The following is a 55,729-nucleotide window of genomic DNA, read 5'->3' as shown; positions in this document are numbered from 1 at the left end:
AGGCGTCGGTACGGGTGAGCAACCCCGCCGGCTACGGAGTGAAGTGGGTTCAGGAGCACCGGATCGAGGTGGCCACAGCACGCATGGCCCCGATGCGGATCATCCGGCCGTCCAAGTACACGAGCAGCGGAAACCCGCTCACGCCTGAACAGATCGAAAGACTGTGGACAGGCTTTGTGTCCAAGCCGCCGTCGACGGCGCAGAACGATCACGTCGAATGGCATCGAGTGCGGCTGGCGCCACCGATGGACCAGGAGTTCTTCGCCTACGGCAGCGATCCTGCCGCTGCGAGCAGGGAGCTGAACTTCGATGCGCTGCACTGGCTGCTGGACCGGGAGAACGACCTGCCGGTCGAGGCGAGTCGCTTGCGGCTGACGTTCGAGTCGGGGTTCGTGTACATCGTCCTGAGCGACCACATCGAACCGGATCAGTTGATGGGTGTGGTCGACACGATCTGCGGGCTGCTCGACCGCATGCCCGGTGCGCGGCCGAGGCACCCCGCAGCGGCGGTGTGAGTCAGCGCGGCGTCACGGCGTAGCCCACCAGCACGATCTCCGCCAGGTCGAGCGGGTGGAAGCGGAACGGATGGTCGTCGTCCTCCTCCAGCTGTTCGAGGAACTCCGGGTCGCCCGCCAGGTACTTCTCCTCGAACGGCAGGGGAGCGCCGATGTCCTCGATCACGCCGCTGTCGGGCGACAGGCTGAACGAGCGGCGCAGGGTGCCGGCGGGCTCCCAGATCGCGTCGGCGAAGAAGTCGACGACGCTGTGCATCGCGTGCAGGTAGAGGATGCGGCCCGCGGCTTCGTGGACGAAGTGCGGGGGCGGGTGGGTCGGGGCGTCGTTCGCGGCGTCCCTGGTGCAGACGATGGCCAGGCCGGGGAAGACGGCGGCGTAACCTCGCCCTTCGGTGGGTCCAGGCAGTCGTCCGCTATCGGGTGGATTTCGTGCGACGGGTAAAGCCGCTGGATCAACGCCGACGTGGCCTCGCGGTCGATCTTCGGTGACGCGCGCAGGACCTTCTGACGTCGTCGGATGCGTAGAAGAGCAGCCAGTCCTCGGCTCCCATGAGACTTCCGTCCGGTCGGTGTGTGCTCAGGATGCCGGAGGGGTCTGACAACTTCGGCAGGCAACGCGAACGGGCCGTCGGCCGTCCCTTGGCTGTGGGGACCACACCGGAGACTGACGAGCACTCGGCGAGACTGCACGACGTGGTCACCACCGAGGTCAAGGCACCGCGGAACGGATTCGCCACCTTTCTGCTGGTCGTGTGCGCGGTCGCGTTCGTCGCGGCCGCGATGGTCAGGATTCTCGGGATCGATGGCACCAGGTACATGGTCGCCACGACGTCGCTGATCCCGTACATCACGGTCGTAGGGCTGCTCATCGGCCTGGGGGCGTTGTTTCGCAAGAGGTGGGCCGTTGGGCTGACGATGACGCTTGTCGGGATTGTGCTGGTGGCGAACGTGGCGCCGCGGGCGTTTTCCGACTCGCGGCCGAACGGGGTGGGGCAGCAGGTCAGGTTGATGACCTCGAACCTTCTCACCGGCATCGCGGACGCCGACTTCATCGTCAGGGAGGTCAGGGCTCGCGGCATCGACATCCTGGCCATGCAGGAGCTCACGCCCGAGATGGTGCGGGATCTCGAACGGGCGGGCCTCAACCAGGTGTTGCCCAACCGGGTCTTCCTGGCCGAGCCGGGTGGGTCGGGTAGCGGCATCGCCTCGAAGTACCCGCTCGCGCGCCGGGATCTCACGCCGCCGGGCACGTTGCAGCAGGCGGGTGCGCTGGTGGACCTGCCGGGCAAGGACATCGAGGTCGTGTCGGTGCACCCGTTGCCGCCGGTCGTGACCGAAGGGCCGGAGGCGTGGCAGCGCGAGCTCGCCGGGCTGCCCAGCCGCGACAGCACGGGCGCGATCAGGGTGCTCGCGGGTGACTTCAACGCGACGCTCGACCACGTGGGCATCACGCGGCTGCTCAACAAGGGCTACGTGGACGCCGCTGACCAGGTCGGCAAGGGGCTGATCCACACCTGGCCGAGCAACAGCGGGTTCTGGCCGCCGCCGGTGACGATCGACCACGTGCTGGTGGACTCGCGGTGCCCGGTGGACACGCTGGACGTGTTCGACGTGCCCGGCAGCGATCACCGGGCCGTCGTCACGCAGTTCGTCGTGCCAAGGCTGTGAGGGCTTCCAGCGCGCCCACCGGCAGGGAAACGCCTCGGCCGTGCCGGACGGCGGGCTCGCGGGTGTTGATCCGGATCAGCGAACCGGAAGCGGCGCTGGCCAGTTCTGCCTGACGCCGCACGGTCGGCACCGCGGTACCGGCACCGATCTCGAGCACGACCAGGTGCTGTTGCGTGCGTCGCCAGGCCGTCAGCGCGTCGAGCTGCGACTGGCTGCGGTGCGGCACCCAGCCCCAGTCACCGAACATCAGGATGTTGGGCCGTGCCAGGCCGCCGCACGACGGGCACGACGGCAGCGTGCCCACCGCGCGCATCGTGGCCGGGTCCACGGAAACGTCGAACGAGCACTCCCAGATCTCGTCGGTGCACGGTTCCACGCACTGGGCGTGGTGGATCGAACCGTGGACCTCTGCGACGTCCGTGAAGCCCGCCTTCTGGAACTGGCCGTCCACATTGGACGTGAAGACGCGGGCACCCCAGGAGCGCAGGATCTCGAAGCCCTCGTGCGGCACGGTCGCGCGGTACAGGCCGAGCCGGTGGCCGTAGAAACCCCACGCCAGCGCGGGATCGTCGGCGAAGTGCACCGGGTCGGCGATCTCCTCGAACTTCAGCCCGAGGCGCTCGTAGGGCGGGTAGGCCCGCCAGAAGCCCTCGGTGCCGCGGAAGTCCGGCAGACCCGAGTCGACGCCCATGCCGGCGCCGGCGCAGACGAGCACCGCGTCCGCACCGGCGATCAGCTCGGCTGCCTGGTCGTAAGCGTGGTCGAGCTCTGTCACTGCTTGGGCTTGCTCCCCAGCACGACCTCGAACTCCAGCAGATCGGCACCGGTCGACACGGGCTTGGCGCGCTCACCGGAGTGCGCAGCCTGGCCGGCCTGACCGTCGCGCCACGCGACGAAGTCCTCGTGGGTCTCCCAGTGCGTCACGACGAAGTAGCGGTCCTCTCCCGCGACCGGGCGCAGGAGCTCGAAGCCGAGGAAGCCGGGCTGGTCGTCGACCGCGCCGAGGCGGGCGGCGAACCGCTTCTCCAGCTCGGGGCCAGCACCCTCGGGAACCTTGATCGCATTGATCTTCACGACTGCCATGCGACCCACACTAGCGCCGTGGCCCGGCAAGTCTTCAGACCACGGCGCTAGCGCCGCACACCGACAGGCAGCAGGTACTGGTCTTCCGGGATGCCCGAGCCCCGGAACCACGCCGCGAAGAACCCGTCCAGCTGCTGTCCGGAGGCCTCCTTGAAGTGGCTCTCGAACTCCGGCCACGAGGCGTTCGAGTCGCGGTGCTTGGTCGTCCACGACTGCAGGGCCTTGAAGAACACGTCGTCACCGACCTGCTTGCGCAGCGCGTGCATCGCCATGATGCCCTTGTCGTAGACGCCCCTGAACTCGTTGCCCTTGCCCATGTCGTAGAGCTTCGGAGCCCAGAACGACGACCGGCCGCGCAGCTCCTCCACCCGACCGCGGTAGCGCTCGTCGAGGTCGGTGCCCTCCTTCTCCAGCCACAGCCACTGCGAGTAGGACGCCAGGCACTCGTTCAGGCAGATGTCCGCCCAGTTCTCGATCGTCACGGAGTCGCCGAACCACTGGTGCGCGTTCTCGTGCACGACCGTCTCCAGGTCCGCCCACGACGCGTAGACCGGCCGGGTCTGGGTCTCCAGCGAGAACCCGATCTGGTCGGCCACCCAGATGCTGCCGGCCGCGCGCTGCGGGTACCGGCCGAACTTCGTCTCCAGGAACGCCAGGACCTCGGGCAACCGAGCCTGGATCGGCTTCTTCGAGGAAGACGTGCCGGGTGCGTACGCGTCGAGCACCGGCGCGCCGCTCGGCAGCTTCCCGCGCACGATCTCGAACTTGTCGATCGCCACCGTGGCCAGGTACGTCGCGAGCGGCGTCTCCTCCGACCAGTTGAACGTCGTCCAGCCGCCGTCCCGCGTCACAGGGCCCTCGAGACCGTTCGACACGGCCGTCCAGCCGTCCGGGACGCGGGCCGCGAGCTTCAGGGCCGCCTTGTCGCGCGGGGTGTCGTTGGCAGGGAACCAGGTCGTCGCGGAGTGTGGCTGACCTGCGGCGAAGGCACCGCCGGTCGACGAGATCTGCCAACCGCTGCGGCCCAGCGAGGCGTCGTCGATCGTCGTGGGCTTGCCGCCGTAGGTGACGACCGCGGTGAACGGCTTGCCCTTCGCGATCGGGGACGACGGCGTGATGACGAGCTCGTGGTCGCCCTCCTGCGCGAACTTCGCGGGCTGTCCGCCGACCTTGACGTCGCTGACCTTCAGGCCCTCCAGGTCGAGGTTGAACCGGGAGAGGTCGTCGGCGGCGGTGGCGGTGATGGAAGCGACGCCGTCCAGCTGCTGCGACGACGGGTCGTAGGTGATCGCCAGGTCGTAGAGCGTGACGTCGTAGCCGCTGTTGCCGTCCGTCGGGTAGTACGCGTCGCCCGCCCCCGCACCGGCCTCCACGGCTGCCTGCGGGGACGTCTCCTGGCGTTGTTGCTTCGCGGGGTCCCCGCCCGGCGTGCGGAACACGACGAGCAGGCCGGCGACGAGCACGATCAACACCAGGGCGATCAGGTACGGACGGGCCTTCATGCGTTAATCATCCCTGTGTCGGTGGTGGAGTTCGGCGGAACTGGGCAAGGCGTACTGCTCCTGCACGGTCTGATGAGCAGGGCCACTGCCTGGTGGCCGGTGGCGCAGTGGCTCAAACCTCTCGGCCGGGTCGTCGGCATCGACCAGCGCGGGCACGGCCGCAACCCGCAGCGGGGACCGTTCCGCACCGAGGACTTCGTCGCCGACGCCGCGAAGGCGATCGAGGACCTCGGCCTCGGACCCGCTGTGGTGATCGGGCACTCCATGGGCGGGCTGCACGCGTGGTGTCTCGCGGCGACCCGTCCGGACCTGGTCCGGGCGATTGTGGTCGAGGACTTCGCCCCGGACAACAGGGGCAGGACCGTCGACGAGTGGAAGTGGTTCTTCGACGCCTGGCCGGTGCCGTTCCAGTCGGTGGCGCACGTGACGTCGTTCTTCGGCGCGCAGGTGTTCGCCGAGTACTTCGAGGAACGCGAGGACGGCTGGCACCTGATCGCCTCGATGGACGACCTCTACGAGATCGCCGCCGAGTGGGGCACGCGGGCGTACTGGGAGTTCATCGACGAGGTGAGGTGCCCGTCACTGGTCATCGAGGCAGGTCAGGGCGGTCAGCTGCCGGGCCAGATGGAGGAGGCCGCGCGGCGTTCCCGAGGTCAGTACCTGTACGTGCCGGAGGCGGGCCACGTCGTGCACGCCACCGCGCCGTGGGTCTACCGAGGTGCCGTGGAGGCCTTCTTGAGCACGTCGATCTCGCCGGTCTGAGTGTCGACGATCGAAACCTCGCGGACCTTCGCGCGGATCGGCTCGACCGGGAAGACCTCGGCGAACGCCTTCTTCATCGCCTCGTCGTCGATGTCCGCGGCTAGCGTGCAGTGCGGCACCCAGCTGCCGGGCAGGTAGTACGCGCTCGGGTTCTTCACGTGGCCGGCCAGCACGTCGTGGATCGCCGAGTGCACGGCCAGCAGCTCGGCGTCGACGACAGCGGCGAGCATCAGCACGTTGTCGACCGTCGAGAACGTGCCGAGCGTGTGCAGCCAGAGATCCGGCATCCACAGCCGTTCGAGGTCCTCGCGCAGCTCCTTGCGGACCTTGGGACCGATCGTGCTCGCGACGGCGTAGGTGAGGTGCGGCGGGTACTCGTGACGTGCGCCGATCCGCCGCCACAGGTCACGGACCTGCTTGTCCGCCTCGTCGTCGAAGAACGCCACCAGCGCGTGCATCAATGCTCCCCGGGTAGCGCGAACAGGCCGTCTCGCGTCTGCTCGACCAAACCGTCGTCGAGCAGCGAGACCAGGCACTTCTCTCGTTGCGTGATGTCGTTCCAGACGATGTCGAGCTGCGCCTTGGGCACCGGACCGGGCGCACCGCGCAGCACGTCCAGGAGCTTGCCGCGCACCTGGCGATCGGTGCCGGCGAACTGCTGCACCTTCTTCACCGGCCCGGCATAGGCGGGGCGGCCGGCCAGCTGCCACGCGCACTCGGCGTACAGCGGGCAGTCCGCGCACTTCTGGTTCTTGGCGGTGCAGATCAACGCCCCGAGCTCCATCAACGCCGCCGAGAACACGGCGGCGTCCTCCTGGTCCTCCGGCAGGATGGCCTCGACGTCCCGGAGATCACGCTTGGTCGACGGCGGCCCGGCATCACCGGCACCGTGCACCGCGCGCGCAACGACCCGGCGGACGTTCGTGTCGACGACAGCGCACTTCTGCCCGTACGCGAACGTGGCCACCGCACGAGCCGTGTAGCTGCCGATGCCCGGCAGCGACTCCAGGGTCTCCACGTCCGAGGGCACGACATCACCGTGATCGCGGGCAATGGCGGAAGCAGCCTCGTGCAGCCGCAGAGCCCGGCGCGGGTAGCCGAGCTTGCCCCACATGCGCAGCACCTCGCCCTGCGACGCCGCGGCCATCGCGCTCGGCACCGGCCAGCGCGCCAGCCACTCGTGCCAGATCGGTTCGACGCGGGCCACCGGCGTCTGTTGCAGCATGATCTCGCTGACCAGCACACCCCAGGCGGTGCAGGAAGGCCGGCGCCACGGCAGGTCGCGTGCGGCGGTGTCCCACCAGCCCAGCAGCAACTCGTGATTCATCGCCGCCATTCTCGCGCAAAGGGCCCTGCCGGTTTCCCGGAAGGGCCCTCAGCACCAGAACTCAGGCGGCTTTGGTGTCGACGGCGTCGACCTCGCGCAGCTCACCGGTGTGCACGTCGTACACGAACCCGCGGATCTTGTCCGTGTGCGGGATGAACGGGCTGCGGCGCAGGCGGGCCATCGAACCGCGCACGCTCTGCTCGACCACCTTGAACGCCTCGACGGCCCAGGTCGGGCGCAGGCCGGTTTCGGCCTCCAGCTCGTCCTTGAAGTCGTCCTCTGTCACCATCTCCAGGCCGCAGTTCGTGTGGTGCACGAGGAGCACCTCGCGCGTGCCCAGTTTGCGCTGGCTGAGCGCCAGCGAGCGGATCATGTCGTCGGTGACGACACCTCCCGCGTTGCGCAGCACGTGCGCCTCACCCTGCTTCAACCCGAAGATCTCGAACACCCGGATGCGCGAGTCCATGCAGGTCAGGATTGCTACCTGCAGGGACGGCTTCGCGGACGAACGGTCTCCAGGAACCACGTTCCCGAGCTCGTAGTTCCGCTTGAGCAGTTCGTCGATCGCGGTCATGACACCTCCATGGCCTACCGGCGGACCCCCGCTCGATGGAACTTGAGTTAGTGCGCGTTCACAAGGGGTTTCCGGCCAATATCACGTTCAGCCGATCGAGCGATGCTCGCCTACCGCTCGATTCCACCCCGTCCGGCTACGTTCGGGCCGTGATCGAGCCCACCGGACCGCTGCCTTCCTCGGTGTACTGGCGCCGTCGTGTCGCCGCGATCGGTGCCGCACTGGTCACACTGCTGCTCGTGATCTGGATCGTCGGGTTCTTCGGATCCGGCGAGGACTCCGCCCAGCCGACCAACGCGGCAGCGGCGTCGTCCTCCAACCCACCGCCGAGCATGTCCGAGACGGCGGTTCCGTCGTCCTCGTCGACCACCGCGCCGCCGTCCCCGACGGAGACCACGCCACCGCCTCCACCGCCAGGGCCGCCGCAGCCCTGCCCGGACGACGTGATCGGGATCGTGGCGAAGGCCAACAAGCCCTTCTACACCATCGGTGACCAGCCGGAACTGTCGATGGACGTGGCCAACAACGGGCCGGTGCCGTGCATCAAGGACATCGGGCGCCAGCACCGCGAGCTGCAGGTCATGAGCGCGGACGGCGCGACGCTGCTGTGGTCCAGCAACCACTGCCTGGCCACGGCGGGCTCCGAGGTGCGGGTGATGCAGCCCAAGGAGCTCTTCAACTACGGCACGAAGTGGGCGGGCTCCACCTCGAAGCCGGGGTGCGGAGCGCACACCCGGCTGGGGCCCGGCGACTACCTGCTTGTGGCGAAGCTGGCCGGAAAGGCCAGCTCACCGGTGGTGTTCAGGCTCGAGTGGTGATCACGGACCGAACCAACGTTCTTCGGCTCCACCGCGCGGCGCGGCGGACGTCTTGCCGATGATCAGCTCGGTCGCGAGGTTCACCGACCGCGGCCGGGTCCGCTCGCTCGAGTCGAGCAGCAGCTTGCCCGCGGCACGGCCTTTCTCCAGCACCGGCTGACGCACCGTCGTGAGCGCGGCGGCCTCCGCCTCGCGGATGCCGTCGAAGCCGGTCACCGACAGGTCGTGCGGCACGCGCAGGCCACGTCGCGCGGCCTCGGTCATCGCGCCGAGCGCGAGCACGTCCGAGGTGCAGATCAACGCGGTGATCTGCGGGTCCTTGTCGAGCACCTGGGCGGCACCGGAGGCGCCGGAAGCCATGTTGTGGTCGAAGCGCTCGACGACGGGCACCTGCGACCAGTCGACGCCTGCCTCGCTGAACGCCTCGGCCAGGCCGGACAGGCGGTTGCGCTGTACGTGGAAGTGCGCTGCGTGCTGACGTTCCGCGGTCACGAAGCCGTCGTTGCGGTCACGCGCGAGGCGCATGCACACGACGCCAACGCGGCGGTGGCCCAGCGAGATCAGGTGCTTCGCGAGCTCGTACATCGCGCCGCGGTCGTCGATGCCGACCCTGTCGACGGTGCCGAGGTCGGGCTGGTCGCAGACGACGGTGGGAACGGGACGCTCCAGCACGGCGGCGAGGTGCGGGTCGTCGTCCGGCACCGAGTAGACGACGAAGCCGTCGACACCCGCGCGGTGGACGGACGCGACGTCCTCGCGCTCGGGGTTGGCCGGGACGAGCAGCAGACCGGTGCCGGCGTCCTCGCACGCCAGCGCGAGGCCCTCCAGGAAGCCGATCGCGGCCGGGTCGCGGAACGCATAAGAGAGGTTCTCGGTGAGCAACAGGCCCACCGCACCCGCCTTGCGCGTGCGCAACGAGCGCGCCACAGGATCCGGGCCGGGGTAACCCAGCCTTCGGGCCGTGTCCAACACCCGCCGCCTCAGCTCGGGGGAGAGCTGGTCGGGACGGTTGTACGCGTTGGACACCGTTGTCCGGGAAACGCCCAGCTCAGCGGCCAGAGAGGCCAGCGTCGCCGGACGTCGCACATGCATCGACCGCGCCATGAAGTGACCGTAACGGTTCAGAACCAATTCGTGAAGCGAGGGTGACCTGTGTCCCTCAAATGACGCATCCGCCCTGGTTGACCCATCTGCCTTGTTCAGAAGTTGGTCCAGACCAAACGGCATCTCACTTGGGAGGCGCCGTCGACTCCCGCACGACGAGCCGCGGGCGGAAGACGCGGGTGTAGTTGTCCCTGTCCTGCCTGCGGCGATCCGGATCCAGACGGAGTACGAGCTCGTCGATGGCGGCGGCCGCCATCTCCTCGATGGGCTGCGCGAGCGTCGTCAAAGCGGGCGACGAGTAGGCAGCCAGCGGAATGTCGTCGAACCCGACGACCGAGAGATCTTCAGGAATGGAGATCCCCCGTTGGTGTGCTTCGCGCATGACACCAAGAGCCATGTGGTCCGACGAGCAGATCACCGCTGTCGGCGTCACCGTGTCGAGCAGCTGCCCCACGGCCACGCCGCCGCCTTCCGCACTGAACGGCCCGTGCGCGACGTACTCCGAGCCCGCCGGCAGGTGGTTCTCCTCGAGAGCAGCGGCCCACCCGGCGCGCTTCAGGCGTGAGGGGAGAGATCGCGCCGGACCCGAGACGAACCCGATCCGCTCGTGGCCGAGCTCGATCAGGTGCTTGGTCGCCATGTAACCCGCGAGCTGCTCGTCCACCGTCACGTCGGGCACGTCCAGCGCGGGCGTGGCACCGTTCAGGAAGACCATGTGGACGCCGTCGGCCACGAGCTTCGCGTAGTAGCTCGGGCGCGGCGCCTGACCGAGCGGCACCTCGACGTTGGTGATCTCCGGTGACACGAACACCATGCCCTCGACCCCGCGGGCCAGGAGCATGCGGACGTACTCCTCCTCACCCATCGGAGCGCCGCTGCGGGTGTTGCACAGCAGCGACGAGTAGCCGAGGCGGGCCGCACGCGTCTCCAGGGCTTCGGCGAACGCGGGGAAGACCGGGTTCGAGAGCTCTGGCACGAGCAGGCCGATCACGCCGGTGCGTTGCAACGCACCGAGGCCGCGCGGGGTGTAGGGCATCTCCGCGAGGACCGACAGCACCCGCTGCCGAGTCTCCTCGTTGACGCCGGCCCGGCGGTTCAGCACGCGGCTCACCGTCGAGATGGACACCCCGGCTGCCCTGGCGATCTCGGACAGTCCGGACACGTTGCCTCCCTGCTCAGCTTGGGTCGGCGCAAGCCTGCCGCGTTCAGAAAAATTTTGCAACGCGCTCTTGCAAGACGGTGCCGTTACGGCTTGGTTACGGACGATGCCTTGACCTGACCATGGTTCCGGTAGTGAAATCGCCCGCAACATTGACGCAAAACCTTGCAAGTCCCTCATCTCGCCGGGAGATGAGGCCCAGCTGGAGGGAACGGCAGCAACGATGCGACGGACAACCCTCGTGACCGCCATGGCGACGGGTGTCGCCCTCGTGCTCACCGCCTGTGGCGGTGGTGGATCGAGCAGCAGCGGATCCGACACGGGCGAAGTGACCTTCTGGGACACCAGCGGCCCCAACGAGAGCCCCGTGTTCAAGAAGATCGCGGAGGACTGCGCCACCAAGGGCGGCTACAAGGTCAAGGTTGAGACGCAGGCGTTCGACGGCGCGCTCAACAACTACAAGACCGCTGCTCAGGGTGGTCAGGGCCCGGACGTCTTCCGCGCGGAGGTCGCGTGGGTGCCGCAGCTCGCGAAGCTGGGCCTGGTCGAGGACCTGTCGGACACCGACCTCGCGAAGGACACCTCCGACTTCCTGGAGGCCCCGCTGGGCTCCACGAAGTACGAGGGCAAGACCTACGCCGTGCCGCAGGTGACCGACTCGCTCGCGTTGCTCTACAACAAGAAGAAGCTCGCCGACGCCGGTGTCGAGCCGCCCAAGACCTGGGACGAGCTCAAGGCCGCGGCCGCCAAGCTGGGTGGTGAGAAGGCCTTCTTCCTCAACAACGACGCGTACTACGCGCTGCCGTTCATCTACGGCGAGGGCGGCGACCTGGTCGACGCGTCCGCCAAGAAGATCGTCGTGAACTCCGCGCAGAACGTGAAGGCGCTGGAGACCGCGAAGGGCCTGCTCGACAGCAAGGCCGCGACCACGGCGCTCGACGCGACGAACTCGTACTCGAACATGCAGGCCGCGTTCTCGTCCGGTGAGGCCGCCATGGTCATCAACGGCCCGTGGGCCGTCGCCGACTACCTCAAGGGCGCCGCGTTCACCGACAAGTCGAACCTGGGCATCGCGCCGGTTCCCGGTCCGTCCGCGGGCAAGGGCAGCGCGCCGGTCGGTGGCCACGACTACGTGATCCGCAAGGCCACCAAGGCCAAGCAGTCGTCGATCAAGTTCATCCAGTGCATGGCGTCGGTCGAGTCGCAGGCCGCCATCGCCAAGGAGCTGGGCCTGCTGCCGAGCCGCAAGTCGGCCTACCAGAACGCCGACGTCAAGGCCAACGCCGTCGTCGCCGCGTTCGAGCCGGTCACCAAGGTCGCGCACGAGCGTCCGTGGATCCCGGAGGGCGGCGAGCTCTTCGACCCGCTGAAGATCAGCTACGCGGACTTCCTCGCCGGCAAGAAGGACGCCAAGGCTGCCCTTGACGACGTCGCCAAGGCGTACAAGGACAAGGTCGTTCCCGAGTACTCGATCGGCTGACTGGTGTTGAACGGCCGGGGCCTTCCGCCCCGGCCGTTCGCCTGAGGGGAGAGTCTCGGTGCGTCGGTTCCTGGACCGGTACTGGTACGCGTATGCGATGGTGCTGCCCGTCGTGGTGGTCATCGCGGTGTTGGTGCTCTACCCGCTCGCCCAGGGCGTGTTCTTCACCTTCACGAACATCAACGAGGGCAACATCGCCAACCCGGTCCTCGACCGGCCCGCGTCCTACGACGTGGTGGGCTTCAAGAACTACCTGAGCGTCCTGTCCGGCGGCGAGTCGTACGGCGCGTTCTGGGACACGCTCGTCCGCACGCTGATCTGGACGTTCTCGTGCGTGTTCTTCCACTACACGATCGGCCTCGGCCTGGCGTTGCTGCTGAACCGCCAGGTGCGCGGCCGCACGATCTACCGCGTGCTGCTGATCCTGCCGTGGGCCGTGCCCGCGTTCATCAGCGCGTTCGCCTGGAAGTACATGTTCAACGCGCAGTACGGGATCATCAACCAGGTCCTGCGCGCGGTCGGCCTGCCGGACCCGGTGTGGCTCGGCCAGTCGAACTGGGCACTGGTCTCCGTGATCATCGTGAACGTGTGGCTGGGCGTGCCGTTCATGATGGTGGCCCTTCTCGGTGGCCTGCAGTCGATTCCGGGCGATCTCTACGAAGCGGCCGAAATGGACGGTGCCACGCCGTGGCAGCGGTTCCGGCACGTCACGCTGCCCGGTCTGCGTTCCGTGTCGTCGACGGTGGTCCTGCTCGGCATCATCTGGACGTTCAACATGTTCGCGGTGATCTACCTGATCGCGGGCCCGAACCCGAACTCCCGGATCCTGGTCACCTACGCGTTCGAGCGGTTCTTCTCCAGCGCGTCCCGTGACTACGCCATCGCGTCGACCTACGGCGTGCTGATCCTTTCAGTGTTGTTGGTGTTCGCCACGGTGTACCGGCGGGCGCTGCGCAAGCAGGGCGAGGTGTGGTGATGACGCTCGATGCTTCGTCCCTCCAGGTGGTCAAGGCTCCCGAGCGCCGGTTGCGCCGGGCGGACCGGTCCAGGGGCGCCTCGGTGTTGCTGCACAGCGCTCTGGTCGTCGCGTCGATCATCGCGGTGTTCCCGGTCTTCTGGGTGTTCGTCACTTCACTGAAGCCGGACGCCCGCGCGGTCGAGCCCACCCCGACGCTGTTCAACCAGTCCTCTTTGGACAACTACACCCGCGTGCTCGCCGGCGAGAAGGGGGACTTCCTCGCCTGGTTCGGCAACTCCGTGGTGATCGCGTTGATGACGACCGTCATCGGTGTCTTCATCTCGGCGACCGCGGGCTACGCGGCGTCGCGGTTCCGGTTCCCCGGCAAGCGCGGGCTGATGATGTCGTTCCTGCTGGTGCAGATGTTCCCGTTCGCGGTGCTGATCGTGCCGCTGTACAACATCCTGCTCGCGCTCGGCCTGAACGGGACGTCGATCGGCCTGGTGCTGGTCTACTGCACGACCGCGGTGCCGTTCTGCACCTACATGTTGAAGGGCTACTTCGACACGGTGCCGGCGGACATCGACGAGGCCGGACGCGTGGACGGCCTGTCGCCGTTCGGCGTGTTCTGGCGGCTGATCCTCCCGCTGGCCAAGCCGGGCCTGGCGGTCACGTCCTTCTACGCGTTCCTGACCGCGTGGGGTGAGGTGGCGTTCGCCTCGGCGTTCCTGTCGGCGGCGGACGAGTCGAAGACGCTGGCCGTGGGCCTGCAGGTGTTCGTGCAGCAGAACAGGACGGAGTGGGGCCACCTGGCCGCCGCCTCCATCCTGGTCGCCATTCCCGCGATCATCGTTTTCTACCTGGTGCAACGGTTCCTGGTGACCGGCCTCGCCTCGGGCGCGGTCAAGGGCTGACGGTCTCCCGCACCGGCCGATACCGGACGTCCACCTCCGAGTGGGGGTCGTCGGTGTCGAGCCGGTGCAGGTGGATCGGCGCACCGCCGGGGTTGTCGTAGAGCCGGAGGCCGTCGCCGAGCAGCACGGGCGCGATGTGCAGGGTGATCTCGTCGACGAGCCCTCGTTCGATCAGCTGACGGCCGATGGTCGGCGAGAACACCTCGAGGTCCTTGCCGTCCGCAGCCTCGAGGCCGATCCGCACCGCCTCGGCCACGTCGCAGGTCAGGAACGTGACGCCCTCCGCAGGCGTCGCGTCCTCGGGGTGGTGGGTCAGGATGAAGAGCTTTCCCACGAACTGGCCGCCGTACGGGGCGCTGGGGTCCGGAACCTCCTCCCACCCCTTCCTGCCGCCGAGGATCGCACCCGTGCTGGTCGGTCGTGCGGGACAGTCAGCCGAAGCCGTTGTGCGGGTCAGCCACGAAGCCGTCCAGCGACATCGAGAAGTGCAGTCGCACGTTGCCCATCGGTTCACTCCCGCGTTCGGCCTTTGCAGGGGTGGACCGGTGCACCGCCGGAAACTCATCGGTCGTAGCGCTGCCTGGCCTTCTCGACGTCGGCCAGGTTGTGCTTCGACCACTCCGCGAGCTGGTGGAAGATCGGCGCGAGACTGCGCCCCAGCTCGCTGATCTCGTACTCCACCCGCGGCGGAACCTCCGGGTGGTAGGTCCTCGTGACCAGGCCGTCGCGCTCCATCTGCCGCAGCCGCTGCGTGAGGACCTTCGGCGTGATCGTGCCGATGCGGCGCTCCAGCTCCACGAACCGCTGCCGGCCGTACTCGTGCAGCGTCCACAGGATCGGCGTCGTCCAGCGGCTGAAGACCAGGTCGACGACCGGCGCGATCGGGCAGGCCAGCTCCGGTACGGGCTCCACGGATAGTCACTTTCCTCTAGGTACCTACTAACTCCACGATGTTAGCTTTCCTCGGGATACCGAAGCAATGACGAGGAGCTGCACGTGATCGTGGTGACCGGGGCGACCGGAAACGTTGGACGTCCGTTGATGGAGTTGCTGGGGGACAAGGCACGCGGGGTGTCGCGGCCGCAGGTGGATCTTGCGCGCCCGTCGACGCTGGAGCCCGTGCTGGACGGTGCGGACGCGTTGTTCCTGCTGTTCGCGGGAGACCTGCTCGGGCCGTCCGCCGATGTGGCCGGTGTGCTGGACGTGGCGAAGGCTGCCGGCGTCCGCCGCGTGGTGCTGCTGTCGTCGCAGGGTGCCGGGACGCGGCCGGGCCTGGTGCCGCACTCGCGGATGGCGTCGTTCGAGGAGGCCGTGCGGCAGTCGAGTCTGGAGTGGACGATCCTGCGGCCGAGCGGGTTCTTCACCAACACCTTCGCCTGGGTGCGGCCGATCCGTGAGCACGGTGTGGCCGCGGCGCCGTTCGCGGACGTGGCGCTGCCGTTCGTCGATCCGGCGGACATCGCGGCGGTCGCGGCGGTGGCGTTGCAGGGCGGGCACGAGGGGCGCACGTATGTGCTGACCGGTCCGGAAGCGCTGACTCCGGTTGAACGGACGAAAGCGCTTTCGTCGGCGATCGGGCGGGAGATCCGGTTCGTCGAGCAGTCCGTTGAGGAGGCTCGTGAGCAGATGCTGCAGTTCATGCCGCCGCCCGTTGTGGACGGAACGCTGGCAGTTCTCGGATCGCCGACGGTGGAGGAGCAGCAGGTCAGCGGCCATGTGGAGCAGGTGACCGGACGTGCTCCCGCCCGTTTCGCCGACTGGGTGGCCCGCAACGTGAACGCCTTCTGAAACGTAAGCGCTTACGTCTGTTCCCGTAAGCGCTTGCAATGAATAGCGTCGCGCCCCAGACAAGGGTGAAAGGTGCGTCACATGGCTGAGGTGTCCTACGTCAAGGCTTCGCGGATCTTCTCCGGCAACCCGCCGGTTCGCGCGGTCGACGAGCTGTCGCTCGAGGTGTCCGACGGCGAGTTCCTGGTGCTGGTCGGCCCGTCCGGTTCGGGCAAGTCGACCGCGCTGCGCATGCTCGCGGGTCTCGAGGACGTCGACGAGGGCGCCATCCAGATCGGTGGCAAGGACGTCACCAACGTGCCGCCGAAGGGCCGGGACATCGCCATGGTGTTCCAGTCGTACGCGCTCTACCCGCACATGACGGTCGCGGAGAACATGGGCTTCGCGCTCAAGCTGCGCGGCGTCAACAAGGCCGAGATCAAGGCGAAGGTCGAAGAGGCCGCCAAGATGCTCGACCTGACCAAGTACCTGGAGCGCAAGCCGAAGGCGCTGTCCGGTGGTCAGCGGCAGCGTGTCGCGATGGGTCGCGCCATCGTGCGTGAGCCCTCCGTGTTCCTCATGGACGAGCCGCTGTCCAACCTGGACGCGAAGCTGCGCGTCGAGACCCGCGCGAACATCGCGGCGCTGCAGCAGCGTCTCGGCACCACCACGATCTACGTGACGCACGACCAGGTCGAGGCCATGACGATGGGCCACCGCGTCGCGGTGCTCAAGGACGGCCTGCTGCAGCAGTGCGACACGCCTCGCGCGCTGTACGACCGCCCGGCCAACGCGTTCGTCGCGGGCTTCATCGGCTCGCCGGCCATGAACCTCAAGACCGTGCCGATCACGTCGGAGGGCGCGAAGCTCGACGGCGTCATCGTGCCGCTCTCGCGTGCCGCGCTGGACGCCGCCGTTGGTCTGGACGAGGTCACCTTCGGCATCCGTCCCGAGGCCCTCGGCATCGTGCCGTCGGGTGAAGAGGGCATGGAGATGACGGTCGAGCTGGTCGAGGAGCTGGGCGCCGACGCGCTCGTGCACGGTGCTGTGAAGATCGGCGACTCGTCGCAGCGCTTCGTCGTCCGCGTCGACGGCCGCACGCCGCCGACCCTGGGCCAGCACGTCAAGATCGCGGTTCGCGACCACAGCGAGATCCACCTGTTCCACCCCGAATCGGGCGAGCGCCTGGAGGCATGAGTCACAGGTGAAAGGCCCCCGGCGTGAGCGTCGGGGGCTTTCTCGTGTCGTAAACTGAACTCGACAACGGTTTCCATTACCTGATCGAGGGATGGTGTGATGACTCTCCGCAACGCTCTGGTCGGCGCTCTCGCCGTGGTGAGCCTGGCCGCCTGCGGCACGACGAACACGCCGTCCGCGGACAGCGGCAAGATCCAGGTCGTCGCGTCCACGAACGTGTGGGGCAGCGTGGTCAAGGCTGTCGGCGGCGACGCGGTGGACGTCAAGGCGCTGCTGGACGACCCGAGCGCCGACCCGCACTCGTACGAGAGCAAGCCCGCGGACGCCGCGCTGGTCAAGGACGCCAAGCTGGTCGTGTTCAACGGCGGCGGCTACGACGACTTCTTCGCCAAGCTGATCACCAGCGACGCGACCAAGAAGGTCGAGGCGTTCCCGCTGCGCGACAACCACGCCGAGCCCACCAGCCCGGCCCCCACCAGCGAGGCTCCCAAGAGCGAGGCGCCCGACGCGGACGGCCACGACCACAGCGAGAACGAGCACGTCTGGTACGACCTGCACACCGTGCGCGCGGTGGCCGAGGCGGCCGCGAACGAGCTCGGTGCCATCGCGCCGGACAAGAAGACGACGTTCGAGAAGAACACCGCGGACTTCAGCGCCAAGCTGGAGGAGCTGGAGAAGAAGGTCGACGGCATCGGCAAGGGCAAGAAGGTCGCCGCGACCGAGCCGATCGCCCACTACCTGCTCGACGAGACCGGGGCGGACGACGTCACGCCCGAGGCGTTCAGCAAGGCGATCGAGGAGGAGTCGGACGTGCCGGCCGCCGCTCTCGCCGAGATGAACCAGCTGGTCGACGGCAAGCAGATCAACGTGCTGGTCAACAACACCCAGACCGAGAACCAGGTCACGAAGCAGCTGGTCGAGAAGGCCAAGGCGGCGGGCGTGCCGGTCGTCGAGGTCACCGAGACCCTGCCCGCCGGAGTGACCGGCTACCTTGACTGGATGACCAAGCAGGTGGACGCGCTTTCGCAGGCGCTCAAGGCATGACCGCGATCTCGCTGCGCGGGGCCCGGCTGTCCTACGGGGACAGGGTTTTGTGGGACGGGCTCGACCTCGACGTCGAGCCCGGTGAGTTCCTGGCGGTCCTCGGTCCGAACGGGTCCGGCAAGACCAGCCTGATGAAGGTGCTGCTCGGGTTGCAGCCCTTGTCTTCGGGCACGGTCATGGTCACCGGCGGCAACCGGGCCATCGGGTACATCCCGCAGCAGCGAGCGCTCGAGGTGTCCATGACGTTGCGGGGCCGGGACCTGGTGGGTCTCGGCCTCGACGGCCATCGGTGGGGCTTCGGCCTGCGCAACCGCCGGGAGCGCAGGATCCGCGTCGACGCGGCCATCGCGTCCGTCGGCGCCACGAGGTACGCGGACGAGCCGATCGGCGTGCTGTCCGGCGGCGAGCAGCAACGGTTGCGCGTCGCACAGGCACTCGTCGGCGACCCGACCGTGCTGCTCTGCGACGAACCCCTGCTGTCCCTGGACCTCGCGAACCAGCGCGTGGTGTCCGAGCTGATCGACAAGCGCCGTCGCGAGGCGAACACGGCCGTCCTGTTCGTCACGCACGAGCTGAACCCGGTGCTGCCGTTGGTGGATCGGGTGCTGTACCTCGTCAACGGGCGGTTCCGGATCGGTACGCCGGACGAGGTCATGAACTCACGGACGCTGTCCGAGCTGTACCGCACGCCGGTCGAGGTCGTCCGGGTCCGCGACCAGATCCTGGTCGTCGGCGCGGGTGCCTGCGAGGAGCAGACCCACCACCTCACGGCGGAGGCCGCGTCGTGACGATCTTCGATCTGCTCGAGCTCGACTTCGTGCAGAGCGCGCTGGTAGCCGCGGCTGTGCTCGCGTTGGTGGCGGGTGTGCTCGGTCCGTTGATCGTCACCCGGAAGATGGCGTTCGCGGTGCACGGCACCAGCGAGCTCGCGTTCACCGGTGGCGCCGCTGCACTGCTGCTCGGTATCAGCGTGGGCTACGGATCGCTGATCGGTTCGGTGGCCGCCGCGTTGCTGCTCGGCTTGCTGAGTCGGCGCGACAGCGACCGGGACTCGGTGATCGGCGCCATTCTGGCGTTCGGTCTCGGCATGGGCGTGCTCATGTTCGCGCTCTACAAGGGGCGTGCGGTCAACAAGCTGAGCCTGCTGGTCGGGCAGATCATCGGGGTCGACTCGACCGACGTGTGGCTGTTGGTGGTTGCGTCGATCGCCGTGCTGGCCGTGCTGGCGTTCATCTACCGGCCGTTGTTCTTCGCTTCGGTCGATCCGGACGTCGCGATCGCGCGCGGGGTTCCGGTGCGCGCGCTGTCGATCGTCTTCGCCCTGCTGGTCGGTGTGGCGACCGCGCTGAGCGTCCAGGTCGTCGGAGCGCTCCTCGTGCTGGCCTTGATGATCACGCCGGCTGCCGCCGCGATGCGCGTCACGGCTTCACCTGTCCGTGCGACGGCTCTTTCCGTCGTCTTCGCGGAGGTGGCGGCTGTCGGCGGCATTCTGCTGTCGCTGCAGCCGGGACTGCCAGTGTCCGCCATGGTCACTGCGGTCAGCTTCGTCATCTACCTCGCGTGCCGGGGCATCGGGGCCGTGCAGCGTCGTACCGCCTGATCGAGTGCGGGATCAGGCCGTGCGGGTGGTGATCGGCTTGGTGATGTCGTCCGCGCGCGGAGCAGGCATCAGGCGCGGCGGGATGTCCAGGCCTGCCACGCGGACCTGGTTGCGGCCGCTCTCCTTGGCCTTGTAGAGGGCCGCGTCCGCCGAGTGCTGCGCGGTGGCCATGTCCGGGCCGTTGTCCGGGATCACGGCCACGCCGATCGAGGCGGAGATCGCCCGCAGCGACTCGCCTTCCGGTTCCGAGGGCTGCGTCTCGCGGCCGTACAGGGTCACGACGTTGCGGTGCTTGTCGGTCGTCGGGACGGCCAGTGAGCCGATGGCCTCGCGGATGCGTTCGGCGATCGTCACGCCCTGGGCCACCGGGGTGTCCTTCAGCGCCACCACGAACTCCTCGCCGCCGTCGCGGCCCGCCACGTCGCCGGGGCGGAGCTTCTCGCGCAGGATCCGGCCCACCTCGGCCAGGACGGCGTTGCCCGCCGGGTGGCCCCAGGTGTCGTTGATGCGCTTGAAGTGGTCCAGGTCGATCACCAGGACGGTCATCGGTTCGCCGTCGATGCGGCAGCGTTCGGCCAGGCGGCCCGCGTACTCGGCCAGGCCGTTGGTGTTGAGCAGGCCCGTGCGGTAGTCGGTGTGGGCGTCCGCGGCCAGGCGTTGGTGGAGTTGCTCCTGTTCGCGGAGGAGGCGTTCCAGGTGCGCGCGGCGTTCTCCAGCCCGCGACAGAAGGGCGTTCACCAGGATCACCGGGACGACCAGGAGCAGCGGGCCCACCCAGTGGGTGGTCATGAGCATGCCGAGCATGGCGCCCGCGCCGAGGGTGCTCATCTCGAGCATGTTGTCGACTTTGGAGCCGAGGAAGTCGAGCACCTTCGAGTTCGGGGTGACGATCTTGAAGGCCACGGCGACCGTCATCACCTGGATGAACCAGTAGAGGACCGCGGTCATGGCGAGAACGAGCACCAGGCCCAGGTCGGTCGGCACGTTTCCGGTCGCTGCCAGTGATACACCCGAAAGGTGGACGACGGCCCACGACAGGAGAGTCGAGGCCAGCATCGAGGCGGTGCCGAAGACGAAGCGGTAGGGCTGGCGGCGGGCGATCGGCTGGATCAGGATGCGCATCCAGATCGTGGCGATCACGGCCAGGCCGCCGGGGAGTGCCACGGCCGCGGCGAAGGTCCAGACCGAGGTCAGGTCGATGTGAGGGCCGGAGGCCTCGTTGCGGCGGGCCTCTTCCGCTCTGCGTACCACGGTCAGGTGAATCGTGATGGCGGCGATGATCGCGCCGAAGCGGAGCCAGTCGGACGGCGAGACCGAGGTGAGCTTCGTCAGCAGCCAAATGGAGGCCACGGCGACAGCCGCTTCGAGCACGAAAAAGTACGCGATCGCACTAGGCGCAACGGTCCAAAGGTCCCAGTTGCGAATCGGAGTCAATCCGAGTGCCCGCGATCGCCTGCGATCAGTCAAACTGTTCTTCACCACGACCCCCTACGCTCATGGCACATCATGAGCAAAGCCGCCGCTGACCAGGTCGTAGACCTACCGCGCTGCTGCTCGTCGCAACGAGGAGGTGCCCTCCATGTGCAACCGTGACTTCTGACTCCGCCTCTCCTCGACAGGCTTCCAATCGTGCACCTTGATCCTGTGGTGCCTCTAGACGGATATCGCTATTGGTGACCGTTCTGTTTCAGATTGCCACCGCCTTCGTGTCGTTGCGACCGCGCGCACGTCGCCAGGCGATGGTGGCCTGCGTCGCCAGCAGCAGTCCGATACCGCCCGCTCCCGCGATCGTGGCTGTGACCGATCCGATCGAATGGGCGACGACACCGGCCAGCGCCATTCCGCCGCCCTGGCTCGAGCGCAACGCCGCGCGCCCAATGCCGTAAGCCCTTCCTCTGTACTGATCCGGTAGCAGCCGCATCCACGCCGAACGAGCCGGTGTGTGATAAGCGCCTCCTATACCGGCAATCACGAGCAAAACGATCGTCCACGTCAGGTTCGGGTTGAACGCGAACATGATCAAAGGCGCCAGCGACAGGATCGCAAGAGGACCGATCAGCCGTTCACGTTTTGCCGGATCTCGCACGAGACGGAAGAGCAGAGCCACGCCCAGAACGTTCGCCGCGGGCTCGATCGCGAGAATCAAGCCGACCGCCCACACGGCGTTGAGGCTGGCCGCCAACGGGACGGCGAGTCCTTCCGGGACCATCGCGAGGCCCGCGAGCATGCGGACGCCCAGCAGCGTCCTCAATCGCGGCTCGGACACCAGCAGGGTCAGCGCGCCGCGGGGCTCATCATCCTTCTTCTTGCGGCCCAGGGGATCGGCGGCCGGACGGTGCTTCACGGACACCTGCACCAAGACCGCCAGGAAGACGAACGTGCCGGCGTTGATCATGAGTGCCACACCGGGGTTGGTGTGGGCCACGAGGAAGCCCGCGGCGGCCAGGCCGGCCATCTGAGCTATGTCGACGGACGTGCCGAAGAGCGCCACGCCGTCGTCGTAGCGGTGTTTGGGCAGGACGTGCGGGAGGCTCGCCTCCTGGGCCGCGAGATATGGCGAGGAGATCGCCAGCACGACCACCAGCAGCACGATCATGGCCCAGAGCGGCATGCCCGGAATGGCCATCGCGCCCATGAGCACAGCCTGTGACCACGCGGTCGTCACCATTACCGTGCGTCGCGGGAAGCGGTCGGCGACCCAGCCGAGCAGCGGGCCCGAAATCAGCGGCGGGAAGAGCGTCAGCGACCAGGTGAGGGCGGTCCAGGCAGCGGATTGTGTTCGTTCGAATACGAGCAGTGACAATGCCACTGCCGCGAGTTGGTCACCGGCGGTCGAAGCGGTCGAACCGATCCACATGGCGCGGAACTCACGCAAACCGACGAGGTCGCGGAGAGCGCCGCGGGTCGTCATGCGGGACCTCGGCGAGCCGCGCCCCGCGCGCGGCGAATCAGCACGTCCTGATTCGCTCTACGCCGAGTCACGTCGCCCCCGCCGGTGGTAATCAATTTCTATCGACAATCACGGTAGAAGCTGTCTGACCGTTCAACGTCTGTCCTACCACAGTGTGTACCTAAACGGAGCAGACCAGTTACCTAAAGTAGTTACAATAGCGAAACGTGAGGCTGATCTTCTTCACAGTTGACCTCGGGTTCGCCTGATTGAACCCCAAACGGTCACAGTCTGTGTCAACTGGTGCCAAACGGGTGTCACGCGCTCGACCGAGCGGTGCAACCTGCTCCGACTCCTGCCCGCACAACTGGCAATTGGCGAACACCAGAGAACGTACCCGCGCTCGGGAGTGCCGCGGAATAGACCCTGCCGTTTGTCATGCCGGTCACCCGCAAGCTCTTGGCGACAACCGAGATCGCCGTTTCCTGCCCGCCAGACCGAAACCGGTTCAGCGGGCAGGAAAACGATCACTAACGTCGGCTAATGGGCGCCCTTAGCGTCGCGAACAAGCCGATAACGTCAGGCGCAAGGGTCAGCTTTTGGCCGCGATCCTGCGGCGACGTGCGACCTCGGCCAGCACGACACCGGCGGCGACGGAGGCGTTGAGCGACTCGACGCCAGGCGCCATGGGGATCGACACGGTCTGGTCGCAGGTCTCCTTGACCAGACGGCCGAGGCCACGGCCCTCCGAGCCCACCACGACGATCAGCGGGCCGGTCGCGAGCTCCAGGCCGTCGATGTCCACGTCGCCGTCCGCGTCCAGGCCCACGATCATCAGTCCCGCCTCCGCCCAGTCGCGCAGCGTGCGGGTGAGGTTCGTGGCCATCGCGATCGGCAGCTTGGCCGCCGTGCCCGCGCTGGTCCGCCACGCCACCGCCGTCATCGACGCACTGCGCCGCTGGGGCAGCACCACGCCGTGCGCACCGAACGCCGCAGCCGAGCGCACGACGGCACCCAGGTTGCGCGGGTCCGTCACGCCGTCCAGCGCCACCAGCAACGGCGGTTCACCGGCGCGCTGTGCGAGGTCGAGCAGCTCGTCGGGCGAGGCGTACTCGAACGGCGGCACCTGCAGGCCGAGGCCCTGGTGCATCGCGCCACCGGTGATCCGGTCCAGCTCACCGCGGGCCACCTCCAGCACGGAGATGCCCCGATCGGCGGCCAGGCGCACGGCCTCGGCCACGCGGTCGTCCGCGTCGATGCCGAGCGCCACGTACAGCGCCGTCGCCGGCGTGCCCGCGCGCAGGCACTCCACGACGGGGTTGCGGCCCGCCACGGTCTCGGCCTGGGCCTTCTCGGTCTTCTGGCGCCGCTGCGTCTTGACGGCCTCGGTCTTCGCGACCGCCTTGGCCCGCTTGTAGGCGGGGTGGTTCGGGCGGTCCGACGCCTTCGGGGTCGGACCCTTGCCCTGCAGCCCCTTGGACTTCTGCCCGCCGGAGCCGACGACCGCGCCCTTCTTCGAGCCCGGATTGCGCATCGCGCCCTTGCGCTTGGAGTTGCCAGCCACGGAAGTCAGTCGTCCTTCAAAGTCCACTGCGGACCGTCGGGGGTGTCCTCGACGGCGATGCCCGCTTCGTCCAGCTGCTTGCGCAACGCGTCAGCGCGGGCGAAGTCCCTGGTCTTGCGGGCTTCCTGGCGCTCGACGAGCAGCCGATCCACGAGCGTGGTCAACGCCTGCCGCATGCCGAGATCGGCAGACGACTGGTCGTTCCACTTCGGCGACAACGGGTCGACGCCGAGGATGTCGGCCATGCGGCGGACGCACTCGGCGGCCTCGCGGGCCGTCTCGTGGTCGCCGTCGGCGAGCGCCGTGTTCCCCTGCCGCACCTTGTTGTGCAGCGCGGCCACGGCCTGCGGGGTGTTCAGGTCGTTGTCCATCGCAACGACGAAGTCCGGGCACATGTCGCCGCGGAGCTCGATGGGGCCGACCCGCTCGGCGACCCGGCGCAGGAACGACTCGATGCGCCCGTAGGACGTCACCGCCTCCTGCAAAGCCTCTTCCGAGTACTCGATGTGCGAGCGGTAGTGCGGCGCGACCAGGTAGTACCGCAGCTCCTGGGCCCTGACCTTCTCGAGCATCACCGGGATGGACACGGTGTTGCCGAGCGACTTGGACATCTTCTCGCCCGAGAACGTCACCCAGTAGTTGTGCATCCAGTAGTTGGCGAAGCCGTCACCGGCCGCACGCGACTGCGCCTGCTCGTTCTCGTGGTGCGGGAAGATCAGGTCGATCCCGCCGCCGTGGATGTCGAACGTGCCGCCCAGGTACGTCGTGGCCATCGCCGAGCACTCGAGGTGCCAGCCCGGCCTGCCGTTGCCCCACGGCGTCGGCCAAGAGGGCTCACCGGGCTTCGCGCCCTTCCACAGCGTGAAGTCGCGCGGGTCGCGCTTGCCGCGCACCGCTGCTTCGCCCTGCTCCACGGAGTCGAGCTTCTGGCCGGACAACGCGCCGTACTCGGGGAACGAGCGCACGTCGAAGTAGACGTCACCGTCGACGTCGTAGGCGTGGCCCTTGTCGATCAGCCGCTGCATCAGCTCGACCATCTGCGTCACGTGCCCGGTCGCCCGCGGCGCGTACGACGGCGGCAGGCAGCCCAGCGCGTCGTACGCCTCCTCGAAGGCGCGCTCGTGCGTGTACGCCCACTCCCACCACGGCCGACCGTGGTCGGAGGCCTTGGTGAGGATCTTGTCGTCGATGTCGGTGACGTTGCGGACCAGCGTCACATCGGCACCGTCACGGGCCAGCCAGCGACGCAGGACGTCGAAGTTCAGGCCGCTGCGGACGTGCCCGATGTGCGGGATGCCCTGCACGGTCGCCCCACACACGTAGATCGACGCCGTTCCGTTGACCTGCGGGTGGAACTCCCGCATGGACCGGCTCGCGGTGTCGTAGATGTGGAGGCTCACACGGGAATGGTACGGGCCACATCCAAAAGAGCATTGGGGCGGTCACTCGTCGGAACTGGATTGACAAGCCGGAAGGAGCAGCCGATCGCCTCGGCTCCGCCGTCCGCCTCCTCGCTGTCGCCGACCATGACGGCGTGGCGCGGATCGACACCCAGCCGTTCACACGCGGAGGTGAAGATCTTCGGATCCGGCTTGATCACGCCCTCCTCGTAGGACAGCACGAACTCGTCCACGAGGTGCGTCAGCCCGAACCGCTCGAACACCGGGCGGATGTCCCAGCCGATGTTGCTGACGACCGCGACGGGAACGTCGGCGAGGTGTTCCAGCGCCGCCTTCGTGTCCGGGTAGGGCTGCCACGACTCCGCGTCGATCAGCTGGTCGTAGAGCGCCTCGGCGTCGGGCACGTTCGCGTCGTTGAGCACTCGGACGTGGACCCAGCGGTGGACGTCAGGGTCGAGGTCGCGGCGGTACCACGCGTCCACGAGCTCGGGGTCCATGTCGTCGGCGATGCCGACCGGGGCGGTGAGCGCACGCATCAGGTCCGCGTTGGACGCCAGCTCGGGGTGCTCGAGCCGGAAGAGCGTGCCGGAGAAGTCGAAGAGCGCGGCGTGGATCGTCACGCTCCCGACTCTACGTTCTCCGCGGCTAAGTGGTCTGGACCTTTTTGAGCTCGGCCTCCACCGGCGCCCACTCGTACGAGATGACCAGCTCCAGGTCACCGGCATTGCGCTCGGTGGCGGCCGCGAGCTGGGCCACGAACTCCTCGATCTGCTTGAGCGGCTGGTCGGCAAGCTGTGCGGTGGCCGCGTAGAGCCCGCTGAAGCGGGCGGGCGTCGTGGAGCCGCGCAGGTCGGCGGCCCAGTCGAGCAGGCTCTCGTACGACTTGGCGAACTGCGCGGCCAGGTGCCTGATCCGGTCGCTGTCACCAGGCCGGCCCGCCGGGCCGAACGCCCACTGCTGCTTGCCGGGCGAGAGGAGGTCCTCGATGCCGTTGATGATCTTGTCGAACGCGCCGGTGCGCATCTTGTAGTAGTCGAGCGCCTCGGTGTCCGTGGTCAGCGTGCGCACGTCGGACGCGAAGCCCATCTCGTGACTGAGCTGCTTGTCCTTGAGCTTGCGCAGGTTCATCGTCACGGTGTCGGAGAACAGCTGGTACTCCCAGCCCGCAGCGGGTGCGCTGATCGCGGTCCCCACCTTCTCCGCGATCATCTCGGCCAGTTCCCTCGGGGTGCGGTTGCGCAGGTCGATGTAGCCGGTGCCGACGCGCAGCGCCGGGATCTCGGTGTCGTCGAACCGCGCGGGCAGCACGTACTCGATGTCGGAGACCAGAGCCCGGTCGAACGCGGCCTGGCGCTCGTGCTTGGTCCACATCTTCCGCGCGTAGGCCTCGGAAATGAACATCACGCAGAAGCGGGAGTCCTTGCGGTAGATCTGGTCGAGGTGCTCGACCAGGTTCTTGCCCCACAGATCGGCCTGCTCGTCGGTGTCGTAGAAGCGGGAGACGCCTAGATCGGTGAGGTGGCGGGCCACCTCTTCGACGTAGTAGCGATCTTCGCCGGCGAAGGAGAGGCACACGTCGTACTTGGGCACGCGCCGAATGTTAGTGGCGGGAACCACAGCGCCGTGGCGGGAGTTGTCCAGATATGAGCCCGGGGTTCCTGTTCGCGATGTCGTTACCGGCGTTGGTGGCGGCCCTGTTCCTGCTCGCAGTGGTCGAGCGGATGGTGCGGGGCAGGACCGGCACGCCGATGGCCAGCGCCGGCATCGGCGAGCTCGGCGCGACGTTCGAGGCCGGCAAGCGCGAGGAGCTCGAGTACCGCAAGGAGGAGCGGCAGCTGCGCGACGAGGAGGGCGACGGCGCGCCGCCGCGAAGCCGGATCGACCTCGACGGCGGCAAAGCCGTGCTCAAGCTGCCGCGCTAGCGGCCCCCCGTGGTCTTCGCGACCTTGACGCGGACGACGACGCGCACGTTGTCCGTGCCGACGTCGCCCTTGTAGTCGTCACCGGTGTACTTGTGCGCCAGCTCGTTGATGAGGTCGTCCCCGCCCTCGGTCGTCAGCGACGCCTCACCGCGGAACTCGGTGTAGTTGTACGGGTTGTTGCTGTCGATGACGGTGATGCTCACCCGCGGGTCGCGCGTCAGGTGGCGTTCCTTCGCGCGGCCGACGACGGTGGAGAACAGCACGTCGTCACCATCGCGCTTGATCCAGACGACTGACGTCTGCGGGCTGCCGTCCTTGGCGAGCGTCGCGACGGTGGCGTAGTTAGCGCCGTCTAGGAGAGCACGCTGTGGTTCTGAGAGGGTGGCCATGTCACGAGCAACGCAGTGGCGATCGCCGCGATTCCCTCGTTCCGGCCCGTGAGACCGAGTCCGTCGGTCGTGGTGCCGGCCACGGAGACCGGGCCGCCGACGGCTTCGGAAAGGGTTTTCTGCGCTTCGTCGCGGCGCTTGCCGATGCGCGGCTCGTTGCCGATGACCTGCACTGTGGCGTTTCCCACACGGAAACCGGCCTCCTCGATGAGGCGGCGGACCTCCGTGAGCAGAACCACTCCGTGCGCACCCGACCAGCGCGGGTCGGACGTGCCGAAGACGGCGCCCAGGTCACCGAGGCCGGCGGCGGAGAGCAGGGCGTCGCACAGCGCGTGGGAGGCGACGTCGCCGTCGGAGTGACCGGCGCAACCGTCGACGCCCTCCCACAGCAGTCCGGCGATCCAGCACTCACGACCTGCTTCGATCGGGTGGACGTCGACGCCCTGGCCGATCCTCACTGCTGCCCTCCGGTGAAAAGTGCCTCCGCGACCGCGAGGTCGAACGGAGTGGTGATCTTCATGGCGTGCGCGTGTCCGGGAACCGTGTGGACCTTGCCGCCGTTCTTCTCCACAAGACCAGCGTCATCAGTCGCGGCGATACCGGAGCGATAGGCGGCTTTGAGAATCTCGGCGCGGAAACCCTGCGGGGTCTGGACGACCCGCAGACCGGCCCGGTCAGGTGTGGAGACGACCACTCCGACCTCGTCCACCTGCTTGATCGTGTCGGCCACCGGAAGCACCGGGATGACGGCGTCGTGCCCGTCGCGCACCGCGGCCACGACGCCCGCGATGACTTCGGGAGGAGTGAAGGCACGAGCGGCGTCGTGCACCAGCACGATCGAGGTGTCCGGAATCACGCGGAGAGCGTGTTCGAGGGCGAGGCGCACCGAGTCGGTGCGTTCGGCGCCCCCTGAAAGCACGTGCACCGCCCCGCCGGCCGGGGCCAGCGAGGCGGTTGCGGTGTGCACTAGATCCACATCGGACGGTGGAGCGGCGATGACGACGTGCTGAACCTGGCCTGACGCGAACAGACCTTGAACGGCACGAGTCAACAGCGGTACCCCGTTGACCGGCACGAGCGCCTTGGGCATCCCGTAGCCCAGACGCTCACCCCGCCCTGCCGCGGGCACGAGCGCGACAACACTCATGTCTGCAGCGTTATCCGATGCTCTGTGTGATTTTGGAAACCTACGACGCGGTGGCGAGAACTTCGTCGAGGAGAACCTCGGCCTTGTCCTCGTCGGTGCCCTCGGCCAGCGCCAGCTCACTGACCAGTATCTGCCGCGCCTTCGCCAGCATCCGCTTCTCGCCGGCGGACAACCCGCGATCCTTCTCGCGCCGCCAGAGGTCGCGCACCACTTCCGCAACCTTGTTCACGTCGCCGGAGGCGAGCTTCTCAAGGTTGGCCTTGTACCGCCGAGACCAGTTGGTCGGCTCCTCGGTGTGGGGAGCACGCAAGACCTCGAAGACCCGGTCGAGCCCTTCCTGGCCGACAACGTCGCGCACGCCTACGATCTCGGCGTTGTCAGCGGGAACCCGAACGGTGAGGTCGCCCTGCGCAACCTTGAGAACGAGGTACTTCTTCTCCTCGCCCTTGATCACGCGGGTCTCGATTGCTTCGATGAGAGCGGCACCGTGGTGCGGGTAGACGACGGTCTCTCCGACCTTGAAAACCATGTGTCCTCTGCCCCTTTCGCTTCCTCCATCCTAACACGTCCGGCAAGGCTTCGAACGCCGGTCGATGATCCGTTAGTGCTGGTCAGGGCCATGCGGGGGGTTGACAAACCACCTGTTTGCGTGCAACGTACGGGCTTGTCAAGATCGATTGGCACCACGTCGAGTCCGCTTTCCGGGCCCCGGTTAGGCTCTTTGCCTGGTGGTTGTTCCCTAGGAAGGACGCTGGAGCCGTGAACTCAGGAGTGTCTCGCCGGTTGATCGTGACGGCAGCGCTGGCCGCGGGCCTCGGCCTGGTGGCGGTCGGCTGCAGCGCCGGTCAGGTCACCCAGACCGACACCCAGGTCGCCGCCGTCGACGGTGCGAGCGGAAACGCGGGCCCGATCGCGGTGCGCAACGTCATGCTGGTGTTCCCGCCGGACGGCAACCGCTATCACGAGGGCGAGGACGCGCCGATGACGTTCGTCATCGCCAACACCGGCTCGACGCCGGACAAGCTGCTGTCGATCAAGTCCGACGCCGCTGAGGGCGAGGCCGAGGTCGTCGGTGGCAAGGACATCCCGGCGCAGTACGCGCTGCGCGCCGAGTACGACGCCGCGCACGCGCCGACGAAGCCCTCCACGCCTTCGTCCGGCTCGCACGCCCCGTCCTCGTCGCACGCCCCGTCCTCGTCGAAGGCGCCTTCTTCGTCGGTCTCGCCGACCTCCGGTGCCCCGTCGTCCTCGTCGGTCGCCCCGACCTCGGGCTCGGTGCCGTCGTCGTCCGGTGCCCCGTCGTCCGGTGTCTCGGCGTCGAACGGCCCGTCGGGCTCGTCCTCGGTGTCGCCGACCTCGTCGTCGGCCGCGCACGACCAGTCGCTCGAGGTGCTGCAGATCCGCTGCACGCTGAAGAAGCTGAACCGCGAAGTGGTGGCCGCGCAGACCATCAAGATCACGTTCCTGTTCGAGAAGGCCGGCTCCCTGACGCTGGAGGTGCCCGTCGCACCGTCCGACCACAAGCGCGTGAGCGAGGGCCACGAAGCCGGCGGTCACTGAGCCTTCTGCCGCTGCTCCGCAGACGGCGGCGAGTTCGTCCAGAAGTCGGCCGTCCGGCCACCGCTTCGGCCCGAATCGCCTGCGGCGGTTGAACCGAAGAGGCGACCGGACGACCGACACGAACTCGCAAGATCGAAACGGTGAAACGCCGCTCCCTCCTGGTGAGGGGGCGGCGTTTTCGCGTCCGGGTCACGCGGCCTTGAGCATCGGGCGGAACTTGTCGCGGTAGGCCCACGCGAGGCCGATCTCGGCGGCGACGACGAGCACGGCCATGACGGTGCCGCTCGGCTCCAGGAACACGTGGAACAGGAAGATGTTCACGACCATCGGGGCCAGCAGCGCGAGCGCCAGTGGCACGAAGCGGCCGATGATCAGCAGGATGCCGGCGAGCAGCTGGACGCCGGACGCGAGCTGCAGCATGTAGCCGGTGGCGTAGAGCGCCGCGGTGAAGGCCACACCTTCCGGTGCCATCGTGCTGGGGTCCGGGGCGGGCATGAACATCAGGAAGCCGTTGAGGCCGGTCGTGGTGAACAGCAGACCGGTCAGCACGCGGGTGACGACGGTGGCGTAGCGGCCGAGGGCGAACTTGCGGGTCTGGGTCGCGGTAGCGGTGGTCACTGTGTCCTCCAGGCTGTCGGGTCCTTCCACTCATGCGTCGAACGGGTACCGCGGCGGATCGACAAGCCCGCGAAAAAATTTTCGAAGTTTTCCTGACGTCGTGCCTGACCTGGGAACGCGAGTTCGACTTGCGGGCGAACTCGCCGCCGTCTGCGGAGCAGCGGCCAAGAACACTGTCAGACCCGTCCTCTAACGTTCGGTGCGTGGCGAAGACAGCGCGGCCGATCTTCCGTTGTGCCGAGTGCGGGCACGAGGTGGCGAAGTGGTTCGGCCGCTGCCCCGAATGTCAGGCGTGGGGCAGCATCGAAGAACGTGGCACCGCGTCGGTGACCCGTGTCGTGGCGGGGGCGCCCACGTCGGCGGCGCGGCCGATCGGCGAGGTCGACATCGAGTCGGCGCGGGCGTTGTCCACCGGCGTGGGCGAGTTCGACCGGGTGCTCGGCGGCGGGTTGGTGCCGGGCGCGGTCGTGCTGCTGGCCGGCGAGCCCGGCGTGGGCAAGTCGACGTTGCTGCTCGAGACCGCGCACCGGTGGGCCGAGAGCCACGGGCGCTGCCTCTACGTCACGGGTGAGGAGTCCGCGGGCCAGGTGCGGCTGCGGGCGGAGCGCACCGGCAACCTGCACCCCGAGATGTACCTGGCGGCCGAGAGCGAGCTCAGCGCGTTGCTCGGGCAGGTCGACCAGGTGAAGCCGTCGATGCTGATCGTGGACTCGGTGCAGACCATGTCGACGGTGAGCGTGGACGGCGTACCCGGCGGTGTCACCCAGGTGCGGACCGTCGCGTCAGGACTGATCGCGATGGCCAAGGAACGCGGGCTGCCGGTTGTCCTGGTTGGACACGTCACCAAGGACGGATCCGTTGCCGGGCCCAGGGTTCTGGAGCACCTCGTCGACGTGGTGCTGCAGTTCGAGGGGGACAGGCACTCGAGCCTGCGGCTGCTGCGCGGCATCAAGAACCGCTACGGCGCGGCCGACGAGGTGGGCTGTTTCGAGCTGCGCGACGACGGCATCGTCGGCGTGCCGGATCCGTCCGGGTTGTTCCTGACGCGCCGGGAGAAGGCCGTCGAGGGCACCTGCGTGACGGTGATCGTCGAGGGCAAGCGGCCAATGCTCGGCGAGGTGCAGGCCCTGGTGGCCAAGACGAACCTGCCCGCGCCCCGGCGCGCGGTGAGCGGGCTCGACTCGGCGCGCATCTCGATGGCGCTGGCGGTGCTGGAGAAACGCGGCAAGGTCAACCTGTTCCAGAAGGACGTCTTCACCGCGACCGTCGGCGGCATGCGGCTGGTCGAGCCGGCCGCTGACCTCGCCGTGGTGCTGGCGGTGGCGTCCGCGGAGCGGGAGATCGCGCTGCCCGCCGATCTGGTGGTGCTCGGCGAGGTGGGACTCGCCGGGGAGATCAGGCGGGTCAACGGGGTGGGCAAGCGGCTCACGGAGGCCGCGCGGCTCGGCTTCAAGAAGGCGCTGGTGCCGCCGGACCACGGACCGCTGCCGGAGGGGGTCCGCGCACTCGTGGCGAACGACCTGGTGTCGGCGCTGGACGTGCTGGGCCTGAACCGCCGGCGCAGCACCAAGGGCGAGGATGACTGACCTCGACCCGCTGCTGCGCCGCGCGGCCGCGCTGGTGCCGGATGAAGCGCGCAGTGACGCGGGACTGTCGCGAGCGGACGTCCAGGAGTACCTGGACCACAACGAGTTCGAGGTCGCGCACGGCATCCTCGCGGACTTCCACGACGGTGCCTGGCAGGGTGAGGAGTTCTGGGCACTGCCGGCGGAGGCTGCCGGGCTGATGCGGCTGCGCTGATGCTTCGGGCTGGCCGCGGCGGGAACGGCGACTGTGATCGAATACTGGCGTGTTGGGGAGACACGACCGCGAGATCGGTGAGCTGTTGCGGTTCGCGGCGGGCATGGTTCCCGCGGAGGTGCAGAGCGAGGACGTGCTCGACCATCTCGACCACGAGGAGTGGGAGCTGGTTCTGGACCAGCTGGGGGAGTTCGACGGCAACACCTGGCAGACGCCGCGCTACTGGGCTCTGCTCGCCGAGGCGGCGATTCAGCTGGAGCAGGACGAGGCCTGGTTCCAATGGCGGTGCGTGGAGTCGATCCAAGGCGTGCTGCGGGTCGAGCTGGTGCTCGGGAACGACGCCGAACCGTTGCAGGCCAGGGGAGAACGGCCGACGTGGGACCTCACGGGCAACGACCGGCGGGTGGCCGCGCTGTGGATCGAGTCCAAGCCGGTCCTGGGGCCGGGAGAGCGTGCGAGGGCGCGGCTGCGGCCGTTCGTGCCGCCGGCGTGGGCTCATCTCGTCAGAGGGGACGTGATCGCCCTGCACGGCAGCTCGCCGGGCACGGCGAAGATTCTCGAGAAGGTGCCGCCGCGGCCCTGAGCGGCGTCAGGTGAGCAGCTTCCGCAGTGCGGTCGGGGTGTGGCCGAGGTGTTCGCGCACCGTGCGGGACAGGTGGGCCTGATCCGCGAAGCCCAGCTCGGCGGCGAGGCCCGCCAACCCTGTTTCACCGGCTTCCAGACGATCCAGCGCGCGGGCCACGCGGACACGGTTGCGATAGCGGGTCAGCGACACCCCCAGCTCACGGGTGAAGACCCGGCTGAGCCGGTACGGCGAGACACCCAGCAGCGCGGCGAGCGGGAGCAACCCCTCCGCGGCGGGATGTCCGGCGCCGATCACCTCGCGCGCCCTCGCCACCAGCACCCGGTCGCCCGCACCGGGTCGGTCGCCGTCCGGGGCCGTCGTCGCCACCACCTGCCGGACGACCTCGCCCACCAGACCGACCAGGTGCTCGGCCGAGTCGCCGGAACGGGTCGCGGCCAGGAGCCGCCGGTGGGCCAGGTCGAGCCTGCCGTCGACGTACAGCGACGAGCTGCTGAACCGTGGTGCGTCGCCCGCCACGGCACGCCACAGCTCGGTGGTGAGGCTGATCGAGGTGCACACGTCGCCACCGGCGGGATGCGCGAACTGCTCCTCCTCGCCGGGCAGCCCGACGTACCCGACCGTGCGGTCGAGATCCGCGGACTCACCGCGGACCCGGCGGCGGAACCCGCCGCGGCGTACGAGCACGAGCCGCACGTCGGCACGCGGCGGCTCGGCAGACCAGCCGCGGTGGTCGTCCTGGCAGTCCACCGAGGCGACGGTGAACTCGGGACGGGCGGCGAGACCCACGAACGAGAGCACCCTCGCAGGTTAGGCGCGGGGTCTGACGATTCCCGCAAGGATCTTCAAGACGGGCGGGCTGACCTCGGGCGACGCTGGGCGCACCGAAGAGAAGGAGTCGACATCATGTCCGCACCGGCCCAGCTCACCACGATCGTCCTCGACTGCGCCGACCCCGGCCCGTTGGCCGAGTTCTACCGCGCGGTCACGGGGTGGGAGGTGATCTCCAGCGACGCCGACAGCGCCTACCTGGGCGACGGCGGCATCCAGCTCGCGTTCGTGCGGGTGGACGGCTACGAGCCGCCGAAGTGGCCGAGCCCTGCCAAGCAGGCGCACCTGGACTTCCAGGTCGCCGACCTCGACCTCGCGGTCAGGCAACTGCTCGCGCTGGGTGCCACGAAGCCCGAGTTCCAGCCCGGCGACGGCTGGACCGTGCTCGCGGACCCGCAGGGCCACCTGCTGTGTCTGGTTGGCTGATCACATGGCGTACATCAGCAAGGAGATCGTCATCGAGGCCAGTGCCGAGGACGTGTGGGACGTGATCGGCGACTTCGCCAAAGGGCCGTCGCGGATGGCGCCGGGGCTCGTGGTGGACACCACGGCCGAAGCCGGCGAGCGCACGGTCACCTTCGCCGACGGCACCGTGGTCAGGGAGAAGCGCGTTTCGGTCGACGACGACGTGCGCCGGATCGCCTACTCGGTGGTCGACGGCACCGTTGCGCCGGAGCACGACAACGCGGCCATGCAGATCGTCTCCGAAGGCGAACGGCGCTGCCGGATGGTGTGGACCCGCGACGTGCTCCCCGACGAGCTGGCCGAGACGATGGGCAGGGCGATGGCGCACTGCCTGGACGTCATCAAGAAGACCCTCGACGAGAAGTGAGGTGGCCGCCGCGGCCGGGAAGACCGCGGCGGCACCACGTCAGCTCACTGCGAGAGCAGCTGGGCGCAGCGGATCAGGCCCAGGTGCGAGTACGCCTGCGGGTGGTTGCCCAGCGAGCGCTCGGCCACCGGGTCGTACTCCTCCGGCAGCAGGCCCGTGGGGCCCGCGGCCGCGACGATCTGGCCGAACAGCTCCTCTGCCTCCGTGCGGCGACCGGTGAGCAGGTAGGCCTCGATCATCCACGCCGCGCACAGGTGGAAGCCGCCCTCGTCGCCCGGCAGGCCGTCGTCACGGTGGTAGCGGTAGACGGTCGAGCCCGAGCGCAGCTCCGCCTCGATGGCGGTCACCGTGGACTGGAACCGCTCGTCGGCCGGGTCGATCAACCCCGACAGGCCGACGAAGAGCGAGGCCGCGTCCAGGTCGTCGCCGTCGTAGGCCGTGGTGAACGACTGGACCTCGTCGTTCCAGCCGTTCTTCAGCACGTCCGTGGCGATCGTGTCGCGCAACGGCACCCACGACGGGTCCAGCTCGCGGCCGAACTGCTCGCCGAGCTTGATCGCGCGGTCGATCGTCAGCCAGCACATGACCTTCGAGTACACGTGGTGGCGCGGCGCGTGCCGCTCCTCCCAGATGCCGTGGTCCGGCTCGTGCCAGCGTCGGGAGACGGCCTCCGCCATCGCCTGGACCATCTTCCAGTCCTGGTCCGACAGCACGCCACGCGCCGATGCCAGCTGCACGACGAGGTCGACCACCGGGCCGAACACGTCGAGCTGCACCTGCTGGCTCGCGAGGTTGCCGACGCGCACCGGACGCGAACCCGCGTAGCCCGGCAGCGTGTCGATCACGGCCTCCGCGCCGAGCTGCGTGCCGTGCAACGTGTACAGCGGGTGCAGGCGCTCCGGGCCGGGGATGGTCTCCAGCACGCCGTGCAGCCACGCCAGGAAGCCGTCGGCCTCCGCGAAGGAGCCCACCGACACCAGTGCCGCCGCGGTCATCGCGCCGTCACGCAGCCAGCAGTAGCGGTAGTCCCAGTTGCGGACACCGCCCAGCTCCTCCGGCAGCGACGTGGTGGCCGCCGCCATGATCGAACCGGACTCCTTGTGCACCAGGCCGCGCAGCGTCAGCGCCGAGCGCAGCACCAGGTCCGTCTGCACGGGCGGGAGCTTGAGCCCCGCCGCCCAGTCCGACCAGTAGCCGGCCGCACGGTCACGCCGGACGGCTTCCGGCAACGCGTGCTCGGAGAGGTCGTCGGTGCCGCAACGCAGTTCCAGCAACACCGGCGCACCCTCGCGCGGCCGCACGACCGCGCGTGCGGTCTCCTGCACGCCGTCGGAGGTGATCTCCCAGTCGACGCCCGGCGAACGCAGCACCATCGGGTCCGAGGTGCCGACCACGCGCAGACCGTCGCGTTCGCGCAGGAACCGCACCGGCACCTGGCCGAACTCGGGCCGCGGCGCGAACGTGATCACCGCGTTGGTCGAGCCGGAGATCCGGCGGATCAGGTCGGTGCGGTGCGAGGCGAGGTCGTGCTCCAGGTAGTCCGTCACCAGGAGTCGCGACCAGCGGGTCTCCACGATCATCGTGCCCGGCAGGTAGCGCTGGCCCAGTGGCAGCGACCCGTGCTCCGGCTTGATCGAGAAGTGGCCAGCCGCCGGTCCGCCCAGCAGGTCCGCGAAGATCGCGGCCGAGTCGGGCTCCGGGTGGCACAGCCAGTTGACCTTCGCGTCCGGCGTGACCAGCGCGACCGAACGCTCGTTGGCGAGCATGGTCAGCCGCTCGATCGGCACGGCCTGGTCACCGTGCAGCCACGCCCGGCGCTCCTCCAGCAGGAACGCGAGCACCGTCGCGACGTCGGAGGGGTCGTTCACGTAGTGCTGGGCGAGCGACTCACCGGCGCCGACCCGGATGCCCAGGTCGGGGCCGTGCAGGCGCGCGAAGGCCTTCTCGTCCGTCACGTCGTCGCCGAGGAAGATCGCCGCGGTGGCGCCGACCTGGTGGCGAAGGATGTCGAGGGCGTGGCCCTTGTCGGTCTCGACGACCGCGAGCTCGATCACGGCCTTGCCCTCGGTGACCTGCACACCTTCCCAGGTGCACGGGCCGGAGCGGACGGCGTCCAGCACGGACTCGCCGACCGACGCTTCCGCGCGCCGCACGTGCACGGCGACGGAGGCGGGCTTGACCTCGAGGTGCACGCCCTCGTGGCCGTCGACGATCTCTTCGAGGTCGGCTTCGATGCGGCGGAGCAACGCCTTGGCGTTCGCGTCCAGCGCGTGGACGAAGCCGACGTCGAACTCGGAGCCGTGCGAGCCGACCAGGTGAACCTCTCCCGGCAGGCGGGAGAGTGTGGCGAGGTCGCGCAGCGCGCGACCGGAGATCACTGCTGAAGTGGTCTCGTGCAGGCTCGCGAGAGAACGCAGCGCGTTCACCGACTCCGGGAGCGGGCGGGCCTGCTCCGGGTCGCTCACGATCGGCGCGAGTGTTCCGTCGTAGTCGCTGGCGACCAGCAGTCGCGGGGTGCGGGCGAGCTGACAGATCGCTCGCCGCAGGTCGGCGGGGAGGGCCTCGGCGGTCAACGCCCCTCCTGGAGCACTCGATGGGTCATGGGATCTGAAAGGATTCAGACCGAGGTCTGCGTGCCCAACGCCTCCAGGAACGACCTTGCCCAGCGGTCAACGTCGTGGGTGAGGACTTGGCGGCGCAGCGCGCGCATCCTACGGCGGCCTTCAGCGGGATCGATGTCGAGGGCGGCCTGCAGTGCGTTCTTGACACCGTCCAGATCATGGGGGTTCACCAGGAACGCACTGGTCAGTTCTGCGGCAGCGCCGGCGAACTCGCTGAGCACCAGAGCTCCACCAAGATCATATCGGCAGGCCACGTACTCCTTGCACACGAGGTTCATACCGTCACGAACCGGCGTGACGACCATGACGTCCGCCGCGCTCATGAACGCGACGAGCTCCTCGCGGTTGACCGACTGGTGGAGGTAGTGCACGACGGGTTTGCCGACCCGTCCGAACTCGCCGTTGATCCGGCCGACCGACTGCTCGATGTCCTGGCGCATCGTCTTGTAGTGGTCGACCCGTTCCCTGCTCGGCGTCGCGAGCTGGACCATCGTGACGTCCTCCGGGTCCACGCGTCCGTCCGCGATCAGCTCGTACAGAGCGCGGATCCGGACGTCGATGCCCTTCGTGTAGTCGAGACGGTCCACACCGAGCAGGATGCGCTTGGGGTTGCCGAGATCCTCTCGAATCTGCCTCGCGCGGGCCTGCGTCTCCTTGCGCCGCGCCACCGCGTCGAGACCAGCGCTGTCGATCGAGATCGGGAACGCGCCGACGCGCACCGTGCGGTCGCCGACCTGCACGACACCTGGCCGGGTCCTGACACCGACGGTGCCGCGGCTGGGCTCCAGGCCGACGAGGCGGCGGGCCAGCCAGAGGAAGTTCTGCGCGCCGCCGGGCCTGTGGAAGCCCACGAGGTCGGCGCCGAGCAGGCCGCGGATGATCTCCGTGCGCCACGGGAGCTGCATGAACAGCTCGACCGGCGGGAACGGGATGTGCAGGAAGAAGCCGATCTTCAGGTCGGGTCGCTGCTCGCGCAGCATCGCGGGGACGAGCTGCAGCTGGTAGTCCTGCACCCACACGGTCGCGCCCTGCGCGGCGATCTTCGCGGTCGCGTCGGCGAACCGCTGGTTGACCTGCCGGTAGGCGTTCCACCAGTGCCGGTGGAACGCGGGCTGCGCGACGACGTCGTGGTAGAGCGGCCAGAGCGTGCCGTTGGAGAAACCCTCGTAGTAGTCCTCGACGTCCTTCGCGGACAGCTGGACGGGGTGCAGCAGCAGGCCGTCGTCCTCGAACGGCGCCACGTCCGCGTCGGCCACACCGGGCCAGCCGACCCAGGCGCCGCTGTGTGAGCGGAGAAATGGTTCAAGCGCGCTCACCAACCCGCCAGGGCTGTGCTTCCACCGTTCTGTCCCGTCGGGCAAGCGCTCCAGGTCAACCGGGAGCCGGTTGGCCACGACTACGAATTCCGCCCCGTTCTCGCCAATGTCCATGCTCACATTTCTGAGGCTAGTGCGGACACGTGTCCGAGGCGTGTCGTGTAACCCCCGTCACAGCCACGTTCACTCCAACCGACGCTTGGTGGGTTTGAGAGGCCCGGACATGCGCGGACCAGCGAACTTGCGCTCCAAACGGCCGAGTCCGGTGCGCACCGGCTGAGCCAGGTACTCGCCGAACACCACCCCTCCGGCCAGGGCGAGAGCAATACCACTCGCGAACACCAGCGTGCTCAGACCGGCAGGATCACCCTCCGCGGTGAGCTGGAACAACCCCCGGTAGGTGGTCCAGCCGGGCAGCAGCGGAACGACTCCCGCCTGCACGACGACGAGCGTCGGGATGCGGAGCCGGCGGGTCATCGTCGCGCCGCCGAACCCGGTGATCGCAGCGGCCACCGCGGACCCGAGCAGCACGTCGAGGCCGAAGCTCGTGACGAGGCCGTAGGAGGCGGTGCCGATCGCGCCGGAGATGGCGGCGGCGACGAGCGCGCGGGGCCGGGCGTAGCAGGCGAGTGCGAAGAACGCACTTGTCGCCGCGCCGGCCGCGAACTGCATCGGCACCGCGGAGATCAGCGGCGGCAACGGGTCGGTGAGCCGGATCTCCAGTCCGAAGTGGACGGCCGTGCGGATCGCGATCGCGACGCCCGCGATGAGGCCGGCGCTGAGCAGCACGGTCTCGACCGTGCGGCCGGCGGCGGTGACGTTGTAGCCGGAGATCGCGTCCTGGACGGTGCTCACCAGTGCGAGCCCGGACAGCAGGACGACGATCCCGACGGCGACCAGCAGGCTGGGCCGGACGTCGGGCAGCAGCTTCGTCGCGAAGACGGTCAGCGCAGCACCCGTGGCGAGTGCACCGCCGACGAGTTGCTGGAAGAAGAACGGCAGCGCACGGCGGTTGAGGATCCGGCCGACCCGGTCGATCAGGGCGGTGACGAACGCGGCGGTGAGCGCGAGCTGCAGCCCGCCGCCGACGAGGAACGCGACGGCCGCGGCCATGCCGGCCCAGGCGGCGGTGGCGACCCAGCGCGGGTACGGGTGCTTGGCGTTGGTGATGTCCTCGAGCTGCGCGTGCGCGTCCTCGATCGGGCCGAGATTGCGCACGAGGTGCTCGACGGCGGCCAGTCGCGTGTAGTCGAGACTGCGTTGCCGGACGACCCGTACCGCAGTGATCGGTGGAGCGTCAGTTCCGCGATGACAAGACACGCTGATTGAGGTGTAGATCACGTCGACTTCGGTGTGCGGAAGTCCATAGCTCTCGGTGACCGAGAGAATCGTCGCAGTTACGTCTGCCGCACCCGCCCCACTGGCCATTTGCACCTCGCCGATCTTCAGGGCGAGATCGAGTACCAGGTGAACAGTGGTGTCGTCAGGAAGCGAGGGGCCGTGCAGGTTGTTCGTGGAAATCTCGTGCACCTCCGTCGTGTGATCGTGCGGAGTCCTTCGACTGTTGCTGTGGCGTCTGCCACCTCCGATCGGGCGACCCGAAAAGGAGGACATGATCACTGTCCGTTGGTTACCCTCCTGACCTGGTCAAGGCGGCCCCTCCGGCGCTTTGATCCACTCAGTTGGTTGGCCTGACTCCGACCGGAGCAATCCGATCACACTGAGAGCAGACCGTTCGCCGCAGGTAGCTACCGCAACGGGCGCTTACCATGTTCGCGAACACGAGCCAGGCCGGCGTAGCTCAATTGGCAGAGCACTCGCCTTGTAAGCGAAAGGTTAGGGGTTCGATTCCCCTCGCCGGCTCTTGTCCAACGAGGGTTCGCCCAGGTGGGCGGGCCCTCGTCTCATTTCGACGTGACGGTTCGTCAGCTTTTGCGGACGAGTCCGGTAAAGCCCGCGACACTCAGCGTGGCGAACGACCACCCCAGGATCTGCACCACCCACCCTGCTCCGGTCGCCCACTGCCCGGCTGGTCCGTTCGCCAGTTCGCACCTCGGTGAGCCGCCGAACTTGACGAGCGGGATCGCGAGATCCGCCGCAAGACTGATTCTATTCACCGGTGAACAGGCGTCAGCTGGGCGATCTTTGGCCGGTGACAAGCCGTTGTGGGCGCCCGCTGTCCACACGAGACAGACCGCGAGCAGGAACGCGGCGAGCAGTCCGGCGACCGCTCTGGAGGGTTTGTAGCCGTAGCCGAGCGTGACGCCGAGGAACCAGTGCCAGAGCTTGTTGCCGGGGTCGCCGCGGTGCCGCAGGTCCTTCTGCTGCGCGATCAGGACCTTGCGGGCGGTGTGTTCGTGTCCGGCGGCGCGGTGCACGGCGGCGAGCTGCTGGTACGGCTGGGCGTGATAGCTGAACGAGTGATGGCGCAGCATCGTGAGCCATGCGTCGGTGTCGTCAGGCGGTTCCGGATAGGTCAGGCCGTCGACCGACGCGGTGAAGATCTCGGCCTCGAGCAGCTCGCTGACGTCGAGAGCCAGCGCGTCCCCGACCCTGGTGCCGAGCAGGGCGAGCTCGTAGCCGCTGCCGTGGTTGATCAACTTCTCGGGCCGGAAGACGAGTTCGCCGCTGACACCCGTGTCGCTGATCTCCACCGCGGCCAGCGGGCTGTCCGCCTCGACCTCGGTCCTGGTGAAGGTGATGCTCGCGCCGATGGTCGTCTTGTGCACCAGCAACGCCTGGCCGTCACGGTTGCGCAGCGAACCGTTGATGATCAGGCCGGCGCCGACCTTCGTGTCGACCATGCGGATCGTGCCGTGGGCGGCGCGTTGCGAGAGGGCGTCGAATCCTTCTACGAGCCGCACCTCCTGCCGGAACTGCGCGCCGTCGAGGCAGAGCGAGGTGTCCCCGGCGCTGCGCAGCACCGCTCCCTTCATCCGCAGGCCGCCTGCCGTGGCGTCGATCAGCAGCACCGCGGCACCCTCACCGCCGGCCCTGATGAAGATCGAGTTGAGCTGGATGTCCCCGCCGATCTTCGCGTTGTTGGCGACCAGACCCATTCCCGCCGCGTTGTCGATCACCGCACCTTCGAGCTGCAGATCACCGCCGATGTCGCAGCTGTCGAGCCAGAGCGCGCTGCCCACGTGGTCGGAGTGGACGTACAGCCCGTCGGCCTGCACGTGACCTCTGACGTGCAGGCCGTTGCCGTAGAACGTCGACATGCTGGTGTCGTGGAGGAACAGGGTGCCGTCGATGCGCGCGTTGTCGAGGTCGACGACTCCTGTGCAGCGGGCCTCCCTCATCCCGAAGTAGCGCGTGCGGAGGCCTTCCGCGTTGAGCCTCGGCAGCGCGGAACCGTCGAGGGTCAACGTGGGCAGGCTCGTGTCGCAAAGCCACAGTTGTTCTTCGAAGATGCTGTCGTCCAGCTCCAGCGACGCCGAGGTCTCGATGTTGCGCAGGTCGAGCTCGCCGGTGATCCGCGCGCCGCGCACCCGGATGCCGCGCGGGTCGAGGCCGTCCGCCCGCACCAGGTCGCGGATCACTTCGGCGCGCAGCAGGTTGTCATGGCGACGACCGAGGTGGAGGATCTCGCCCGCCTCGGCGGCCCGTTTCATGTCCTGCTCTGTCTCACTAGGACGTGACATTGTGGGCACCATGTCCTACCTCGCGGATAGCGCGCGCTACGACCAGATGACGTACCGGCGGACGGGCCGCAGCGGTCTCAAGCTGCCTGCCATCTCGCTCGGCCTGTGGCACAACTTCGGCGGCGACCGGCCGTACGAGCTGGGTCGCGGCATCGCGCGGCGGGCGTTCGACCTCGGAGTCACGCACTTCGACCTCGCCAACAACTACGGCCCGCCGTACGGTTCGGCGGAGATCACGTTCGGGCAGATCCTGAAGGATGATCTCAGGCCGTACCGCGACGAGCTCGTCATTTCGACCAAGGCCGGCTACGACATGTGGCCGGGGCCGTACGGGGAGTGGGGCAGCCGCAAGTACCTGCTGAGCTCGCTCGACCAGTCGCTGACCCGGATGGGCCTCGACTACGTGGACATCTTCTACTCGCACCGGTTCGACCCGGAGACGCCGCTCGAGGAGACGATGGGCGCGCTCGTGTCCGCGGTGCAGCAGGGCAAGGCGCTCTACGTGGGCATCTCGTCCTACTCGCCGACCAAGACGCGTGAGGCGGCCGAGCTGCTGCGGAGCGCCGGTGTGCCGTTGCTGATCCACCAGCCGTCGTACTCGATGCTCAACCGCTGGATCGAGCCGGAGCTGCTGGACGCGCTGGAGGAGGTCGGCGCGGGCTGCATCGCGTTCTCGCCGCTCGCGCAGGGCATGCTGACCGACCGCTACCTCGACGGCGTGCCGGCGGACTCCCGTGCGGCGCAGGGCAAGTCGCTGTCGACGAGCCTGCTGACCGAGGAGAACCTCAGCCGCATCCGTGCGCTGAACGACATCGCGAAGTCGCGTGGCCAGTCGCTGGCCCAGCTCGCGCTGACGTGGACGATCCGCGACCCGCGCGTCACGTCGGCGTTGATCGGCGCCTCGTCGGTCGGGCAGCTGGAGCAGAACCTCGCGGCACTGCAGGCGCCGCCGCTGACCGACGACGAGCTCGCCGAGATCGACAAGTACGCCGTCGAGTCCGGGATCGACCTCTGGGCGACGAGCTCCCAGTCGGAGTGACTGTCGGAGTGACTACAGCCGCCGGGGGAGACGGATCGTGAACACTGTCGCCCCCGGCCTGCTGGTCAGCTCGATCGTGCCGCCGTGGGCCTGCACCAGCGACTGCACCACGGCGAGACCGAGGCCGCTGCCACCGCGCTGGCGGGTTCGCGAGTCGTCCACGCGGTAGAACCTGTCGAAGATCCGCTCCTGGTCGGCGTCCGCGATGCCGGGCCCGGTGTCGCTCACCTTCACCACCGCCCAGCCGTCCGATGCCGTGACCTGCAACGACACCGACGTCCCGGCAGGCGTGTGTACCGCGGCGTTGGTCAGCAGGTTGTCGAGGACCTGCCGCAGCCGGGTTGCGTCCGCGCGCATGGTCACCGTGTCGGCGTCGACCTCCAACGAGTGCGATGGACGGGCCGCGCGGAACGCGTCTGCCGCGGCCTCGGCGATCACCGCCAGGTCCAGCTCCTCCAGACGCAGCGGCGGTTCGGACTCCGCGGAGTCCAGGCGTGCCAGCAACAGCAGGTCGTCGAGCAGCACGCTCATCCGCGCCGCCTCCGAGCGCAGCTTCTCCAGGTGCTTCTCGCGTTCGCCCGGCTCGTTGGCCGCCGCGTACCGGAAGAGGTCCGCGTAGCCGCGCAACGACGTCAACGGCGTGCGCAGCTCGTGTGACGCGTCGGCGATGAACCGCCGGAGCCGTTGCTCTGCCACCGTGCGTGCGGCCAGAGAGGTGTCGATGTGCGCGAGCATCTTGTTGAACGCCTCACGCAGCTCGTCGACCTCGACGCCGCCGCCGTTGCTGTCCGCGCGCACCGCCAGGCGGGAGGAGTCGGTCAGGTCGTGCGAGGCGATGTCGTGCGCGGTGTTCGCCATGTCCGACAACGGGCGCAGGCCCTTGCGCAGCAGTGCCTTGCCACCGACGACGAGGCCGACCAACGCGAGCACGAATGCGATCACGCAGACCGTGACGAGCTGCCGGAACGTGTTGTCGAGGTCCTGCATCGGGGCGGCGCTGACCAGCACGATCTCGTTGTTGACGATCGGGCACGCGCGCAGCCTGAACTTCCCCTCGTCGCGCAGGTAGTCGGTGCTCATCACCTCGGTGGTGAGCGCCTTCTTGGCCAGGTCGTCCATCTCCTCGCGGTCCTTCGGCGCTTCACCGCCCTTCGGCCGGAGCTCGCCGTTCTCGACCTTGTAGACGACCGAGTACCAGCCTTGCGGGATCTTGGTGACGTCCTCGTGGTACCGCACCTCGTCGGCGGCGTTCGTCTGGCTGATCTGCATCTGCTTGTCGAGCTGGGTGTCCAGGAACGACTGCATCGAGACGACCAGGATCGTGCCGACGACGAGGAACACCGCGAGGGCCAGTGCACCGAGACCGAGGGCGAGACGCGTACCCAGGCGCCATTGGCTGAGGGGCTTCATTCGGCTGCTCGGCGGAGCACGTACCCCACACCGCGCACGGTGTGGATCAACGGCTCGCGGCCGTCGTCGAGCTTGCGACGCAGGTGGGAGATCACCAGCTCGACCACGTTCGAGCGGCCGCCGAAGTCGTACTCCCACACGTGGTCGAGGATCTGGGCCTTGGTCAGCACGGCCGGTGAGCGGCGCATCAGGTACCTGAGCAACTCGTACTCCGTCGGTGTCAGCGTCACGAGCTTGCCGCCACGACGGACCTCACGCGTGTCCTCGTCCATCACGAGGTCGGACACCTTCAACACGGAACGCTTCCACGACGGACCCGTCGAGCGGCGCAGCACGGCACGGAGCCGGGCCATCAGCTCCTCGACCGAGAACGGCTTGACGAGGTAGTCGTCGCCGCCGCGAGTGAGACCCGCCACACGGTCCGCGGTGCCGTCACGAGCCGTCAAAAACACCACCGGGACCATCGCACCGGCCGCCCGCATCCGATCAAGAACGGTGAATCCGTCCAGGTCAGGCAGCATGAGGTCGAGCACGACGATGTCCGGCTGGAACTCGGCTGCCTCTCTGAGCGCGTCCTCGCCGTTGAGCGCTGTCGCGGCCTGCCAGCCCTCGTACCGGGCGACCGTCGCGACCAGGTCAGCGATGTGCGGCTCATCGTCCACGACGAGCAATCGAACCGAGTTCCCCTTGTCCACGTGCTCATGGTGCGTCACCTGATGGCCCCCTCGCTCGATCGACAGGAAGTCGACAGCCCGTGCAAAGCGGGTGCACAGCTCGGGAGCCAAGGATCGAGAACGACCGACCCGACCGCCTGACCGAGGAGCTCGCCGTGACGACCACCCTGCAGCAACCCGTGCGACCGGCCGCGGCCGGTCGTGCGACGCCGCACAAGGTGCTGGCCAAAGCCGGCCTCTACGTGTTCCTCCTGGCCAACGCGGCGTTCGTGACCTACCTGTTCAACGCTGCGGGCGTCGGGTCGAACAAGCTGGTCAACTTCGGCAGGCTGACCGGTCTCTACGGCGCGCTCGCGATGGCGTTCCAGCTGCTGCTCGTCGCGAGGCTGCCCTGGCTCGACCGCCGGCTGGGCATGGACAAGCTCACCTCGTGGCACCGCTGGGTCGGCTTCACGATCTTCTGGATGCTCGTCGGCCACCTGACCTTCATCGCGTTCGGCAACGCCGGCGCCGACGGGCCGATCGCCGAGATCGTCCGCCAGGCCACCGAGCTGGAGGGCATCCTCCGCGCGCTGGTGGCGTGGGCGATCATCATGGTCGTCGGCGTGGTCTCCGCCCGGTTCGCGCGGCGCAAGCTGGCCTACGAGACCTGGCACTTCATCCACCTGTACACCTACATCGCGATCTTCCTCGCGTTCACGCACCAGATCGCGGTCGGCAGCACGTTCCGCAAGTCCGCGCTCGCCACCGGCTACTGGTGGGGTCTCTGGGCGTTCGCCATCGGGGCAGTCGTGATCGGACGGCTGGTGCTCCCCTTCTGGCGCAACTGGCGCCACCAGTTCCGGGTCGCCGCGGTCGTGCCGGAGGCGCACAACGTGGTCTCGGTCTACATCGAGGGCAAGGACCTCGACCGGCTGGGCGCCAAGGCCGGGCAGTTCTTCCTGTGGCGCTTCCTCACCAAGGACCGCTGGTGGCAGGCCAACCCGTTCTCGCTGTCCGCGGCGCCGAACGGCAAGTACCTGCGGCTCACCGCGAAGGCTCTGGGCGAAGGCAGCGCGGACATCCGCAACATCGCGGTCGGCACCCGCGTGTTCGCCGAGGGTCCGTACGGCGCCTTCACGACCATGCACCAGACCAAGCCCAACGCGCTCCTCGTCGCGGGCGGTGTCGGCGTCACGCCGATCCGCGCGCTGCTGGAGGAGATCAAGGGCCACGTCGTGGTGCTGTACCGGGTGACCGACCCGCGTGAAGCCGTGCTGCTGCACGAGATCGAAGGCCTCGCCAGGGCCAAGGGCGCGGTGCTGCGCCTGGTCACCGGCTCCTCGAAGACCATCACCGCGAACGGCCCGTTGCTCGGTCCGGACAACATCGTCGCGCTGGTGCCGGACGTGGAGGAGCGCGACGTCTTCATCTGCGGCCCGAACGGCATGACCAACGCCGTGGTGCAGAGCCTTTCCGAACTGGGAGTGCCCAGCAACCAGGTCCACGCCGAGCGCTTCGCGCTGGCCAACTGAGAGGGTTCGACGACGTGAAGAGGGCAATTCCCGTTCTGGCGCTGAGCGTGGCCGGCCTGGTGCCGGTGTGGCTGTACTCGCCGGGTGCCGCGCACGAGGGCGAGCTCACCGAGGTCGCCGCGCCGGAAACCCCGCAGCAGACCCAGGCCGCGCCCAAGACCACCGGTTCCGCGCCGAAGACGACAGGTTCCGCCCCCAAGGCGACCGGATCCGCGCCGGCCACCCAACCGCAGCAACAGCAGCAGGCCCAGGCCAGGACCGTGTCCGGTCCGGCGGTGAACACCTCAGAAGGCACCGTGCAGGTCCAGGTCACGTTCCAGGGCACCAAGATCACCGACGTCAAGGCGTTGCGGGCACCGAACAGCAACCCGACCAGGATGGCGCTGCCGTTGCTGCGCGAGTCGGCGCTCAAGGCGCAGAGCGCGGACATCGACACGGTGTCCGGCGCGACCGCGACCTCCGAGGGCTACAAGCAGTCGCTGCAGGCCGCCATCGACGGGGCTCAGTAGATGTCCGTGCGGCGCGTCGAGCACATCATGGGCCTGCCGATCTCGGTGGACCTGCGTGACGGGGACGCCGCACTGGCCGAGCGGGCGTTCGCGTGGTTGAGGGAGGCGGACGCCCAGTTCTCGCCGTTCAAGCCGGACAGTGAAGTGTCCAGACTGGACCGGGGTGAGCTCACCAGGGATGAGCTCACCCCGGACCTGGTCGAGGTGCTCTCGCTGTGCGACTGGTACGAGGAGTCGACGGGCGGCGCGTTCACGGCCAACGTGCCGGGACGCGGCCTCGACCCGTGCGCGGTGGTGAAGGGCTGGGCCGTGCAGCGCGCCGCCGACATCCTGCGCGAGGGCGGCGCGTCGACGTACTGCGTGAACGCGGGCGGCGACGTCGTCACGGCCGGTGAGCCGGAACCGGGAAAGCCTTGGCGTGTGGGCGTTCGCCATCCCGAGATCGCCGACCAGCTCTGCGTCGTGCTCGGTGTGCGGGACGGAGCCGTTGCCACGTCAGCGTTGTACGAACGCGGTCAGCACATCCTGGACGGCCGTACCGGTCAGCCCGTCACCGGAATTCTGTCGGTCACGGTTTTCGCCGAGGACCTCGCGATCGCCGATACCACTGCCACAGCAGCGTTTGCGCTGGGCAGAGACGGGATCGAGTGGGCGGCCGCACAGGAGGACTGCGAGGTCTTCATCGTCGATGAAGATCGTCGAGCGTTCTCCAGTCCTGGACTTCCGGTACACATCTGTTAACATGCCCGCCCAACGGAGCCTTGACTCCGGGGCACGGATTTCGTTGATCAAGAGCTGGATCGGAGCTCGCGCTCGGGGCAAGACCCGGCCTGCTGTCGACCAACTACTCGTGCGGAACAGCCCGCGGACGAGCGAATTCGGGAGCGCTCCCCGTGGGCTGTTCCTGTTCTCCCGCAACGGTGATCAGCGGCAGCGTGCTCATACGTACTTGCTTTCGTCGAACTCGAGGTTGACCGCGGACCGGCCGAGGTCGCGGCCCATCTCGTCGAGGACGTCCACCAGCTCGAGGCCGCTCAGCCAGTCGCGGGGCAGCGCTTCTGTGCCGTGCAGCGCGCCGAGCACGTTGCCCGTCAACGCCGCCGTCGCGTCGCTGCCACCGGAGTGGTTGGCAGCAGCCCGCATCGCGTCCACGAACTGCACCGGCTTCGGATGCGTCAGCACGGTGTAGACCGCTATCGCCAGCGCCTCCGGACCGGTCCAGCCGCTGCCGAGCCGGTCGACGCGCACGGACGACTGGCCGTCGTGCTCCTCCGCCAGCACCACGGCGCGAGTGAGCACCGTGGCCGTGTACGTGTCGTCGCGCAGCACCCGGCCGATGACCTGGTCGATCGCCTCACGCAACGGCCTGCCCTTCACCGCGAGCAAGTGGATCAGCAACGCCAGCGCACCGCCGGACACCCAGCCACCGGTGCCGCCGTGGGTGATCGCCGCGAACCGGCAGCCCAGGTCGTACGCGATCGCTGCGGACGGCGCGAAGCCGGCGGGCGCGGTGCGGGTGACACCGTTGCAGCCGGACGACTCGTTGTGCGGGTTCTGCGGTGTCGACATGGTTTCCGAGGCGAGTGCGCGCAGGCACGTCAAACCCGGCGAACGGCTCTCGTACAGCCGTTCGTCTGCGAGCAGTCCCACCGCGCCCCGCTCGGGGGCCGGTTGCTGCTGGGTGATCAACCAGCGCCGGTAGCTGTGCCACACCATCTCCGACGGCTCCCACTGGCCGGTGTGCTTCCCGCGCACCCAGGCGCGCAGGTAGCCGTCGGCGGTGAAGAGCGTCAGCTGGGTGTCGTCGGTGAAGAGCGCGGGCTTCGGTGGTGCGAGCACACCTTCGGCGCCGTGTTCGCGCTGGATGTCGGCCCAGCCGAGGTACTGCACCGGCGCGCCGAGCGCATCACCGAGAGCGCCGCCGAGGAGGCACCCGGCGCCGCGGTCAACCACGGAGTCACGATCTCGCGGCACAGATGAACAGTAGCGTCCCGCGAACTTGGACCGCACTTGTATCTGAGACCCCGGCTCGCACACCTGTTGAAGTGACGAGGTCAGCGGGCGTGAGGGAGGGGCATGCGGAGCAAAACCGGACTCGAGTTCGGCGTGCTCGGTCCACTCCAGGTGCTCGCGGACGGCCGGCTGATCCAGCTGGGCCGCCGCGGCATGCGCGGACTGCTGGCCATGCTGGTCGTCGAGGCGAACCGACCCGTCTCGATCGACCAGATCGTCGACGCGCTGTGGACGGACTCGCCGCCGGCCACAGCGCGAACGATCGTGCACGGTTACGTCTCGCGGTTGCGCAAGCTGCTGGAAGAGGCCGACCCGACGGGTTCGGCGGTCATCCGCACCACGCCGACCGGTTACCAGCTGACCGTGGACCCGTGGCGTCTCGACCTGCACCGCGCCCGGCAGCTCGTGGCGTCCTCCCGCGGCAAGCCCGCCGCCATCCGTGCGGGTCTGCTGCGCGAGGCGTTGGGTCTGTGGCGCGGGCCGGTGCTCGCTGACGTACCGGGTGACCCGATGACCTCAGATCTCGAAGAGCTGCGGCTGTCGGCGTTGGAGGAACGCATCGACGCCGAGCTCGAACTGGGCCGCCACCTGGAGCTCGTGGGGGAGCTGCGAGGGCTGTGCACCGAGTACCCGTACCGGGAACGCCTGGTCGCGCACAGCATGCGCGCGCTGTACCGGTCCGGGCAGCGTGCCGATGCTCTGGAGGTGTACCAACGGTTCCAGCGTCGTGCGAGCGAGGAGCTCGGCATCGACCCCGGCCCGCAGCTGAGGTTGCTGCAGGAGCAGGTGCTGCGCGACGACCCGGCGCTGAGCCTGATCGGAGCGGTCGAGTCACGTCCCGTCGCACCCCGTGCGGGCATCGTGGCGCCGGCACTTCTGCCCGCCGCGGCTTCGCGGTTGTTCGGCCGTGACGACGACAAGGCGTGGCTGGACAACGTCTGCGCGTCCAGGAACCTGCTGGGCACGACCGTGGCCGTGCTGACCGGCGCCCCCGGTGTCGGCAAGAGCGCGCTCGCGATCACGTGGGGTCACGAGAACTCCGAGCTGTTCCAGCACGGCGTGCTGTTCGCGTCGCTCGGCGACACCGAACCCGGCGAGGTGCTGACCAGGTTCCTGGTGGCGCTGGGCGTACCGGCGGACGGCGTGCCGGTCGCGGTGGAGGACCGCGTCGGGCTCTACCGGTCGCTGCTGAACCGCCGCCGCGTGCTGGTGGTGCTGGACGACGCGACGGGCTTCGAGCAGGTGCAGCCGTTGCTGCCGCCGGGGTCGGGCTCGGTGGTGCTGGTGACGTCGCGCCGCAAGATGGAACGGCTGGTCGTCACGAACAGCGCCCGCGTCCGCAAGCTCGGCCCGCTGGACGACGAGGCCGCGCGCGAGCTGGTGGACGACGTGCTGGGCAAGCCGTTGTCGTCGGAGGACCCGGCGGCGTCCCGCAAGCTCGCGGAGCTGTGCGGAGGGCTGCCGCTGGCGTTGCGGGTGGCCGCGGCCAAGCTCGTGATCAGTCCGGAGTGGACGATCGACGAGCTGGTGGGGGAGCTGGCCGACGACGGGCACCGGTTGCGTGGGTTGGACCTACCTGAGGCAGGCGTGGGGGTGTCGCGGGCGCTCGACCTGTCGACCCGCGACCTGCCGTCCGAGCTCGGCGAGGTGTTCAAGTCCGTCGGCATGGCGCCCGGCCGCTGGATGTCCTCGCACGCCGTGGCCGCGCTGACCAGGACGCACGTCGACTCGGCCCGCGACCGGCTGACCCAGCTGGTCGGGGTGAACCTGCTGGCCGAGCCGTGGCCGGACGGCTTCACGATGCACGAGCTGGTGCGCCTGTACGTGCAGGAAGGGAGCCGACCGGACCTGGACTCGTTGCGGCGCCTGGTGAACTACTACCTCGTCGCGTGCGACCACGTCCGCCGCGCCATCCGGCCGGCCAGGGACGGCCTGGACTTCGCGCTGGGGGACAACGGTTCCACCGCGCTGCCGGCGTTCGGCGACCCGATCGACTGGTTCGACCAGGAATGGCCCAACATCGTGGCGGTCGTGCACGCGGCCGCCGAATCGGGCCTGCACGACCAGGTGTGGCAGCTGGTGAGGCTGTTGCACCACTACGCGACCGCGCGCGCACTCACGGGGGAGTGGGTCGCCCTGGTCGGGTTCGGCCTGGCCGCGGCCGAGGTGACGGGGAGCCGCCTCGGCCAGATCCTGATGCTGGACACGACCTACACGACGAACGCGAGACTGGGACGTCCTGTCCTGCTGCCCGACGCCCGCCGCGCGCACCGGCTCGCGACCGAGCTCGGTGAGCGCCAGTACCTGGTGCTGACACTCGCCCAGCTCGCGGACGTCCTGTTCCGGCTCCAGCACCACGACGAGGCGTTGCTGCACTTCTGGGAGTCGGTGCAGCTCGCGCAGCAGTCCGGTGACGTCGTCGGCGAGGGCCACGGCCTGAACAACGTGGCGCAGGTCGAACAGGCCCGCGGACGTCTCGACGTGGCGCTGCAGCACCAAGCTCACGCCGTCGAGGTCTACCGGCGCTCCGGCGACCAGGTCGCGTTGATCCGCGGCCTGGCGAACCTGGCCGAGCTGCACCTGGAAGCCGGTTCACTGGACGAGGCGGAGTCGTTGGCACGCCAGGTCGTCGACCAGGCCGCCGTCGCCGAAGTGACCTACCTGGAGGGTTTCGGCCGGCAGGTGCTCGGCGGCGTGCTGCTCCGGCGGGCGGAATGGGTTGCTGCGGCAGCGGAATTGACCGAGGCACTGCGGCTGTACTCGCAGGTCAACTCGGCTCGTGCGGTCGAGGTGCGGGCCGCTTTGGACTCGCTGTCGTCCGAGGTTTAGCGGGTGTTTAGTCGTCTGGTCCCAAAACATGGGATGTTGGATGTGCAGGCCGCCGAGTGGGGGATTACCGAGGGGGTAAGGCGCCTGCGGTGAGAGGGCCCGACCGGCATTCGGGGGAGAGTGCCGGTCGGGCCGCTCTTGTCATTGGTAGTTCTCTTCGGTGCACCGCGCCAGCGGCAACAGCTCCGGCCGCTTCGGCGCCAGTCCGTCGCCCATCGACTCGCCCCGCAGCTGCCTGCCGATCCACGGCACCACGTGCTCACGCGCCCACTTGAGGTCCGCCTTGCGCTGGGTCACCCAGTCCGCCTGCTCCAGCGCGGGCCACGGCTCGTTCCACGCGTCGTCGTCCATCAGCCCGAGCACCTGGGCGGCCTTGAGCGCGACCCGCTGGTGGCCTTCCGGCGAGAGGTGCAGCCTGTCCTCGCTCCACGCGCGACGGTCGTGCAGCACGTGCATCGACCAGAGATCGACCATGCGGCAGTGGTAGCGCTCGGCGATCGACCACAGGTGCGTGTTGTAGATGGCGACCTTGCCCCTGAGGCTCCTGAGGAGCGGCGTGGCGCGGGTGTCGAAGCCGGTGAAGATCACGACGTCGCACCCCGCCGCCCTGAGGTCGGCCACGGCCACCTCGTAGACCTCGGCCAGTGCGTCCGGGTCGCTGTTCGGGACCAGGATGTCGTTGCCACCCCCGCAGAACGTGACAAGGTCCGGTTTGAGCGAGATCGCGAGCGGCACCTGCTCGTCGACGATCTCCTGCAGCATCTTGCCTCTGATCGCGAAGTTGGCGTACCTGAACTCCGGTGCCGTCTCGGCGATCATCGCGGCCAGGCGGTCTGCCCAACCCATGTAGGTGTCTCCTGGGCCTGGATCGTCCATGCCCTCGGTGAAGCTGTCCCCCAGGGACACGAGACTGTTCCATCGCAGCAGCACAACATCCCCCTCGCCTAACGCGACTTCCCCTGCTCTGTCTGGCTCTGGCTCGGCCTGCCGGGGGCCTGCGCTGGTCTTGCCTGGCTGGCTTCCCCTACCTGCCTGGCTCGGCCTGGCGTCGGCCCCTGTGTCAGCCCGTGCCTGCCCTGCAGCGGCCCTTGTGCTGGCCCCGCCTTGCCCTGGTTGCCTGCTTCGTCTGCGACTCCCGTTCGCAGGCGACTGGTTAGCATGCACAACCAACCGCTGGTTACGCCACCGTCGGTTACGGCATCGTAGGTTTTGTTTGCTCTCGGTGACGATTCTTTTACCACTCGTTAGAGGGAAGCTTGAGGGCTATCGAGTGGCGCTGCAGGCGGATCGAGGGGATTCGTCTTGTTTGGTCGCTACCTTCTCGCGGGTGCGTTCTGGTTTGCCGCTTCCCTCCGTTTCGGTGGGTGTCGCGCTTGTCACAGTCGGGGTTCTTGCCGGGCTGGCGATGTCCACCGGGGTTGTGACGGTACCTGGGCCGTCTGATGCTGCCCCCGTTGAGCCTGAGGTGGCTCAGATCGGTGGGGATCAGCCGCCCATGGAGTTCACCCCTGTGCCTTCCGCCGTGCGGGTGGCGCCGTCGGGGCGGCCGTCTGGGCGGCCTGTGGTTACTTCGCCGCCGCATTCGAATCCTGTTGTCACGCCGGAGGTTGAGCGGGAGGAGCCTCGGGTGAGTGTGGTGGGGACGACTGTGGTGCCTTCGGTTTCGTTGCCTTCGTTGTCGTCTTCGGCTGTGTCTGGTTCGCCTTCGTCGTCCGTTGTGGTTGAGCCCTGATCTTGGGGGGGCGCCGTTCCGGCGTTTGCGCGCCGGTTGGGTGGGTCGTCCCCCGGTTGCGTTGGCGGGTTCCGGACCCCGCCAATCTGACCGCGCCCAACGCAACAGGCGTGCCATGCTCGGCTTCGCCTTCGCGAGATGTGGCGCGTGCCGCGCGAGGACTTGTGTGCCCCAAAGGGAAACCCCCGCAGCGACGTCGGCGCGTGACGTCGCTGCGGGGGCCGTGGGACCTTTCCGAAGGGGAGCGCCGCCGCCGATCAGCTCCCCCTCGGAAAGGGGTTGGGCCACTGCTCGGGACGCCGCCGCCTGTCTGCCCCGAGCAGTGGGGTTGGGACCGTCTCAGGGGGCGCCGCCGCCGATCTACCCCCCGAGACGGGGTCTGTCACCCGCTGGCCGCTACGTCCAGGGTGGACGTTGTGGCCGGCAGGTGGTCGTCGTAGGCCGAGCGCAGCCTCAGCTCTGCGCCCGGCGAGGCACCGATGGTGTCCAGGCCCAGCAGTGCGGCGCCTACCACTGGGGGGAGGTCGACCACCCGGACCTGGGCCAGAGGGGCCACGTCCAGGATTTGCCTGCGGACCGGGGCCAGGACTGTTTCGCCCGTGCCGGTCATCACGCCGCCGCCCAGTACGACGTCCACGGCCTCGTCCACCAGGTCGAGCTTGCGCAGTGACACCGTTGACAGGAGAACGATTTCCTCGATCAGGCGGTCGACGATGGACCGGGCCACCGGGTCGCCGTGGCCGGCGACCTCGAAGAGGATCGGGCAGAGGGCGTGCGGGTCGAACTTCACTTCTTCGAAGTGGAGTTTTTCGACCACGTCGGCGATTGAGGTCTCGCCGTAGTGTTCCAGGAGGGCTGGGAGGAGCTCGGTTGGCTTGCCTCGGCCGTCTTCCGCTCGGACTGCCAGCCAGAGGGCTTGTTCGCCCAGGTGGCCGCCGCCGCCCCAGTCGCCGGAGATCGGGCCCAGGGCCGGGAAGCGGTGGGTGCGGCCGTCTGCTGCCACGCCGACTGCGTTGATGCCCGCGCCGCACACCACGGCCACGCCTACACCGGAGGCTGTGCCGGAGCGGAGGAGGGCGAAGGTGTCGTTGCCGACCACTACGGAAGGGGACCAGCCTCGTTCGGAGATCGCTCGCGTCAGGTCCTCCTCCTCGCGGGGCAGGTCGGCCCCGGCCAGGTAGGCGGCTGTGTGCGTGGCGATCGGCTCGTCGGGGGACAGGCCCGCTTGTGCCGCGGCTTCGCGTGCCAGGCTTTCGAACACGTCCAGTCCGCGCTTCATGCCCACGGTCTGCGGCGGGGCGCCGGGGCCGCGCACCTGCGCCAGCACCTTGCCGTCCGCGTCGACCAGCAGCACAGCGGTTTTGCTGTTCCCGCCGTCGATGGCTAGCACCCGGTCGGTCATCGGTTTCAGGCTCCCTTC

Annotated in this window: 57 protein-coding genes and 1 tRNA gene (2 of these 58 cut by a window edge); 25 read left to right on the top strand and 33 right to left on the bottom strand. The window is 68.5% G+C overall.

Annotation, left to right across the window (positions count from 1 at the left end):
* Window positions 1-515: the 3' portion of a hypothetical protein gene (locus C8D87_RS39005; RefSeq protein ID WP_112231097.1), read on the top strand. The gene continues 343 nt to the left of window position 1, outside the view; only the last 515 of its 858 coding nucleotides appear in the window; its start codon lies beyond the left edge, outside the window; it ends in the stop codon at window positions 513-515.
* Between the two features lies 1 nt (window position 516).
* Here the strand turns inward: C8D87_RS39005 and C8D87_RS49365 are convergent, their stop codons facing one another.
* Window positions 517-921: a DUF6928 family protein gene (locus C8D87_RS49365; RefSeq protein ID WP_411711532.1), complete on the bottom strand. Its 405-nt coding sequence runs from the start codon at window positions 919-921 to the stop codon at window positions 517-519.
* Between the two features lie 287 nt (window positions 922-1,208).
* Between C8D87_RS49365 and C8D87_RS38995 the strand changes: the two genes are divergently transcribed.
* Window positions 1,209-2,183: an endonuclease/exonuclease/phosphatase family protein gene (locus C8D87_RS38995; protein WP_112231362.1), complete on the top strand. Its 975-nt coding sequence runs from the start codon at window positions 1,209-1,211 to the stop codon at window positions 2,181-2,183.
* On the opposite strand, the gene C8D87_RS38990 is transcribed toward C8D87_RS38995, so the two are convergent.
* Genes C8D87_RS38990 through C8D87_RS38980 form a run of 3 tightly spaced genes read right to left on the bottom strand, consistent with a single transcriptional unit; the run spans window position 2,155 to window position 4,768 of the window.
* Window positions 2,155-2,958 (bottom strand): SIR2 family NAD-dependent protein deacylase, encoded by an 804-nt coding sequence (locus C8D87_RS38990; protein WP_233442496.1) that lies wholly within the window; start codon window positions 2,956-2,958, stop codon window positions 2,155-2,157. The two genes, C8D87_RS38995 and C8D87_RS38990, sit on opposite strands and share 29 nt — an antisense overlap.
* Entirely contained in the window at window positions 2,955-3,266 is a 312-nt protein-coding gene (locus tag C8D87_RS38985; protein WP_109631240.1) for an antibiotic biosynthesis monooxygenase family protein, read from the bottom strand. The genes C8D87_RS38990 and C8D87_RS38985 overlap by 4 nt, the downstream gene beginning before the upstream one ends.
* Before the next feature lie 47 nt (window positions 3,267-3,313).
* Window positions 3,314-4,768: a M1 family metallopeptidase gene (locus tag C8D87_RS38980; protein WP_112231093.1), complete on the bottom strand. Its 1,455-nt coding sequence runs from the start codon at window positions 4,766-4,768 to the stop codon at window positions 3,314-3,316.
* 15 nt (window positions 4,769-4,783) lie between these two features.
* On the opposite strand from C8D87_RS38980, the gene C8D87_RS38975 reads away from it, so the two are divergent.
* Window positions 4,784-5,530, top strand: coding sequence for an alpha/beta fold hydrolase (locus C8D87_RS38975; protein ID WP_215732610.1), 747 nt, complete (start codon window positions 4,784-4,786; stop codon window positions 5,528-5,530).
* Here C8D87_RS38975 and C8D87_RS38970 read toward each other — a convergent pair.
* The 3 genes from C8D87_RS38970 to C8D87_RS38960 all read right to left on the bottom strand — a co-directional run bounded on the left by C8D87_RS38970 (window position 5,479) and on the right by C8D87_RS38960 (window position 7,431).
* Window positions 5,479-5,988 carry a 2'-5' RNA ligase family protein gene (locus tag C8D87_RS38970; protein ID WP_211337136.1) on the bottom strand — a complete coding sequence of 170 codons (510 nt, stop codon included), beginning with the start codon at window positions 5,986-5,988 and terminating at the stop codon, window positions 5,479-5,481. The two genes, C8D87_RS38975 and C8D87_RS38970, sit on opposite strands and share 52 nt — an antisense overlap.
* On the bottom strand, window positions 5,988-6,857 hold the full coding sequence (locus C8D87_RS38965) for an HhH-GPD family protein (protein WP_109631251.1): 870 nt from the start codon (window positions 6,855-6,857) through the stop codon (window positions 5,988-5,990). The genes C8D87_RS38970 and C8D87_RS38965 overlap by 1 nt, the downstream gene beginning before the upstream one ends.
* Before the next feature lie 61 nt (window positions 6,858-6,918).
* Window positions 6,919-7,431, bottom strand: coding sequence for a beta-class carbonic anhydrase (locus C8D87_RS38960; protein WP_109631254.1), 513 nt, complete (start codon window positions 7,429-7,431; stop codon window positions 6,919-6,921).
* A gap of 149 nt (window positions 7,432-7,580) precedes the next feature.
* On the opposite strand from C8D87_RS38960, the gene C8D87_RS46500 reads away from it, so the two are divergent.
* The gene (locus tag C8D87_RS46500) at window positions 7,581-8,249 is read left to right on the top strand and encodes a hypothetical protein (protein ID WP_146231395.1); all 669 of its coding nucleotides are present in this window, start codon (window positions 7,581-7,583) and stop codon (window positions 8,247-8,249) included.
* On the opposite strand, the gene C8D87_RS38945 is transcribed toward C8D87_RS46500, so the two are convergent.
* Window positions 8,250-9,353: a LacI family DNA-binding transcriptional regulator gene (locus C8D87_RS38945; protein WP_112231357.1), complete on the bottom strand. Its 1,104-nt coding sequence runs from the start codon at window positions 9,351-9,353 to the stop codon at window positions 8,250-8,252.
* Between the two features lie 124 nt (window positions 9,354-9,477).
* Window positions 9,478-10,515 (bottom strand): LacI family DNA-binding transcriptional regulator, encoded by a 1,038-nt coding sequence (locus C8D87_RS38940; RefSeq protein ID WP_109631264.1) that lies wholly within the window; start codon window positions 10,513-10,515, stop codon window positions 9,478-9,480.
* Window positions 10,516-10,735: 220 nt separating this feature from the next.
* On the opposite strand from C8D87_RS38940, the gene C8D87_RS38935 reads away from it, so the two are divergent.
* Genes C8D87_RS38935 through C8D87_RS38925 form a run of 3 tightly spaced genes read left to right on the top strand, consistent with a single transcriptional unit; the run spans window position 10,736 to window position 13,864 of the window.
* A complete protein-coding gene (locus tag C8D87_RS38935; RefSeq protein WP_112231090.1) occupies window positions 10,736-11,992 on the top strand; it encodes an extracellular solute-binding protein in 1,257 nt (418 codons plus the stop codon).
* Between the two features lie 58 nt (window positions 11,993-12,050).
* Entirely contained in the window at window positions 12,051-12,968 is a 918-nt protein-coding gene (locus tag C8D87_RS38930) for a carbohydrate ABC transporter permease (RefSeq protein WP_407656816.1), read from the top strand.
* The gene (locus tag C8D87_RS38925) at window positions 12,968-13,864 is read left to right on the top strand and encodes a sugar ABC transporter permease (protein ID WP_109633073.1); all 897 of its coding nucleotides are present in this window, start codon (window positions 12,968-12,970) and stop codon (window positions 13,862-13,864) included. The genes C8D87_RS38930 and C8D87_RS38925 overlap by 1 nt, the downstream gene beginning before the upstream one ends.
* On the opposite strand, the gene C8D87_RS38920 is transcribed toward C8D87_RS38925, so the two are convergent.
* Together C8D87_RS38920 and C8D87_RS38915 are read right to left on the bottom strand one after the other, a co-directional pair.
* Window positions 13,854-14,198 carry a dihydrofolate reductase family protein gene (locus C8D87_RS38920; protein ID WP_325049754.1) on the bottom strand — a complete coding sequence of 115 codons (345 nt, stop codon included), beginning with the start codon at window positions 14,196-14,198 and terminating at the stop codon, window positions 13,854-13,856. The two genes, C8D87_RS38925 and C8D87_RS38920, sit on opposite strands and share 11 nt — an antisense overlap.
* 227 nt (window positions 14,199-14,425) lie before the next feature.
* On the bottom strand, window positions 14,426-14,776 hold the full coding sequence (locus C8D87_RS38915) for a winged helix-turn-helix transcriptional regulator (RefSeq protein WP_112231088.1): 351 nt from the start codon (window positions 14,774-14,776) through the stop codon (window positions 14,426-14,428).
* Between the two features lie 84 nt (window positions 14,777-14,860).
* Between C8D87_RS38915 and C8D87_RS38910 the strand changes: the two genes are divergently transcribed.
* From C8D87_RS38910 to C8D87_RS38890, 5 genes are all read left to right on the top strand, one after another.
* A complete protein-coding gene (locus tag C8D87_RS38910; RefSeq protein ID WP_112231086.1) occupies window positions 14,861-15,652 on the top strand; it encodes an NAD(P)H-binding protein in 792 nt (263 codons plus the stop codon).
* A gap of 81 nt (window positions 15,653-15,733) precedes the next feature.
* Entirely contained in the window at window positions 15,734-16,828 is a 1,095-nt protein-coding gene (locus C8D87_RS38905; RefSeq protein WP_112231084.1) for an ABC transporter ATP-binding protein, read from the top strand.
* 99 nt (window positions 16,829-16,927) lie between these two features.
* Entirely contained in the window at window positions 16,928-17,872 is a 945-nt protein-coding gene (locus C8D87_RS38900) for a metal ABC transporter solute-binding protein, Zn/Mn family (RefSeq protein WP_109631281.1), read from the top strand.
* On the top strand, window positions 17,869-18,660 hold the full coding sequence (locus tag C8D87_RS38895) for a metal ABC transporter ATP-binding protein (protein ID WP_112231082.1): 792 nt from the start codon (window positions 17,869-17,871) through the stop codon (window positions 18,658-18,660). Before C8D87_RS38900 ends, C8D87_RS38895 begins: the two co-directional genes overlap by 4 nt.
* Window positions 18,657-19,472: a metal ABC transporter permease gene (locus C8D87_RS38890; RefSeq protein ID WP_112231080.1), complete on the top strand. Its 816-nt coding sequence runs from the start codon at window positions 18,657-18,659 to the stop codon at window positions 19,470-19,472. The genes C8D87_RS38895 and C8D87_RS38890 overlap by 4 nt, the downstream gene beginning before the upstream one ends.
* Window positions 19,473-19,484: 12 nt before the next feature.
* Here C8D87_RS38890 and C8D87_RS38885 read toward each other — a convergent pair whose 3' ends face one another.
* From C8D87_RS38885 to C8D87_RS38860, 6 genes are all read right to left on the bottom strand, one after another.
* On the bottom strand, window positions 19,485-20,843 hold the full coding sequence (locus C8D87_RS38885; protein ID WP_233442493.1) for a GGDEF domain-containing protein: 1,359 nt from the start codon (window positions 20,841-20,843) through the stop codon (window positions 19,485-19,487).
* Window positions 20,844-21,159: 316 nt separating this feature from the next.
* Window positions 21,160-22,383, bottom strand: a complete 1,224-nt coding sequence (locus C8D87_RS38880; protein ID WP_109631291.1) for an MFS transporter — start codon at window positions 22,381-22,383, stop codon at window positions 21,160-21,162.
* 571 nt (window positions 22,384-22,954) lie between these two features.
* Window positions 22,955-23,926, bottom strand: coding sequence for a 23S rRNA (guanosine(2251)-2'-O)-methyltransferase RlmB (gene rlmB / locus C8D87_RS38875; RefSeq protein ID WP_109631294.1), 972 nt, complete (start codon window positions 23,924-23,926; stop codon window positions 22,955-22,957).
* Window positions 23,927-23,931: 5 nt separating this feature from the next.
* A complete protein-coding gene (gene cysS, locus C8D87_RS38870; RefSeq protein ID WP_112231078.1) occupies window positions 23,932-25,326 on the bottom strand; it encodes a cysteine--tRNA ligase in 1,395 nt (464 codons plus the stop codon).
* Window positions 25,323-25,946 carry an HAD family hydrolase gene (locus C8D87_RS38865; RefSeq protein WP_112231076.1) on the bottom strand — a complete coding sequence of 208 codons (624 nt, stop codon included), beginning with the start codon at window positions 25,944-25,946 and terminating at the stop codon, window positions 25,323-25,325. Before C8D87_RS38865 ends, cysS begins: the two co-directional genes overlap by 4 nt.
* A gap of 25 nt (window positions 25,947-25,971) precedes the next feature.
* A complete protein-coding gene (locus tag C8D87_RS38860) occupies window positions 25,972-26,916 on the bottom strand; it encodes a toll/interleukin-1 receptor domain-containing protein (protein WP_170166740.1) in 945 nt (314 codons plus the stop codon).
* Between the two features lie 53 nt (window positions 26,917-26,969).
* On the opposite strand from C8D87_RS38860, the gene C8D87_RS38855 reads away from it, so the two are divergent.
* Window positions 26,970-27,248 carry a DUF6191 domain-containing protein gene (locus C8D87_RS38855; RefSeq protein WP_109631307.1) on the top strand — a complete coding sequence of 93 codons (279 nt, stop codon included), beginning with the start codon at window positions 26,970-26,972 and terminating at the stop codon, window positions 27,246-27,248.
* On the opposite strand, the gene C8D87_RS38850 is transcribed toward C8D87_RS38855, so the two are convergent.
* Genes C8D87_RS38850 through C8D87_RS38835 form a run of 4 tightly spaced genes read right to left on the bottom strand, consistent with a single transcriptional unit; the run spans window position 27,245 to window position 29,313 of the window.
* Window positions 27,245-27,637, bottom strand: a complete 393-nt coding sequence (locus C8D87_RS38850) for a PPOX class F420-dependent oxidoreductase (RefSeq protein WP_112231071.1) — start codon at window positions 27,635-27,637, stop codon at window positions 27,245-27,247. The two genes, C8D87_RS38855 and C8D87_RS38850, sit on opposite strands and share 4 nt — an antisense overlap.
* Window positions 27,601-28,095, bottom strand: a complete 495-nt coding sequence (gene ispF / locus C8D87_RS38845) for a 2-C-methyl-D-erythritol 2,4-cyclodiphosphate synthase (protein ID WP_112231069.1) — start codon at window positions 28,093-28,095, stop codon at window positions 27,601-27,603. Before ispF ends, C8D87_RS38850 begins: the two co-directional genes overlap by 37 nt.
* Window positions 28,092-28,784 carry a 2-C-methyl-D-erythritol 4-phosphate cytidylyltransferase gene (gene ispD / locus C8D87_RS38840; RefSeq protein ID WP_109631316.1) on the bottom strand — a complete coding sequence of 231 codons (693 nt, stop codon included), beginning with the start codon at window positions 28,782-28,784 and terminating at the stop codon, window positions 28,092-28,094. Before ispD ends, ispF begins: the two co-directional genes overlap by 4 nt.
* Window positions 28,785-28,824: 40 nt before the next feature.
* Window positions 28,825-29,313 carry a CarD family transcriptional regulator gene (locus tag C8D87_RS38835; protein ID WP_065915127.1) on the bottom strand — a complete coding sequence of 163 codons (489 nt, stop codon included), beginning with the start codon at window positions 29,311-29,313 and terminating at the stop codon, window positions 28,825-28,827.
* A gap of 230 nt (window positions 29,314-29,543) precedes the next feature.
* Between C8D87_RS38835 and C8D87_RS38830 the strand changes: the two genes are divergently transcribed.
* Complete coding sequence (locus C8D87_RS38830; RefSeq protein ID WP_146772003.1) at window positions 29,544-30,344, top strand: hypothetical protein; 801 nt, start codon at window positions 29,544-29,546, stop codon at window positions 30,342-30,344.
* A 189-nt stretch (window positions 30,345-30,533) separates the two neighbouring features.
* On the opposite strand, the gene C8D87_RS38825 is transcribed toward C8D87_RS38830, so the two are convergent.
* Window positions 30,534-30,962 (bottom strand): DoxX family membrane protein, encoded by a 429-nt coding sequence (locus tag C8D87_RS38825; protein ID WP_109633081.1) that lies wholly within the window; start codon window positions 30,960-30,962, stop codon window positions 30,534-30,536.
* A gap of 203 nt (window positions 30,963-31,165) precedes the next feature.
* Between C8D87_RS38825 and radA the strand changes: the two genes are divergently transcribed.
* Genes radA through C8D87_RS38810 form a run of 3 tightly spaced genes read left to right on the top strand, consistent with a single transcriptional unit; the run spans window position 31,166 to window position 33,345 of the window.
* Entirely contained in the window at window positions 31,166-32,548 is a 1,383-nt protein-coding gene (gene radA, locus C8D87_RS38820) for a DNA repair protein RadA (protein WP_233442492.1), read from the top strand.
* Window positions 32,541-32,762: a hypothetical protein gene (locus C8D87_RS38815; protein ID WP_112231062.1), complete on the top strand. Its 222-nt coding sequence runs from the start codon at window positions 32,541-32,543 to the stop codon at window positions 32,760-32,762. The genes radA and C8D87_RS38815 overlap by 8 nt, the downstream gene beginning before the upstream one ends.
* Window positions 32,763-32,814: 52 nt before the next feature.
* Entirely contained in the window at window positions 32,815-33,345 is a 531-nt protein-coding gene (locus C8D87_RS38810; protein WP_146231397.1) for a hypothetical protein, read from the top strand.
* Window positions 33,346-33,351: 6 nt separating this feature from the next.
* Here the strand turns inward: C8D87_RS38810 and C8D87_RS38805 are convergent, their stop codons facing one another.
* Window positions 33,352-34,146, bottom strand: coding sequence for a helix-turn-helix domain-containing protein (locus C8D87_RS38805; protein WP_112231060.1), 795 nt, complete (start codon window positions 34,144-34,146; stop codon window positions 33,352-33,354).
* 105 nt (window positions 34,147-34,251) lie between these two features.
* Between C8D87_RS38805 and C8D87_RS38800 the strand changes: the two genes are divergently transcribed.
* Window positions 34,252-34,602 carry a VOC family protein gene (locus tag C8D87_RS38800; protein WP_112231058.1) on the top strand — a complete coding sequence of 117 codons (351 nt, stop codon included), beginning with the start codon at window positions 34,252-34,254 and terminating at the stop codon, window positions 34,600-34,602.
* Between the two features lie 4 nt (window positions 34,603-34,606).
* Window positions 34,607-35,008, top strand: coding sequence for an SRPBCC family protein (locus C8D87_RS38795; RefSeq protein WP_112231056.1), 402 nt, complete (start codon window positions 34,607-34,609; stop codon window positions 35,006-35,008).
* 44 nt (window positions 35,009-35,052) lie between these two features.
* Here C8D87_RS38795 and otsB read toward each other — a convergent pair whose 3' ends face one another.
* The 3 genes from otsB to C8D87_RS38780 all read right to left on the bottom strand — a co-directional run bounded on the left by otsB (window position 35,053) and on the right by C8D87_RS38780 (window position 40,475).
* Entirely contained in the window at window positions 35,053-37,581 is a 2,529-nt protein-coding gene (gene otsB / locus C8D87_RS38790) for a trehalose-phosphatase (RefSeq protein ID WP_112231054.1), read from the bottom strand.
* Window positions 37,582-37,625: 44 nt separating this feature from the next.
* The gene (locus C8D87_RS38785) at window positions 37,626-39,059 is read right to left on the bottom strand and encodes an alpha,alpha-trehalose-phosphate synthase (UDP-forming) (RefSeq protein ID WP_109631344.1); all 1,434 of its coding nucleotides are present in this window, start codon (window positions 39,057-39,059) and stop codon (window positions 37,626-37,628) included.
* A gap of 69 nt (window positions 39,060-39,128) precedes the next feature.
* Window positions 39,129-40,475, bottom strand: a complete 1,347-nt coding sequence (locus C8D87_RS38780) for a threonine/serine exporter family protein (protein WP_233442491.1) — start codon at window positions 40,473-40,475, stop codon at window positions 39,129-39,131.
* 260 nt (window positions 40,476-40,735) lie between these two features.
* Here C8D87_RS38780 and C8D87_RS38775 point away from each other — a divergent pair.
* Window positions 40,736-40,808: transfer RNA gene (locus tag C8D87_RS38775), tRNA-Thr, on the top strand.
* Window positions 40,809-40,870: 62 nt separating this feature from the next.
* Here C8D87_RS38775 and C8D87_RS38770 read toward each other — a convergent pair.
* Window positions 40,871-42,559, bottom strand: a complete 1,689-nt coding sequence (locus C8D87_RS38770; RefSeq protein WP_112231052.1) for a hypothetical protein — start codon at window positions 42,557-42,559, stop codon at window positions 40,871-40,873.
* Window positions 42,560-42,599: 40 nt separating this feature from the next.
* On the opposite strand from C8D87_RS38770, the gene mgrA reads away from it, so the two are divergent.
* A complete protein-coding gene (mgrA, locus tag C8D87_RS38765; protein ID WP_112231351.1) occupies window positions 42,600-43,628 on the top strand; it encodes an L-glyceraldehyde 3-phosphate reductase in 1,029 nt (342 codons plus the stop codon).
* A gap of 12 nt (window positions 43,629-43,640) precedes the next feature.
* On the opposite strand, the gene C8D87_RS38760 is transcribed toward mgrA, so the two are convergent.
* Both C8D87_RS38760 and C8D87_RS38755 read right to left on the bottom strand, forming a co-directional pair.
* Window positions 43,641-45,038, bottom strand: a complete 1,398-nt coding sequence (locus C8D87_RS38760) for a sensor histidine kinase (protein WP_112231050.1) — start codon at window positions 45,036-45,038, stop codon at window positions 43,641-43,643.
* Window positions 45,035-45,733 (bottom strand): response regulator transcription factor, encoded by a 699-nt coding sequence (locus C8D87_RS38755; protein WP_198680521.1) that lies wholly within the window; start codon window positions 45,731-45,733, stop codon window positions 45,035-45,037. The genes C8D87_RS38760 and C8D87_RS38755 overlap by 4 nt, the downstream gene beginning before the upstream one ends.
* A 134-nt stretch (window positions 45,734-45,867) precedes the next feature.
* Between C8D87_RS38755 and C8D87_RS38750 the strand changes: the two genes are divergently transcribed.
* From C8D87_RS38750 to C8D87_RS38740, 3 genes are read left to right on the top strand one after another with little or no spacing between them, the layout of a single operon-like run.
* Window positions 45,868-47,226 (top strand): ferredoxin reductase family protein, encoded by a 1,359-nt coding sequence (locus tag C8D87_RS38750; RefSeq protein ID WP_411711530.1) that lies wholly within the window; start codon window positions 45,868-45,870, stop codon window positions 47,224-47,226.
* A 14-nt stretch (window positions 47,227-47,240) separates the two neighbouring features.
* Entirely contained in the window at window positions 47,241-47,735 is a 495-nt protein-coding gene (locus C8D87_RS38745; RefSeq protein ID WP_112231047.1) for an FMN-binding protein, read from the top strand.
* Window positions 47,736-48,476 (top strand): FAD:protein FMN transferase, encoded by a 741-nt coding sequence (locus C8D87_RS38740; protein WP_170166739.1) that lies wholly within the window; start codon window positions 47,736-47,738, stop codon window positions 48,474-48,476.
* Window positions 48,477-48,674: 198 nt separating this feature from the next.
* Here C8D87_RS38740 and C8D87_RS38735 read toward each other — a convergent pair whose 3' ends face one another.
* Entirely contained in the window at window positions 48,675-49,688 is a 1,014-nt protein-coding gene (locus tag C8D87_RS38735; protein ID WP_233439170.1) for an ADP-ribosylglycohydrolase family protein, read from the bottom strand.
* Between the two features lie 123 nt (window positions 49,689-49,811).
* On the opposite strand from C8D87_RS38735, the gene C8D87_RS38730 reads away from it, so the two are divergent.
* Window positions 49,812-52,577, top strand: coding sequence for an AfsR/SARP family transcriptional regulator (locus C8D87_RS38730; protein ID WP_112231045.1), 2,766 nt, complete (start codon window positions 49,812-49,814; stop codon window positions 52,575-52,577).
* Between the two features lie 141 nt (window positions 52,578-52,718).
* On the opposite strand, the gene C8D87_RS38725 is transcribed toward C8D87_RS38730, so the two are convergent.
* From C8D87_RS38725 to C8D87_RS38715, 3 genes are all read right to left on the bottom strand, one after another.
* Window positions 52,719-53,504: an SGNH/GDSL hydrolase family protein gene (locus C8D87_RS38725; RefSeq protein WP_112231345.1), complete on the bottom strand. Its 786-nt coding sequence runs from the start codon at window positions 53,502-53,504 to the stop codon at window positions 52,719-52,721.
* 1,187 nt (window positions 53,505-54,691) lie between these two features.
* Window positions 54,692-55,711 (bottom strand): N-acetylglucosamine kinase, encoded by a 1,020-nt coding sequence (locus C8D87_RS38720; RefSeq protein WP_112231343.1) that lies wholly within the window; start codon window positions 55,709-55,711, stop codon window positions 54,692-54,694.
* A gap of 5 nt (window positions 55,712-55,716) precedes the next feature.
* Window positions 55,717-55,729, bottom strand: partial view of a 6-phospho-beta-glucosidase gene (locus tag C8D87_RS38715; RefSeq protein WP_112231043.1) — the 3' portion only. It continues 1,256 nt past the right edge of the window; the window shows 13 of its 1,269 coding nt (coding positions 1,257-1,269); its start codon lies beyond the right edge, outside the window; its stop codon occupies window positions 55,717-55,719.

It is taken from the genome of Lentzea atacamensis (assembly GCF_003269295.1).
Classification (GTDB): Bacteria; Actinomycetota; Actinomycetes; order Mycobacteriales; family Pseudonocardiaceae; genus Lentzea; species Lentzea atacamensis.
The sequence above is the reverse complement of the archived record's forward strand: the minus strand, read 5'-3'. Positions and strand labels throughout refer to the sequence as shown.

Excerpts from the sequence above, each read along its gene's own strand:
- C8D87_RS38770 (WP_112231052.1), bottom strand. The coding sequence starts at position 42,559 with ATGAAACGGGCCGCCGAGGCGGGCGAGATCCTCCACCTCGGTCGTCGC.
- C8D87_RS38960 (WP_109631254.1), bottom strand. The coding sequence starts at position 7,431 with ATGACCGCGATCGACGAACTGCTCAAGCGGAACTACGAGCTCGGGAAC.
- C8D87_RS38895 (WP_112231082.1), top strand. The coding sequence starts at position 17,869 with ATGACCGCGATCTCGCTGCGCGGGGCCCGGCTGTCCTACGGGGACAGG.
- C8D87_RS38785 (WP_109631344.1), bottom strand. The coding sequence starts at position 39,059 with ATGGACATTGGCGAGAACGGGGCGGAATTCGTAGTCGTGGCCAACCGG.
- C8D87_RS38850 (WP_112231071.1), bottom strand. The coding sequence starts at position 27,637 with ATGGCCACCCTCTCAGAACCACAGCGTGCTCTCCTAGACGGCGCTAAC.
- C8D87_RS38800 (WP_112231058.1), top strand. The coding sequence starts at position 34,252 with ATGTCCGCACCGGCCCAGCTCACCACGATCGTCCTCGACTGCGCCGAC.
- C8D87_RS38900 (WP_109631281.1), top strand. The coding sequence starts at position 16,928 with ATGACTCTCCGCAACGCTCTGGTCGGCGCTCTCGCCGTGGTGAGCCTG.
- C8D87_RS38835 (WP_065915127.1), bottom strand. The coding sequence starts at position 29,313 with ATGGTTTTCAAGGTCGGAGAGACCGTCGTCTACCCGCACCACGGTGCC.
- C8D87_RS38925 (WP_109633073.1), top strand. The coding sequence starts at position 12,968 with ATGACGCTCGATGCTTCGTCCCTCCAGGTGGTCAAGGCTCCCGAGCGC.
- mgrA (WP_112231351.1), top strand. The coding sequence starts at position 42,600 with ATGTCCTACCTCGCGGATAGCGCGCGCTACGACCAGATGACGTACCGG.
- C8D87_RS38965 (WP_109631251.1), bottom strand. The coding sequence starts at position 6,857 with ATGAATCACGAGTTGCTGCTGGGCTGGTGGGACACCGCCGCACGCGAC.
- C8D87_RS38880 (WP_109631291.1), bottom strand. The coding sequence starts at position 22,383 with ATGACGACCCGCGGCGCTCTCCGCGACCTCGTCGGTTTGCGTGAGTTC.
- C8D87_RS38740 (WP_170166739.1), top strand. The coding sequence starts at position 47,736 with ATGTCCGTGCGGCGCGTCGAGCACATCATGGGCCTGCCGATCTCGGTG.
- C8D87_RS38815 (WP_112231062.1), top strand. The coding sequence starts at position 32,541 with ATGACTGACCTCGACCCGCTGCTGCGCCGCGCGGCCGCGCTGGTGCCG.
- ispD (WP_109631316.1), bottom strand. The coding sequence starts at position 28,784 with ATGAGTGTTGTCGCGCTCGTGCCCGCGGCAGGGCGGGGTGAGCGTCTG.
- C8D87_RS38760 (WP_112231050.1), bottom strand. The coding sequence starts at position 45,038 with ATGAAGCCCCTCAGCCAATGGCGCCTGGGTACGCGTCTCGCCCTCGGT.
- C8D87_RS38855 (WP_109631307.1), top strand. The coding sequence starts at position 26,970 with ATGAGCCCGGGGTTCCTGTTCGCGATGTCGTTACCGGCGTTGGTGGCG.
- C8D87_RS38980 (WP_112231093.1), bottom strand. The coding sequence starts at position 4,768 with ATGAAGGCCCGTCCGTACCTGATCGCCCTGGTGTTGATCGTGCTCGTC.
- C8D87_RS38720 (WP_112231343.1), bottom strand. The coding sequence starts at position 55,711 with ATGACCGACCGGGTGCTAGCCATCGACGGCGGGAACAGCAAAACCGCT.
- C8D87_RS38905 (WP_112231084.1), top strand. The coding sequence starts at position 15,734 with ATGGCTGAGGTGTCCTACGTCAAGGCTTCGCGGATCTTCTCCGGCAAC.
- C8D87_RS38970 (WP_211337136.1), bottom strand. The coding sequence starts at position 5,988 with ATGCACGCGCTGGTGGCGTTCTTCGACGACGAGGCGGACAAGCAGGTC.
- C8D87_RS38935 (WP_112231090.1), top strand. The coding sequence starts at position 10,736 with ATGCGACGGACAACCCTCGTGACCGCCATGGCGACGGGTGTCGCCCTC.
- C8D87_RS38795 (WP_112231056.1), top strand. The coding sequence starts at position 34,607 with ATGGCGTACATCAGCAAGGAGATCGTCATCGAGGCCAGTGCCGAGGAC.
- C8D87_RS38985 (WP_109631240.1), bottom strand. The coding sequence starts at position 3,266 with ATGGCAGTCGTGAAGATCAATGCGATCAAGGTTCCCGAGGGTGCTGGC.
- C8D87_RS38730 (WP_112231045.1), top strand. The coding sequence starts at position 49,812 with ATGCGGAGCAAAACCGGACTCGAGTTCGGCGTGCTCGGTCCACTCCAG.
- C8D87_RS38945 (WP_112231357.1), bottom strand. The coding sequence starts at position 9,353 with ATGGCGCGGTCGATGCATGTGCGACGTCCGGCGACGCTGGCCTCTCTG.